The 45,080-nt window shown below is 69.9% G+C and carries 44 protein-coding genes; 27 read left to right on the top strand and 17 right to left on the bottom strand.

Annotation, left to right across the window (positions count from 1 at the left end):
* Positions 1-418: 418 nt before the first annotated feature.
* The 3 genes from ACWEVS_RS18880 to ACWEVS_RS18870 all read right to left on the bottom strand — a co-directional run bounded on the left by ACWEVS_RS18880 (position 419) and on the right by ACWEVS_RS18870 (position 3,197).
* The gene (locus ACWEVS_RS18880) at positions 419-550 is read right to left on the bottom strand and encodes an integrase (RefSeq protein ID WP_452552560.1); all 132 of its coding nucleotides are present in this window, start codon (positions 548-550) and stop codon (positions 419-421) included.
* Between the two features lie 1,175 nt (positions 551-1,725).
* Entirely contained in the window at positions 1,726-2,325 is a 600-nt protein-coding gene (locus ACWEVS_RS18875) for a dihydrofolate reductase family protein (protein ID WP_452552558.1), read from the bottom strand.
* Positions 2,322-3,197, bottom strand: a complete 876-nt coding sequence (locus ACWEVS_RS18870) for a metalloregulator ArsR/SmtB family transcription factor (RefSeq protein ID WP_452552556.1) — start codon at positions 3,195-3,197, stop codon at positions 2,322-2,324. The genes ACWEVS_RS18875 and ACWEVS_RS18870 overlap by 4 nt, the downstream gene beginning before the upstream one ends.
* 595 nt (positions 3,198-3,792) lie before the next feature.
* Between ACWEVS_RS18870 and ACWEVS_RS18865 the strand changes: the two genes are divergently transcribed.
* The 6 genes from ACWEVS_RS18865 (at position 3,793) to ACWEVS_RS18840 (ending at position 9,160) form a co-directional block, all read left to right on the top strand.
* Positions 3,793-5,106: a hypothetical protein gene (locus ACWEVS_RS18865; RefSeq protein WP_452552554.1), complete on the top strand. Its 1,314-nt coding sequence runs from the start codon at positions 3,793-3,795 to the stop codon at positions 5,104-5,106.
* A gap of 550 nt (positions 5,107-5,656) precedes the next feature.
* On the top strand, positions 5,657-6,058 hold the full coding sequence (locus ACWEVS_RS18860; protein WP_449922067.1) for a hypothetical protein: 402 nt from the start codon (positions 5,657-5,659) through the stop codon (positions 6,056-6,058).
* 419 nt (positions 6,059-6,477) lie between these two features.
* Positions 6,478-6,705, top strand: coding sequence for a hypothetical protein (locus ACWEVS_RS18855; RefSeq protein ID WP_452552552.1), 228 nt, complete (start codon positions 6,478-6,480; stop codon positions 6,703-6,705).
* A 155-nt stretch (positions 6,706-6,860) separates the two neighbouring features.
* Positions 6,861-7,442, top strand: coding sequence for an SMI1/KNR4 family protein (locus ACWEVS_RS18850; RefSeq protein WP_452552551.1), 582 nt, complete (start codon positions 6,861-6,863; stop codon positions 7,440-7,442).
* A 214-nt stretch (positions 7,443-7,656) separates the two neighbouring features.
* Positions 7,657-7,932 (top strand): hypothetical protein, encoded by a 276-nt coding sequence (locus ACWEVS_RS18845; protein ID WP_452552549.1) that lies wholly within the window; start codon positions 7,657-7,659, stop codon positions 7,930-7,932.
* 241 nt (positions 7,933-8,173) lie between these two features.
* Positions 8,174-9,160, top strand: a complete 987-nt coding sequence (locus tag ACWEVS_RS18840; RefSeq protein ID WP_452552547.1) for a phosphotransferase — start codon at positions 8,174-8,176, stop codon at positions 9,158-9,160.
* 127 nt (positions 9,161-9,287) lie between these two features.
* Here ACWEVS_RS18840 and ACWEVS_RS18835 read toward each other — a convergent pair whose 3' ends face one another.
* Positions 9,288-10,133 (bottom strand): NAD(P)-dependent oxidoreductase, encoded by an 846-nt coding sequence (locus tag ACWEVS_RS18835; RefSeq protein ID WP_452552546.1) that lies wholly within the window; start codon positions 10,131-10,133, stop codon positions 9,288-9,290.
* A gap of 155 nt (positions 10,134-10,288) precedes the next feature.
* On the opposite strand from ACWEVS_RS18835, the gene ACWEVS_RS18830 reads away from it, so the two are divergent.
* A complete protein-coding gene (locus ACWEVS_RS18830) occupies positions 10,289-11,110 on the top strand; it encodes a helix-turn-helix transcriptional regulator (protein WP_354909262.1) in 822 nt (273 codons plus the stop codon).
* Between the two features lie 18 nt (positions 11,111-11,128).
* Here ACWEVS_RS18830 and ACWEVS_RS18825 read toward each other — a convergent pair whose 3' ends face one another.
* Positions 11,129-11,890, bottom strand: a complete 762-nt coding sequence (locus ACWEVS_RS18825) for a class I SAM-dependent methyltransferase (protein WP_452552544.1) — start codon at positions 11,888-11,890, stop codon at positions 11,129-11,131.
* A gap of 41 nt (positions 11,891-11,931) precedes the next feature.
* A complete protein-coding gene (locus ACWEVS_RS18820) occupies positions 11,932-12,168 on the bottom strand; it encodes a hypothetical protein (RefSeq protein WP_452552542.1) in 237 nt (78 codons plus the stop codon).
* 394 nt (positions 12,169-12,562) lie between these two features.
* Between ACWEVS_RS18820 and ACWEVS_RS18815 the strand changes: the two genes are divergently transcribed.
* The 3 genes from ACWEVS_RS18815 (at position 12,563) to ACWEVS_RS18805 (ending at position 15,400) form a co-directional block, all read left to right on the top strand.
* Complete coding sequence (locus ACWEVS_RS18815) at positions 12,563-13,531, top strand: NAD(P)/FAD-dependent oxidoreductase (protein WP_452552540.1); 969 nt, start codon at positions 12,563-12,565, stop codon at positions 13,529-13,531.
* Between the two features lie 502 nt (positions 13,532-14,033).
* Positions 14,034-14,888, top strand: coding sequence for a lytic polysaccharide monooxygenase (locus ACWEVS_RS18810; RefSeq protein ID WP_452552538.1), 855 nt, complete (start codon positions 14,034-14,036; stop codon positions 14,886-14,888).
* On the top strand, positions 14,873-15,400 hold the full coding sequence (locus ACWEVS_RS18805; RefSeq protein WP_449922054.1) for a DUF305 domain-containing protein: 528 nt from the start codon (positions 14,873-14,875) through the stop codon (positions 15,398-15,400). Before ACWEVS_RS18810 ends, ACWEVS_RS18805 begins: the two co-directional genes overlap by 16 nt.
* 24 nt (positions 15,401-15,424) lie before the next feature.
* On the opposite strand, the gene ACWEVS_RS18800 is transcribed toward ACWEVS_RS18805, so the two are convergent.
* Positions 15,425-16,525: an alpha/beta hydrolase gene (locus tag ACWEVS_RS18800; RefSeq protein ID WP_452552537.1), complete on the bottom strand. Its 1,101-nt coding sequence runs from the start codon at positions 16,523-16,525 to the stop codon at positions 15,425-15,427.
* 38 nt (positions 16,526-16,563) lie between these two features.
* Between ACWEVS_RS18800 and ACWEVS_RS18795 the strand changes: the two genes are divergently transcribed.
* Genes ACWEVS_RS18795 through ACWEVS_RS18770 form a run of 6 tightly spaced genes read left to right on the top strand, consistent with a single transcriptional unit; the run spans position 16,564 to position 24,344 of the window.
* Complete coding sequence (locus tag ACWEVS_RS18795) at positions 16,564-17,241, top strand: FadR/GntR family transcriptional regulator (protein WP_452413468.1); 678 nt, start codon at positions 16,564-16,566, stop codon at positions 17,239-17,241.
* Positions 17,242-17,256: 15 nt separating this feature from the next.
* Positions 17,257-18,486: an ABC transporter substrate-binding protein gene (locus tag ACWEVS_RS18790; RefSeq protein ID WP_452552535.1), complete on the top strand. Its 1,230-nt coding sequence runs from the start codon at positions 17,257-17,259 to the stop codon at positions 18,484-18,486.
* Positions 18,483-19,328, top strand: a complete 846-nt coding sequence (locus tag ACWEVS_RS18785; RefSeq protein WP_452552533.1) for a carbohydrate ABC transporter permease — start codon at positions 18,483-18,485, stop codon at positions 19,326-19,328. The genes ACWEVS_RS18790 and ACWEVS_RS18785 overlap by 4 nt, the downstream gene beginning before the upstream one ends.
* On the top strand, positions 19,325-20,137 hold the full coding sequence (locus ACWEVS_RS18780; protein ID WP_449922043.1) for a carbohydrate ABC transporter permease: 813 nt from the start codon (positions 19,325-19,327) through the stop codon (positions 20,135-20,137). The genes ACWEVS_RS18785 and ACWEVS_RS18780 overlap by 4 nt, the downstream gene beginning before the upstream one ends.
* A complete protein-coding gene (locus tag ACWEVS_RS18775) occupies positions 20,134-23,127 on the top strand; it encodes a glycoside hydrolase family 38 N-terminal domain-containing protein (protein ID WP_452552531.1) in 2,994 nt (997 codons plus the stop codon). Before ACWEVS_RS18780 ends, ACWEVS_RS18775 begins: the two co-directional genes overlap by 4 nt.
* Positions 23,124-24,344 (top strand): enolase C-terminal domain-like protein, encoded by a 1,221-nt coding sequence (locus ACWEVS_RS18770; RefSeq protein ID WP_354909294.1) that lies wholly within the window; start codon positions 23,124-23,126, stop codon positions 24,342-24,344. The genes ACWEVS_RS18775 and ACWEVS_RS18770 overlap by 4 nt, the downstream gene beginning before the upstream one ends.
* A 63-nt stretch (positions 24,345-24,407) precedes the next feature.
* Here the strand turns inward: ACWEVS_RS18770 and ACWEVS_RS18765 are convergent, their stop codons facing one another.
* Positions 24,408-25,202: an alpha/beta fold hydrolase gene (locus ACWEVS_RS18765; RefSeq protein ID WP_452552529.1), complete on the bottom strand. Its 795-nt coding sequence runs from the start codon at positions 25,200-25,202 to the stop codon at positions 24,408-24,410.
* Positions 25,203-25,258: 56 nt separating this feature from the next.
* Between ACWEVS_RS18765 and ACWEVS_RS18760 the strand changes: the two genes are divergently transcribed.
* On the top strand, positions 25,259-25,708 hold the full coding sequence (locus tag ACWEVS_RS18760) for a MarR family winged helix-turn-helix transcriptional regulator (RefSeq protein ID WP_452413476.1): 450 nt from the start codon (positions 25,259-25,261) through the stop codon (positions 25,706-25,708).
* 30 nt (positions 25,709-25,738) lie between these two features.
* Here ACWEVS_RS18760 and ACWEVS_RS18755 read toward each other — a convergent pair whose 3' ends face one another.
* The 4 genes from ACWEVS_RS18755 to ACWEVS_RS18740 all read right to left on the bottom strand — a co-directional run bounded on the left by ACWEVS_RS18755 (position 25,739) and on the right by ACWEVS_RS18740 (position 29,273).
* A complete protein-coding gene (locus ACWEVS_RS18755; protein WP_452552527.1) occupies positions 25,739-26,503 on the bottom strand; it encodes an SDR family NAD(P)-dependent oxidoreductase in 765 nt (254 codons plus the stop codon).
* On the bottom strand, positions 26,500-27,321 hold the full coding sequence (locus ACWEVS_RS18750) for a DUF4432 domain-containing protein (RefSeq protein WP_452552525.1): 822 nt from the start codon (positions 27,319-27,321) through the stop codon (positions 26,500-26,502). The genes ACWEVS_RS18755 and ACWEVS_RS18750 overlap by 4 nt, the downstream gene beginning before the upstream one ends.
* Positions 27,318-28,421, bottom strand: a complete 1,104-nt coding sequence (locus ACWEVS_RS18745; protein WP_452552523.1) for a DUF4185 domain-containing protein — start codon at positions 28,419-28,421, stop codon at positions 27,318-27,320. The genes ACWEVS_RS18750 and ACWEVS_RS18745 overlap by 4 nt, the downstream gene beginning before the upstream one ends.
* Before the next feature lie 141 nt (positions 28,422-28,562).
* The gene (locus tag ACWEVS_RS18740) at positions 28,563-29,273 is read right to left on the bottom strand and encodes an NADPH-dependent F420 reductase (RefSeq protein WP_449922031.1); all 711 of its coding nucleotides are present in this window, start codon (positions 29,271-29,273) and stop codon (positions 28,563-28,565) included.
* Positions 29,274-29,352: 79 nt separating this feature from the next.
* On the opposite strand from ACWEVS_RS18740, the gene ACWEVS_RS18735 reads away from it, so the two are divergent.
* Positions 29,353-29,754, top strand: coding sequence for a winged helix-turn-helix transcriptional regulator (locus ACWEVS_RS18735; RefSeq protein ID WP_452552520.1), 402 nt, complete (start codon positions 29,353-29,355; stop codon positions 29,752-29,754).
* A gap of 44 nt (positions 29,755-29,798) precedes the next feature.
* On the opposite strand, the gene ACWEVS_RS18730 is transcribed toward ACWEVS_RS18735, so the two are convergent.
* Positions 29,799-30,263, bottom strand: coding sequence for a hypothetical protein (locus ACWEVS_RS18730; RefSeq protein ID WP_452552519.1), 465 nt, complete (start codon positions 30,261-30,263; stop codon positions 29,799-29,801).
* On the bottom strand, positions 30,260-30,853 hold the full coding sequence (locus tag ACWEVS_RS18725) for a winged helix-turn-helix domain-containing protein (protein ID WP_452552517.1): 594 nt from the start codon (positions 30,851-30,853) through the stop codon (positions 30,260-30,262). Before ACWEVS_RS18725 ends, ACWEVS_RS18730 begins: the two co-directional genes overlap by 4 nt.
* Before the next feature lie 643 nt (positions 30,854-31,496).
* Between ACWEVS_RS18725 and ACWEVS_RS18720 the strand changes: the two genes are divergently transcribed.
* Together ACWEVS_RS18720 and ACWEVS_RS18715 are read left to right on the top strand one after the other, a co-directional pair.
* Positions 31,497-31,709, top strand: a complete 213-nt coding sequence (locus ACWEVS_RS18720) for a hypothetical protein (RefSeq protein ID WP_449922028.1) — start codon at positions 31,497-31,499, stop codon at positions 31,707-31,709.
* A complete protein-coding gene (locus tag ACWEVS_RS18715) occupies positions 31,702-32,148 on the top strand; it encodes a type II toxin-antitoxin system VapC family toxin (protein ID WP_449922027.1) in 447 nt (148 codons plus the stop codon). Before ACWEVS_RS18720 ends, ACWEVS_RS18715 begins: the two co-directional genes overlap by 8 nt.
* Positions 32,149-32,538: 390 nt before the next feature.
* On the opposite strand, the gene ACWEVS_RS18710 is transcribed toward ACWEVS_RS18715, so the two are convergent.
* Together ACWEVS_RS18710 and ACWEVS_RS18705 are read right to left on the bottom strand one after the other, a co-directional pair.
* Positions 32,539-33,162: a response regulator gene (locus ACWEVS_RS18710; protein ID WP_452552564.1), complete on the bottom strand. Its 624-nt coding sequence runs from the start codon at positions 33,160-33,162 to the stop codon at positions 32,539-32,541.
* On the bottom strand, positions 33,101-34,420 hold the full coding sequence (locus ACWEVS_RS18705) for a sensor histidine kinase (protein WP_452552515.1): 1,320 nt from the start codon (positions 34,418-34,420) through the stop codon (positions 33,101-33,103). Before ACWEVS_RS18705 ends, ACWEVS_RS18710 begins: the two co-directional genes overlap by 62 nt.
* A gap of 158 nt (positions 34,421-34,578) precedes the next feature.
* On the opposite strand from ACWEVS_RS18705, the gene ACWEVS_RS18700 reads away from it, so the two are divergent.
* From ACWEVS_RS18700 to ACWEVS_RS18670, 7 genes are all read left to right on the top strand, one after another.
* Positions 34,579-35,604 (top strand): hypothetical protein, encoded by a 1,026-nt coding sequence (locus ACWEVS_RS18700; protein WP_452552513.1) that lies wholly within the window; start codon positions 34,579-34,581, stop codon positions 35,602-35,604.
* Positions 35,601-37,403 carry an alpha/beta fold hydrolase gene (locus ACWEVS_RS18695; protein WP_452552511.1) on the top strand — a complete coding sequence of 601 codons (1,803 nt, stop codon included), beginning with the start codon at positions 35,601-35,603 and terminating at the stop codon, positions 37,401-37,403. Before ACWEVS_RS18700 ends, ACWEVS_RS18695 begins: the two co-directional genes overlap by 4 nt.
* A 105-nt stretch (positions 37,404-37,508) precedes the next feature.
* Complete coding sequence (locus ACWEVS_RS18690; RefSeq protein WP_452552509.1) at positions 37,509-39,119, top strand: ABC-F family ATP-binding cassette domain-containing protein; 1,611 nt, start codon at positions 37,509-37,511, stop codon at positions 39,117-39,119.
* Positions 39,120-39,193: 74 nt separating this feature from the next.
* Positions 39,194-39,991, top strand: coding sequence for a hypothetical protein (locus ACWEVS_RS18685; protein WP_449922018.1), 798 nt, complete (start codon positions 39,194-39,196; stop codon positions 39,989-39,991).
* 401 nt (positions 39,992-40,392) lie between these two features.
* Positions 40,393-42,168, top strand: coding sequence for a hypothetical protein (locus ACWEVS_RS18680; protein ID WP_452552507.1), 1,776 nt, complete (start codon positions 40,393-40,395; stop codon positions 42,166-42,168).
* A 5-nt stretch (positions 42,169-42,173) separates the two neighbouring features.
* Positions 42,174-42,815, top strand: coding sequence for a hypothetical protein (locus tag ACWEVS_RS18675; protein ID WP_449922015.1), 642 nt, complete (start codon positions 42,174-42,176; stop codon positions 42,813-42,815).
* An 87-nt stretch (positions 42,816-42,902) separates the two neighbouring features.
* On the top strand, positions 42,903-44,069 hold the full coding sequence (locus ACWEVS_RS18670; protein WP_449922013.1) for an NlpC/P60 family protein: 1,167 nt from the start codon (positions 42,903-42,905) through the stop codon (positions 44,067-44,069).
* Positions 44,070-44,424: 355 nt separating this feature from the next.
* Here the strand turns inward: ACWEVS_RS18670 and ACWEVS_RS18665 are convergent, their stop codons facing one another.
* Complete coding sequence (locus ACWEVS_RS18665) at positions 44,425-44,922, bottom strand: inorganic diphosphatase (protein WP_354909332.1); 498 nt, start codon at positions 44,920-44,922, stop codon at positions 44,425-44,427.
* Between the last annotated feature and the right edge of the window lie 158 nt (positions 44,923-45,080).

Raw genomic sequence — 45,080 nt, 5'->3', positions numbered from 1 at the left:
CCCCTGGCTCCACGCCTACAATCACCACCGAGCACACACCGCACTCGGCGGCCACCCACCCGCCAGCCGCGTACCTAACCTCTCAGGTCAGTACACCTAGGGCATGGCGCCGACAACATCGAATGAGCGCTGGTCCCAGGGGTACGGTGCGTTGCTGTAGAGCAACGCCGTACAGCAACATCGCCTTACGCGGTCACATCCCACCAGCCCGCATCTACTGCCTGAGCAGCGCAGTACGCCTTCGACGAGACATCTGCCCTTCCCTACGGATCAGAAGGTTAGGGGTTCGAGTCCTCTCGGCCGCGCTCACTCGAAAGGCCCGCTACCAGGGACAACCTGGAGCGGGCCTTCGTGTTTGTCAGGATCTCGGGATCTTGCTAACGCCCCTGCTAACAGCGTGGCTCCCGAGTGGCTCCCACTACTCGCCGATCGCCTGAGCGAAGACGTCTGCCGCGGAGGCTTCCGCCGCGCGGATCACGTGAGCGTAGACGCGCAGGGTGATGGACGGGTCAGCGTGGCCCAGGCGCGCCGCGACGACGTGGACGGGCACACCCGCCAGGAGGAGCGTGGTCGCGTGGATGTGCCGGAGATCGTGCAGCCGGTTCGTGGTCGCAGCCAGTCACGATGCGCAGAGCCTCGGCCGACAACGCCCGGGAGAGGAACCGCTGCTCCCGACCTGCCGTGTCGTAGCCCTGAAGATCCTCTTCGTAGATCAGTCCGGCGTAGTGGCGCCGCAATGCCGCCCGGACATGCTCGACTTGTAACGGAGCTCTTGCCCCACCTTGCTTCGCGCTCATCCCCAACCCGAGCCGACTCGTAGGTACCCCGATCCCGGTCCGACCTCACCGTAGTCTCTAACGCAGAACCGTTCACCAGAAAGGCTTCATCAAGAGGTCTCACGATGAGAGAAGCCCATACGTCCACGGCCTTCAAGCGCACCGGTGGCCGCTTGCCACCGATCGACACGATGGCGGCCTTGTAGCGGGCGGGACATCTGCGGGACGAGCTTCCGGGAGTTAGAGGCATATCCCCAGGTCACGGCACCTAGAATGCCCAAGGAGCACGGCTCTCGAAATGCGGGTGCCCAAGAAATGCCTGCCGCGAGGCTTCCGCTCCTCGGGCCTGGCGGCCCTGCGGTGCGGGTCCTCTTGCCACCGGATGACGGGGCTGGTGTGGCGAGCTTGCTAACGCGGTTGCTAACAACTACCCCGGACGGCCATGGACGTTGGTGGATTGGTCGACCGGTACAAGTGACCGTGACCAGCGCACAGAGTCCCCGGCGGTCACCACTGGACGATCATGATAAATCTCGTAATGAAGGGGTCTCGGGTTCGAATCCCTAAGGCGGCTCCAGCTCAGAAGCCCTCCGCAGGATCGCGGAGGGCTTCTGCGTTTCTGTACGAGTCCCTGTACGTTCCACCGGTCGTCTGCTGCTTCCTGCTCAGCCTTCTGCACCTCGAGTGCATTCACGCAGCGCTGGAGAGTGCCGGCGTGCGCCGGGACGTCGGGGTCTTGGTACCTCCGCCGGCGCGGACCGAGCGCCATACGGCCACGTGTGGTGGCGCGGCGGGCCTGCGCAACCCTACGGTTCTCACGCGACGCCGGCTTTGACAGGAAGAGCCGTGATCTGCAGACAGGCGGGCAGTAGAGGGAGTCTTGGTCCCGCCGCTGCACCACGTTACGGCGGGCCGGGCACCGTCCGGCGATCTTCAGGTTGTGCCCGGTTCAGTGGACTCGGTCGTAGACCATGGCCATCTCGCCCAGCTCGCCGGTCTCCTGATGGGTGAGCGTCCACTTGGTGGCCGGCAGGCCGTCGTCGAACAGTCGCTGCCCACCTCCGGCGATCTCGGGGAAGATCATGAGGTAGAGCCGGTCGAGCAGGTCCGCCGACAGCAGCGGCTTGATGATGCTCGCGCTGCTGTTGACGAGAATGTCGCCCTCGCCGGTGGCCTTGAGGTCGGCGACGACGTCGGCGGCGGGTGCGTTCACCACGCGGGTGCGGTCCCACGGTGCTTGGGCCAGGGTGGTCGACAAGACCACCTTTTCGGTGTCGACCAGCCATGTGGCGTATCCGCGATCACGCGGGTCGGCGTTGTCGTCGTCGGCGACCGACGGCCAGTAACCCATGAATCCCTCGGCGTTGAGTCGGCCGAGCAGCGCCGTCGTGGCGTTCTCCCAGATGCGGGTCATGTGGTCGCGCGCGACGTCGGTGGTCACATACGGGGCGAACGGCCCGAAGTCGTTGGGCCCGCCGGGGCCGTTGTAACGACCGTCAAGGGTGAGGCTCAGGTTCGCGGTTACCTTGCGGCCAGTCGAGCTGGTCATTTCGGGCTCCTCATGGTGATGTCATTTCCGGCGTCGCCGGTTGTGTCGGTGTTGCTGGAGTCCGCGGCGAGGGTCGCCATGAGCTTGTCGAGGCTCTGGCCGAAGCCGATCTCGATGCCTGCGATGAAGTCCGCGGACTCGACGGTGCTGTCGGTGATGCTGAAGCGGACGTCGAGGTCCGTACCGGTGCCGGTGGGTCGGAGGTCGAGGTCGAGGTGGGCGGTGAAGGCCGGGCTGCCGTCGGGAAGCAGCGGGGAGAGCCGGTAGGCGAGGTGCTCCCCGGGGCGTACGTCCTCGACGACTCCGTGTGCGCGTCCGGCGACCAGGTCGGAGCCGTCGGCGTCGTCGGCGTCGCGGTACTCATGGATGATCCGCCCGCCCGGTCGCGCCTCGAAGACGAGTTCGGAGACGCGCAGGTCGTCCGGTGTCCACCAGTGGGCGAGCAGGGAGGCCTCGGTCAGGTGGCGCCAGACCTCCTGCGGGCGCCCGTCCAGCGGCCGGTGGAAGGTGAACGAGCGGCCGTCGGCCCACCCCGGTTCTTTGGCGGCGAGCCGCTCTGTGTGGAGGCCGAGACCGTAGCGGTCGTATGTCTCGCGCGGGCCGCCGGCCTGGTCCGCGGCGTTGGCCAGTCGGGTGAGCGTAGCCGCCAGCTCCCGTAGGGGCTCGGTTCGGAGCGCGTAGATGCGGCGCTGGCCGGAGCGCTGGGAGGTGACGACGCCGACACGCTCCAGAGCCTGCAGGTGCTTGGTCGTCTGCGGCTGGCGTGCCTCGGCGAGCTGGGCGAGGACTCCGACCGGCCGGGGCCGCTCGGCCAGCAGGCTCACGAGCCGCCAGCGGGCTGGATCGGCCAGAGCGGCGAGGAGTGCGTCCATGCCGAGAAGTATTCTCCGTGGAGAATATTCGTGTCAAGGAATATTTCGGGGGGTGGGCTCGGAAGCGTAGGCGAAGGGCAGGTCTGCGTCGAAGGCGAGTGCTCTCACGGACCTGCTCAGGGGCGCGCACGATTCGCTGGCGGCCGGCTCGTGGCCCCATCGGCACGCGGATCCGCAGCGGGGTCGAGGCCTTCCGCTCGGCGGGTCGCTTTGCGCGCCCCTCTGGGTGTGCTGCACGCGCGGGAGACCGTTTGCAACGCCTCGGGCGCAGTGTCCGCATGCAGCACGTTTGCCCCGGACAGTCTGCAACGAGGCACGGTTTGCTACTTCGCGTGGCGCAGTGACGCATGGTCCGAATGCGTGTCAAGGCGCTGAAGATGTTGCTGACTAGTCCTGTTATGGCGTCCTTGAGTGCTCTTGTCGCGCTCCAATGCCGGCGTTTGGATCTAAGGGTGGTCTTCTGTGGTGCGTCACAAGCGCCGGATTTCGGATGTATCACCCGTATCGCTGCCCGACCTGTCCAGCCCGGTCCTATCTCGGCGCGCCGGTCATCAGGCTGCGCCGTCCTCCCAGAGAAGGAGTCGCGACCTTGACCATGCTGACCTACACCGTGCTCACCGACCCGGCGCCCCTGGCGGCGTCAGAGGCCGGGCGGCAGTCGAAGTCCACGGGGACGGTGTACCTGCTCGTCACGAACACCGGGCAGACGGCGTACTCCAAGATCACGCTGACGGTTCCCGTCGGCACTGGCGCCGGCGACCTCACACTTGCCCAGGACTTCGCCACGATCACGCACAAAGCCGAGTACACCGACATCAAGTCAGGTAGCCCCCGTTCGGTGACCGTCCAGACGCAAGGCTCCGCATTCCAGGTCACCGACAAGGGCGGTAAAGCAATCAACTTCGGCCCCGGTGACTACATGGTGCTGACGCTGGAGAACATCACCGTCGCCCCCACGCCCGGGCTGGCCGTGCTTACGGTGACCGAGAACGCCAGCAGAAGCAAGGGCGGGAGCCCGCGCAACAGTTACACGGCGGTGGCGCTGGTGAAGACCGCGCCACAGGAGATACCGGCGCCGCACGGCTTCCTCGCGGACAACGCCGTCGTGGACGCCGGAACAAAGGTCACGCTGAACTGGGAGGGGTCCGACGACTTCACCTACGAGATCCTGTTCCCGGGGGGCCGGAAGCCCGTTCCCAAGGTCAAGCACGCCGGGTCGCATGGCCCGTACTCCTTGGTGCTGGACGCCGCCGACGCCCCGAAGCGCGACACCACCTACACGCTCGTCGCCGAATTCGGCACCCAGCGGCACATCTTCACCACGACCGTTCAGGTACGCAATCCCATCCTGGAAGCCCTCACCGCCGTCAATGGCGTCACCACCCCGTGGGTACAGGGGTCGACCAAGGGCGACGGAACCTTCACCTTCTCCAAGGGCGCGATGCACGTGTGGCGCGAATTCGGCTCCAACGACTCGGGCGCCTTGTACGCCGGCGAGGCCACCGTCAGCGGCGTCGCCACCGAGTATGTGAAGGGTCTTAAGAGCGGTGACGGAGATATCACCTTCCTCCCGGGTGGGGTGAAAGTCTGGCGCACGCGCGGCTCCAACGACTCGGGTGCCCTGTACGCCGGCGAGAGCGTGTTCGACGGCGTCGCCACCGAGTACGTGAAGGGTCTTAAGGACGGTGACGGAGACATCACCTTCCCCCAAGGCGGGGTAGCGGTCTGGCGCACACGCGGCTCCAACTACCCGGGCACCCTGTACGCCGACTCCATACGCGCGAAAGATGCCCCCTACGGGCAGGGTGGCGGGTGGATCAACCTCCACGACGAAGGGATAACCGTTTATCTGTCAAAGGACGGGAGTAATGGGCTTGGGAGCGTGACGGCTCGCTCCTACAACCGCTGACTTCACCACCGTTCTGCACACGGAATGGGTCCGGAGCATCCTCCGGGCCCATTTCGTGTGCTGTGCTCGGGGACCAGTAGGAGAGAAAGGGGCAGTGATCGCGGCCCGTGCCGACCAGGCCGGGCTGGACGAGGCCCCGCGCGCACGTTCATCGGTTCGACGCCGGGTGGACCTGACCGCCACCGGCCAGCCTGCTCAATGCTCAGACTGAGGTCTCGGCGGCCGTCCGGGCATTGCTGATCTGGACGTGCTGTGCCTGCGCACGCCGGGGTGGCGATTCCGCCTCTCTGAGATGGCCCGCGAGATCACCGGAGCCCTCGACCCGGCTGACCCTGCCTAGGTCGTGTCAGCGGCCGCGTCAGGACGGCAACAGCCCGGTATCAGAGCGGTCGGCGATGGTGAATGCCATGAACGGTGCAGCGAGTGCGGCCGCAAGGCCGGGCGAGATCTTCTCGGGCGACCCGGCCTGAGCAATCTCGACACCCCCGGCACCAACAGGCCCGCATTCCATCAATTGAGTTTCCTAACAGATTTGAAGGAGCACACCACCATGTCCATCACCCTTAACGACCAGGACACGTTCACCCTGCGGACCGCCGCGTGGGGCGCCGTCTCGCTGATGGCCGCCGCTGGTGCCGCCGGCTCGCCCCACAGGATCGCCACCGAAGGCTCCATCGCCCTGACCTCGGCGACCGGCCTGGTCGGGCACGTGCTCACCAAGGCGCCCAAGGGCCTGAACGGCAAGTCCACGGCCGCACTCGCCGACCACGTGCTGCCGGCCCTGACGGCGGCCATGAGCCTGCTCAAGAAGCAGGCTCCGGCGGAGGCCGACAACTTCCGCCGCACCGTCATCGTCGCCATCGAAGCTTCCGCCCGGCCCGGGAAGGGCGAGCCCAGCCCCGCCATGGCCGAGATGGCTCGCAAGATCACCGAGGCTCTCGACGCCGCTTGACGGATGTCGGCCTGCGCGGCTACCGCTCGTCACGGGGTCCTGTCCGGACCCCTGTGACGCGGCGGCGTGGCAGGTCAGGGAAGGCCAGGCCCCCACGATGCCCGGCCGGCGGCCTTCCCCGCCGCGTGTCAGCTGCGGCGTCTGCCGTATGCCACCCATCTGTCCGTTCGCTGGGATTTCGTAACAGGTTTGAAGGAGCACACCACCATGTCCACCCTCACCGGCCAGGACGAGCTCACCTACCGTGCGGATGCTGCTGCAGCACACCAGCGGCGTGTTCAACTTCACCGGCGAGTACTACGACGACGGGACGGTCGTGCCGGGGATTCCCTGGTCGGGCCAGGAATGGGTGGACAACCGGTTCAAGACCTACCAGCCGGAGGAGCAAGCCGCACCCGAAGCTCGGCTACGGCCTCGGGGTGTTCGTGCAGCAAACGGACCGCGGCGGCACCGTCATCACCCACAACGGCGGCATCGCGGGCCAAGCGGCGCTGATGTACAGCACGCCCGACGGCGGCAAGACCCTGACCGCCGCGCTGAACTATGTGGACGACGCCGCCATGTCCCTGGCCGAGGCGTTCCAGAAAGCGACGCGGAGGCTCGTCAACGAGGTGTTCTGCGACGGGCAGGCCGGGCCGGCTCAGTAGACAGGGCTGAGCGCCGTGGAAGGCGGACTCCTTGCGCTTATGCACCAGACAGAGCGCGAACCGGGCCACGCCGTCCGGGACGGCGCTGCCGTACATGGGCGGGTTCTCCACCCTCCGAGGCCGAAGTGTCGGAGCGTCCCCGTATCTTCCGGCCCATGAGCACCCCCTCCTACGCCTGGCTTGATCTTCTGCGCACCGGTAGCGAGAAGATCCTTGAGTGGAACTATCGCGATCACGCCGAGCAGCGTAAGTACGAGACCCGGGATCCCCAACGGCTGGGCTCGACCGGTGCCGGCGAGGAAGAGATCGCCCACGCTGAGGAACGTCTGGGGACCACCCTTCCACCCAGCTACCGGCAATATCTCCAGGCCGCCAACGGCTGGGACATCGTCGGCTACGGAGAGGGTCACCTTGCGTCGGTCACGGAAATCGGCTGGCTCCGAGACGTAGATCCAGACATCGCGCTCGGGTGGTCTGACGAGGACCTTCCTCCTGTATCTGACGAGGAGTACTTCACCTACGACGAGGGGCAGGACTGCTGCCTGCACTTTCGGACCGAGTACATCCCGGACACCCTCTGGATCGGCGAGCACGACGAAGGGGCCTTCCTGCTCAACCCACACATCAAGACCCCTGATGGTGAGTGGGAAGCCTGGTTCATGGCCTCATGGCTGCCCGGAGCCACGCGCTTCCGATCGTTCTGGGACCTGATGCGGGACCAGTACAGCGGCTATTGACCGCCCCCGCTCCTGGCCGGCGCACCTTCCACATCGTTGTGAGGGAGATGGGCCACCTTAGGCCGTCGCGAATACATCATCGTCAGCGCCTTCACGGCCTCTCCTGCCTTGGCTTTCTCCGCAGCCCAAGGCGACCTTTCGCCGGTTGGCGCGGACCCTGATCGTAATCCGCGGGTAAGCCACCCATGGTCATCATCGTGACATTCTGGGTCCCATGGATGAGCCTTCCACTGCGCCCTTTGAGAAGATTCGCGACCCGGCGGGACGAAAATCAGCCATCCAGGCCCTGGGAGCCATCGCTCCGACCCCGAGAACTCGCAATAACGCCTATGTGGTTCGTGGAATCAGCAGCGTCCTGATCTTCATGGCTGGAGTCGTGGGGTTCCTTTCCGTGCTGAACGGAAACGAGAGCCTCGCACCTCTGGCCATCGTGTTCGCGATCGTGGGGATCGGCGGCCGGATCGAAGCGGCAGTGCGGCTACGGCCATAGGAGTGGCGCCGCCTCGCTCCCGGTGCTCAATGGCGCGGGTCCGCTTGCCATTCGGGCATGGGGGCGGGCGCCTGTACCTGGTTGCTGTACAGCAGTCCTTGATCGAGTTGTTGGTGGTCGCCGAGGCTGCGATGTCGCCGGCCGAGGTGTCCAGGTCATAACCGGTGGGCGGACGCTCCCGCTTCCTCGTCGACGGCCCCGCGCGGTTACAGTTCTGATCATGGGGCTTGCGGGTGGTCGGGTGTTTCTGGAGCGTGGGGACGTCAGTGACCTGGCGCGGAGCGTCTTCGGGGCGAGCCGTCGGGTGGCCGGCGTGGAGCGGCTCAGAGGGGGCAGCAAGAAGGGCGTCTACCGGCTCCTGTTCGACGACGGGTTCGCCGCGATCCTGTACCTCTGGTCCGACGACGAGAACTACTGGCCTGCCGCGGTGGAGGATGAGGGGCCCTTCTCGCACGCCTCGGGTCTGCGCCTCTTCTCGGCCGCCCACGGGTTGCTGGAGGAGGTGGGCGTCCGGGTGCCGCGGCTGTACGTCGCCGACGATTCCCAGTCGCGCTTTCCCGCCGATCTCGCTCTCGTCGAGGACGTGCGCGGCGGGACGCTGGAGAGGCGGCTGGACGACGACCCGCAGGGCGGAACGACGATCCTCGGGAAGCTCGCCCGGTCCTTGGAGCGGATGCGGCAGCGCACGAGCCCGCGCATGGGGAAGATCGCTGAGGTGGCCGACGGTTCGGTCACGCAGCCGGACTCCTGCGTGACGGCGGTGCTCGACCGCGCGCTCCGGGATCTGGACGAGGCCGCCGCCCGTGTCGGGAGGATCGCGGAGGCGAGGGCGGAGTGCGTCGCCGTTCTCGAGGAACTGGCCGCCGCCATCGAGCCTCGGTCGAGCCACGGACTGATCCACGGCGAGCTGGGCCCGGACCACGTCCTGATCGACGACCAGGACGAGCCGGTGCTCGTCGACATCGAGGGGACGATGTTCTTCGACGTCGAGTGGGAGCACGTCTTCCTGCGGATCCGGTTCCACGAGCACTACGCGCATCTGCACGTCGACGGGCTGGACGAGCGCCGGATGGAGCTCTACCGGCTCGCGCAGCACCTGTCGCTGGTCGCCGGCCCGCTGCGGCTGCTGGAGGGCGACTTTCCCGACCGGGACTTCATGGAGGGGCTCGTGCGGCATCACACCGCCGCGACGCTTGCGCTTGTCCCGGCGGAACGGCCCCGCCCCTGACGGCCGGAGCGCGGCCGGCCACCGGTTCGGGATCGTGGCGGAGCGCGGTCGGCCACCCGTTGAGGATCGTGGTGGAGCGCGGCCGGTCACCGGTTCGGGATCGTGGTGGAGCGCGGCCGGTCACCGTTCAGGATCGTGGCCGGTTGACGACGCTCCAGTCCTCCGCGCCATGGCCCTCGGTCACGGCCTGGGTGAAGACCGCCAGGGTGGCGTCAAGGAGGGGGTAGTCGGTCGGCCCGGCCAGGCGGGAGGCGTAGTCCAGGTCCTTGCGTGCCCATTCGGCGGAGAAGTTGATCGGCTGGGGTGGGGTGACCAGGTTGTCGTGCGCCATCGTGGTGATGACCCCGCCCGGCCGCTCCAGCAGCGCCGCCCCCACCTGGCCGAGGTCCAGGCCCGCCACCCCGGCGAGCCGCATCGCCTCGCCGAACGCGGCCATGTGGACGGCTTGGAGCGCGTTGAGCACCAGCTTGAAGCGAGTGCCGGCGCCGACGGGGCCGAAGTGCCGGACCTCCCGGGAGACGGCGGTCAGCACCGGGTCGAGTTCGGCCAGCCGTGCCGGATCGCCGCCGACCAGCATGGTGAGGTTGCCGGTCCTGGCACCCGCCGCGCCGCCGGTCAGCGGCATGTCGTAGAAGGTGAGGTTCCGCTCCGCGCAGACGGCCGCGAGCCGGGTGATCCAGTCGACCGACAGGGTGGCCGAGGAGATCAGAATCGTGCTGGGGCGGGCGCCGGCCAGGATGCCTTCGGGGCCCAGCCAGACCGTGCGCGAGGACTCGTCGTTGGCGGTCACTTCGAAGACCACGTCGGCCTGGCGAGCCGCCTCGGCCGGGGTGGGGGCGACCAGCGCGGCGTCCGAGATCGACTGGTGCAGCGGGCTACGGTTCCACAGGACCACGTCGTGCCCGTGGCGAGCGAGGTTGGCGGCCATGCCCTGGCCCATGATGCCCACTCCGACGATTGCCACAACGGCCATCGTTCTTCTCCTTGGTCAGCGGTTGGTTCGGCGTGCGGAACCAGCGTGCCTGCCTCGGGGCGCGGTGCGGCAGGCCCGCCCAAGGGGTGCTCTGGCAGGGCCCCCCTTGGGTATCGACGGAGCGACATACTGTGGGAATGCCAGCGAAGAGTGATTTGGGAGAGTTTCTCCGGGCTCGGCGGTCCAGGATCCCGCCCCAGGAGGTGGGGCTGCCCGCCACCACCGGGCGCCGCCGTACGCCCGGGTTGCGCCGCGAAGAGGTGGCGATGCTGGCCGGTGTGAGCATCGAGTACTACACCCGCCTGGAGCAGGGCAAGCAGGGCAATCCCAGCCCTCCGGTGCTGGAGGCGATCGCCGGGGTGCTGCGGCTGACTGATGACGAGCGAGGGCACCTGTTCGAGCTGGCCAACGCTCCCGCGGCCAGGCCGACCGCGGTCCGGCCGCCCCAGCAGGTCAGGGCCGAGGTGCGGCGGTTGCTGGAGATCGTCCGTCCTTGCCCGGCCTACGTGTTGAGCCGGGCCAACGACCTGCTGGCCGCCAACGAGGCGGGGATGAGGCTGCTGCCGGGGATCGAGGAGTGGCCGGCCGCGTTGCGGAACACCGCCCGCTACACCTTCCTGCACCCGCAGGGCAAACGCGTCTACGGCAACTGGGACGAGGTGGCCGCGGCCACGGTGGCTCACCTGCGTGCCGTCGCCGGGACCTATCCCAACGCGCCCGACGTGGTCGGCCTGGTGGGAGAACTGGTCGTCAAGAGCCAGGAGTTCGCGGCCCTGTGGGACAGGTACGACGTGCGCAGGCGCACCAACGGCCGCAAGTGCTTCCGGCATCCCGCCGTCGGCCCCATGGCGCTGAGCTACGAGGTGCTGACCGTCGCACGCAGCGAAGGGCATCGGCTGGTGGTCTACCAGGCGGAACCGGGGACGCCCGACCACGACGCGATGCTGCTCCTCGAAATGGCGCAGGTGAGTGGCTGAGCCGGTGGTCGTGTCCGCTCACCGGTGAGGACGAGGAGCCTGGGCGATCACGACGTACCTCTCGTCGCTGATCGGACGGCCCCACAGCGCCGGGTCGGTGAGGTGCTCGGTGTGGAGGATGCGGGCGTGCGGCTCCAGCGCCGCGATCAGCCGTACGGCGGGGACCCCGCCCAGCCACGGCAGGGGAGGAGATCCCGGGGCGTAGGAACCGCCTGCGTCGGAGCTGCTTCCTACGGAATCGTCTCCGTCGGAACCGCCTGCGTGGGAGCCGTCTCCGTCGGAGCTGCTTCCTTCGGAACCGCCTGCGTCGGAACCGCCCCATCGCCCTTCGACGAGGATGAGGCGACCGTCCGGCCTGAGCAGGTCGAGCCAGCGACGGAGCGCCTCCTCAGGGGCGGGGAGGGTCCAGACGAGGTGGCGGACGAGAATCGCGTCGAACGCGTGGCAGCCCACCCCCGGCGGGTCGCCGGCATCGCCGACGATCAGCGGTACGGCGAAGCCCGCCTCGGACAGCTTGCGCTCCGCCTGGGCGATCATGCGGGGCGACAGGTCGATCGCAGTGGGGTGGTGTCCGAGCTGGGCGAGGAGCAGGGTCAGCGACCCCGTCCCGCACCCGAGGTCGAGGACGTCGGCTGACGGCCCGGGCAGCCATCCGGCCAGCCGCCGGGCCCAGGCGGCGCGGACATGCGGGTCACGGAGGCCGTGGTCGGGCTCGTCGTCGAAGGTGTCCGCCGAGGAGTCCCAGAAGGCGGCGATGGGGGTGAGACCTGAGGTCGGCATGGCCCGACTCTCGCAGGCGGCACCGACAAACCCGGCGCTCGTCACTCGGTCCGGCCCCAGCTCCTCGGGCGCGTCTCCGAATAGCAGTCCGACTCGTACTTCAGGATGAGATACGCCTGCTCGTCATAGGCGTCCCGGATGTCCAGGTAGAACACGTGGCTGCGGCCGTCCGCCGTCGTCACCTCGAGGTGCCCTCCGGAGTATCCCCGCTGCAGGTGGGCGTCGGTGATGTCGTCGAGGTCGAACTCGACACCGCGGATCGAGAACTTCTTTCCCATCGGGACCACTCCGTGTCGGTCGGGTGCGCCTTCACCGAAGCAGCATGGCGTGCCCGCCCCCGCGGATCAACGCCCGCGACGGGGCCTGGAGCGTCCCGGGCCGGCGGGTCGGCATGACCACGAGCGGCCGTCGTCCCGCGCCGACTGGTGGGTGGGGCCACGAGTGGCTGGCGCCCCGGGCCGACTGGTGGGTGGGGCGCGAGCGGCCGGCGCCCTGGGACGACTGGTGGGTGGGGTCACGAGCGGCCGGTGCCCCGGGTCGGCGGGTGGGTGGGGCCAGGAACGGCCGGTGTCCGGGCGTGGCGTGTGGCGCAGGCGAAGGTGTCCCGGAAACGGCAACAGATTTTGCGGCTTCGGCGCCCGCGGTCGCACTCTGGGTACGGAGGTGATCGCCATGATCCACATGACGAACGAGGCCGAGTACGACGTGATCGTGATCGGCGCCGGCGCGGCAGGGCTGAACGCCGCGCTGGTGCTGTCCAGGGCCCGTCGGCGGGTGGCCGTGGTGGACGCGGGGGAGCCCCGCAACGCCCCGGCCGCGCACATGCAGGGCTTCCTGTCCAGGGACGGCATGTCCCCCGCGGCCCTGCTCGCGGTGGGCAGGGACGAGGTGACCGGGTACGGCGCGCGGTGGGTCGAGGGCCGCGTCGATCAGGTCAATCAGCTCGACCACGTCGAGCCGGGCTTCGCCGTCCAGCTGGCCGGCGGGGCGACGCTGACGGCCCGCAGGGTGCTGGTGGCCACCGGGTTGCGCGACGAGCTGCCGGACATCCCCGGGGTGCGCGAGCGGTGGGGCAAGGATCTGCTGCACTGCCCGTACTGCCATGGGTACGAGGTGCGTGACGAGCCGATCGGTGTTCTCGGCACGAACCCGGGCGCGCTGCACCATGCGCTGCTGCTGCGGCAGTGGTCGGGCGATGTCGTGCTCTTCTCGCACACGCTCGAGCTGACCGACGAGGATCGGGTACGGCTGGCCGCCCGCGGGGTGCCCGTCGTCGAGGGCGTGATCAAGCGGTTGGTGGTGGACGGTGACCGGCTGCGCGGGGTCGAGCTGGCCGACGGGCGGGTCGTGCCGAGGAGCGCGGCGTTCGTCTCCCCGCGCATGACGCCGCACGACGCGCTGCTGGCCGGCCTGGGCTGCGAGAAGGACGCGCACGGCTGGCTGGTCACCGACGGCTCGGGCCGTACCAGCGTGCCCGGTGTCTGGGCGGTCGGGAACGTCGCCGACCGGCGGGCGCAGGTGATCACGGCGGCGGGCATGGGCTCGGCGGCGGCCATCGCCATCAACACCGACCTGGTGGAGGAGGAGGTCGACCGGGCCGTCGAGGACCACCGGGCGGCGGAGGCAGCCGTGGCGCGGTAGCTCGCGACACGGAAGGCCAGCACACGCCGTCCCGCCCGCGGGGCCGCCCGCCGTCCTGCCCGCAGTCCTGCCCGCAGTCCTGCCCGCAGTCGCGCCCGTGGTCGCGTCCGTGGTCCCGCCTGCCCGTAGTCCCGCTCATGGTCTGCCCGTGGTCCCGCGCGTGGTCGCGTCCGCGATCCCGCCCGCTGTCTGCCCGCCCACGGTCCCGCTCGGAGTCCCGCCCGCCCACGGTCCCGTGCGCCTGCAGTCCCGTCCGGCCGGGTCGCGGTCGCGGTCCGGCGCGGCGCGGCCGGCGCGGGGTGGGCGCCCTGGGCGAGGGCGCGGGGATCCGTCTTCCCCGCGCCGTTCGCGACGGCGGCGCGGCCCGTCGAACTCTGGAACGCTCGAAGTGACGACGGGACCGCCAGAACGGAAAAGTTGCTGACAGGGGCCCTTGCGCGGGGGGTCGTTCAAAGTTAATCCTTAGGAAGGTTTCCTGTTAGTTAATACCCCGGGAGCTCCCGTGAACAAGAGAACCGCCGCCTTAGCCGCAGGAACAGCCGCTCTCGTCCTCCTCCCCGCCGGCGCCGCCAACGCACACGGCACGATGTCCAACCCGCCGAGCCGCGTCTACGTCTGTAAGAACGAAGGGCCGGAGGCGCCCAGGTCGGACGCCTGCAAGGCCGCCGTCGCCGCCGGGGGGACCCAGGCGTTCTACGACTGGAACGAGGTCTCCCTCCTCGAAGCGGGCGGACGGCATCGCGAGCTCATCCCCGACGGGAAGCTCTGCAGCGCGGGACGCGAGAAGTACCGGGGCCTCGACCTGCAGCGCGCCGACTGGCCCGCCACGTCGGTGCGACCGGGCAGCTTCACGCTCACCTACCACGCCACCGCACCCCACTCCAACAGCAACTTCGAGTTCTACATCACCCGTGACGGGTGGAACCCGACCATGCCCCTGAAGTGGTCGGACCTCGTGCACATCCGCACGTTCACCAACCAGAACCCCACGACGTTCACGAACTGGACGATCAACCTGCCGCAGCGCAGCGGCCGCCACATCCTCTACTCGATCTGGCAGCGCGTCGTCGGCAGCAACGAGGCCTTCTACACCTGCTCCGACGTCGACTTCGGCGGAGGCGGCGGCACGCCGACCCCGACGCCCACTCCGACCCCCACCCCGACACCGACACCGACGCCCACGCCTACGCCCACGCCGACCTCGACAGTGCCCGCGGGGACGTGGCAGGCTGGCAAGGCCTACAAGGGGGGTGACCGCGTGACGTACGCCGGTCTGTCCTACGAGTGCCTGCAGGCCCACACGGCCATCGCCGGATGGGAGCCGCCCAACGTGCCGGCGCTGTGGAAGCGCGTCTGATCGCCGCCCTCGCCGCGGCCCTGCTCCTCGGGGCGGGCTGCGGCGAGCAGCCGCAGGAGCAGGTCAACGCCGACGACGTGATGTTCCTGCAGATGATGATCCCGCACCACAAGCAGGGCATCGAGATCGTACGGCTGGCGGGCGGCAAGGCCACCACCCTCGGGATGAAGACGCTGGCCGCGGCGATCGAGCGCACCCAGGCGGCCGAGGTCACCACGATGACCAGGTGGTTGTCGGCATGGGACCAGCCGCTGACCGCCCCGTCCGACGCCCATGCCGGGCACGGCGGGCTCCCGGAGACCGACCGGGCGCGGATAGCCGCGGTGAAGAACGAGCGGGACCTGATCAACCTGCTGATCGCCCACCAGGACGACGCGATCCAGATGGCGCGGGTCGAGGTCTACAACGGGGCGAACCCGCGGGTGAAGGAGTGGGCCGGGCAGGTGGAGCGGTCGCGGCAGGCGCAGATCGAGCAGATGCTGACCTTCCTCGACCAGGACGCCAGGCCCTGACGAGAGCGCGAGAGCGAGTGCCCCTCAGGGGAGCGGGGTGACGAAGTCGGTCAGGGCCTTCTCGTAGGCGGTGGGGGAGACGTTCCAGGAGCCCGTGTGCCCAGCGCCCGATGTCCTGAAAAGTCGAACAATATCCGGGCGGAGGCGGGCGAACTCCACCGCAGGCCCCACCGGCACCGTCTGGTCGTCGTCGTCCACGAACAGCAGCACCGGCACCGAGAAGTCCGCCGCGTGCGCCACCTGGTCCAGTTCGGCGAACGACAACCCGGTCCGCCACTCGACCACGGACATCCCCACCGAGGCCAGCCACAGCGGCACCCCCCGCTGCCTGGCTCCCAGCTCGATCGGCGACCGCCAGTCCATGACGGGGCTGTCGAGGATGAGCCCCTTGATCGGCGCGTCCGGCAGCATGCGCGCCGCCATCGGCACGATCGCGCCGCCCATCGACCAGCCGTACAGGTAGACGCCGGTGGCGCCGGACGCGCGCGCGTAGGCGATCGCGGCGGCCACCTCCTTCCACTCGGAGGCGCCAAGGTGGTGCTTGCCGTCGGGGCCGGCGGGCGCTCCCTCGTCGTTGCGGTAGGTGATGCTCAGCACCGGCATCCCCAGCCTGTGGAAAACCGGGATGACGCGGGACGCCTCGGCCGGGTTCGCGTTGCGCCCGTGGACGGCGATCACCCACGTCGTGCCGTTTCCCTCGGTCCGCCAGGCGGGGAAGTCGCCCAGCTCGGACCTGATCCGCACCTCCTGGTACGGCACGCCCACCGCCGAGCGCGGGTCCTCGTGGCCCCACATCCACCTGTCCAGGTAGGCCCGGACGCCGGGTCGGAGCGTGCCCCGCCGTACCGTGTCGACCTTGCGGGTGACGGTGCCGGGGCCGCGCGCCACCACGTCGCCGAGGATCGCGTTGCCGGCGGCCCAGGTCAGGCCGAACGAGCCGGGGGCGTCGGTGTCGGCGCCCCCGCGCAGGGTCACCCGGGTGCCGTCGTAGGAGACGACCTCCAGCGGATACGAATCGCCGTGGGACGGGTCGATGACCAGGCCGGAGTAGTACCAGCCGGCACCGGCGACCCCGAGGAGGGCGAGCAGCGCCAGAACGCCCGCTACCCCGGCGACTCTCTTCATGAGGTGAAAATACAGGAAATAAGTGATCTAATCATTAGATGATGGTTGCCCGGCCTTCCCTCTCCGGCGTCCTCACCGAGCAGGTTCTCGGTCTGATCACTGAGAGCGGGCTGCAGCCGGGCGACCGGCTGCCCACCACGCGCGAGCTGGCGCAGCGGTTCGCCGTGACCACGCCCACGCTGCGCGAGGCGCTGCGCCGTCTGGAGGCGACCGGCGCGATCGAGATGCGGCACGGTTCCGGCCTCTATGTCGGCGCGGACATCGAGCGGGTCGTGCTGCCCAACCCCAACATGCGCGCGATGCCGGGCGGGCAACTGCTCGACCTGCTCGACGCGCGCATCCTCATCGAGCCGCCGCTGGCAGGGCTGGCGGCGGGCCGTCCTGGCGCGCAGGAGCTGCGGGAGGTGCTCGGCCAGGCGGCCATGCACCTGCGCGGCGACGACGCCGAGCTGCACGAGGCCAACATGACCTTCCACCGGGTGGCGGCCAGGCTGGCGGGCAACAGCGTGCTCGGCGAGGTCGTCGACTCCCTGCTGCGCGTGCACGCCTCCGAGCAGCGGGAGATCCTGCGGCTGTTCGACGACCGGCGTCGTGACCACGACGAGCACCTGGCGATCCTCGAGGCGATCGAGGCAGGCGACGCCGCGGCCGCGGAGGAGCTCATGCGTTCCCACCTGATTGACGTGAAAACGGTGATCGAGCACAGGCTCATGTAGAACAGGAGGCCGGTCATGATCCGGCGAACCCCCATCCTGATGACCGCTTTCCTCCTCCTGGCCGCGTGCGGGAGCACCCCCGCCCGCCAGGCCAAGACGGAGCTGGCCCTCTACAACGACAAGGGCGCGTGGAGTCCCTACTTCACCGAGATGGGCGCCCTGTCCAAGCAGCAGATCGGCCTGGCGATGAAACCGGTCGGCTACACCGACGAGCCGACCTACCAGGCCTTCATCAAGGCCGCGTTCCGCACCGACGCCAAGCCCGACCTGTTCACCTGGCAGACCGGGGGGCTGCTGAAGGAGATCGTCGGGCAGAAGCAGGTGGCCGACACCACCGCCGTCTGGCAGGAGGCGATCAGGAACGGCGACCTGTCGCAGGACCTCGCCACCTACTACACCGTCGACGGCAGGCAGTACTGCGTGCCGCTGAACGTCGCCTACTGGGGGATGTTCTACAACAAGAAGATCTTCGACGCGCACGGCCTGAAACCGCCCACCACCTGGGACGAGCTCATCACGGTGGCCGAGACGCTCAAGAAGGCCGACATCAAGGCCATATACCACACCTCCGTCCTGTTCTCCTTCGTCTGGTTCGAGCAACTCCTGGCCGGGACCGATCCCGACCTCTACGACCGCCTCTCGACGGGGAAGGCGAAGTACACCGACCCCGGCGTGGTCCAGGTGATGGAGAAGTGGAAGTCGCTCATCGACGCCGGGTACTTCAGCCACCCGGGTGACAAGACCGACCCCGCCGACGCGCTGAAGAACGAGAAGGTGGCGATGGTGTCGTTCGGCACCTGGTTCAACACCAGCATGACCCAGCGCAACCTGGACGCCGGGTTCTTCGTCATCCCGAACGTCAATCCGGCCCTGCCCAAGACCTCGATGATCTTCGAGAGCGGGCCGCTCTGCTCGCTCGCCAAGGCGCCGGATCCCGAGGCGAGCATGAAGTACCTCAAGTGGTGGACCACCGCGCAGGCGCAGGAGAAGTGGGCCACCGCCCGCGGCGACGTCAGCGCCAACCCGAGGGTGACCATCAAGAGCGAGGCGTTGGGGCAGGTCACCAAGGACGCGGGCAGCGGCGGGTACCGCCTGGTCAACCGCTACTTCGAGGCCACGCCGCCGCCGATCCTGGCCGCGGCGCTCGACGGTTTCGGGCTGTTCGTGGCCAAGCCGGAGACCTACCGGCAGGTGCTGGAGGACATCCAGAAGAAGGCCGACGAGTACTGGAGCACGCACCAGTGACAGGGAGGACGGCCCCGCTGCTCGGCAGGTTCCGCGCGGGATACGTCTCCCCGGCGGTCCTGCTGGTGGCGGCCCTGCTGTACGCGCCCTTCGTCTGGACGGCCTACCTGAGCCTCACGCGCTACGACGGGCTGGCCCCGCCGGAGTTCGTGGGGTCGGCGAACTTCGTCAAGCTGTTCGACGATCCCGCGCTGCTCACCGCGACCCGCAACACGCTGATCTGGGTCGTGGGCACGATGGTGCTGCCGGTCGGCCTCGGACTGCTGGTGGCGGTGCTGTCGTACGACATCAGGGGCGGCGCGTGGTTCCGCGTGCCGTTCATGCTGCCCTACGCGCTGAGCGGGGCGGGGCTCGGCCTGGTGTGGAGCCCGATCCTGTCGCACGACGGCATCGCCAACCGGCTGCTCGGCGTCGACACCGCCTTCCTGCAGGACGCGCCGCTGAACACGATCGCCATGCTGCTGGTCTGGACGTGGCAGCAGCTCGGCGTCAACACGCTGCTGTTCGCGGTCGGGCTGCAGTCGATACCCAAGGAGCCGATCGAGGCCGCCCGGCTCGACGGGGCCTCGGGGTGGCGGCTGTTCCGGCACGTCATCTGGCCGCTGCTGGCGCCGCTGACCGCCGTGGTCGTCGGGCTCGCGCTGGTGGCCAGCCTGAAGAGCTTCGACATCGTGTGGGTCATGACACAGGGTGGTCCTGGGCGCAACTCCGAGACGCTCGCCGTCACGATGTACCGCGACACGTTCGTGGCCGGCGAATACGGGTACGGCTCTGCGGTCGCCGTCCTGCTGACGGTGGTCACGGGCCTCGCCTCGTACCTGTATCTGCGGAGGCGCGCATGATCAGGAGGTTCGTCCTCGTCGTGCTGGGGCTGATCTGGCTCGGCCCCACCTACCTGCTGGTCGTCAACGCCGCGCGGCCCGCCGACACCTACGACCCCTCGCGGGCGTGGATCCCCTCGCCCGACGTCGCCCTGATCCAGAACTTCCTCCAGGCGTGGAACCGGGCGGACCTCGGCCAGAGCCTGGCAAGTACCGCCCTCTACAGCGTCGTCTCCCCCGCGCTCGGGGTGCTGATCGGCGCGATGGCGGGGTACACGATCGTCGTGCTGCGGCTGCGCCACGGCTTCCTCTGGTTCATGGTCATCTTCGGCGGCACGATCTTCCCGTCGCAGATGCTGCTCGTCCCGCTCTTCGTCGGCTACAGCGACGCGGGGCTCTACGACACCCGGCTCGGGATGATCATCGTCTACACGGCGATCAGCGTGCCGCTGTCGGCCTTCGTGCTGCGCAACTTCTTCTCCGGCGTGGCCTTCTCGATCTTCGAGGCGGCCAGGATGGACGGCGCGTCCACCCTGCGTGTCTTCTTCCGCGTCTACCTGCCGCTGGCCGCCGGCGCGCTCGCCGCGGTGTTCATCCTCAACTTCACCTTCATCTGGAACGACCTGCTGTTCGGGCTGACGCTGTCGCAGACCGCCGAGGTGCGGCCGGTGATGACCGCGCTGGCAGGCCTGCTGACCGACGTCTACGCGGGCACGCCGGTGCCCGTCGGCCTGGCGGCGGGGCTGGTCGTGTCACTGCCCACGGTGGTGCTGTTCGTGGTCACCCAGCGGATGTTCGCCCGTGGACTCGCCCTAGGAGGTCTGTCATGACGAGCCGGCTGCTGCAGCCGAGCCTTGGTTCCCCCGACTATGACGGCATACGGCAGGCGTTGCGCGAGGACACCTCGACACCGGTGATCTCCGTGCGGGGCCTGGAGGCACGGGTCTCGGTGCTGCCGCTGATCACCCACGACGGCCGCCAGGCGGTCAGGGTGTCGGTGACCGGCCTGGTGCCCGCCCACCTGGAACACGTCCTGGCCGACCGGGACAGCGCGGACGACCGCGCGGGGGACGGGGCGGCGGACGGCGTGGTGGACAGGGCCGAGGGCGCCGACGTGACGCTGCTCGTGCCCGAGGTGACCCGGCCGCGCGACCTCACCCTGGAGCTGCGCGACGGCGAGGGCGTGATCGGCCAGGCGCTGGTCACCGTCACGCCGCAGCGCCACTGGGACGTCTTCGTCGTCCACCACTCGCATCTCGACATCGGCTACACCGATCCGCAGGGCACCGTGCTGCGCCACCACCTCGACTATCTGGACGCGGCGCTGCGGCTGACCGAGGAGAGCGCGGACTGGCCCGACGACGCGAGGTTCCGATGGACGGTGGAGTCGTCGATGCCCGCGCTGCGCTGGCTCGCCGCCCGCCCCCGCGACCTGGTGGCGGCCTTCAAGGAGCGGATGCGTGACGGGCTGATCGAGGTGACCGCCCTGCCGTTCCAGCTGCACACCGAGGCGTGCTCGACCGAGGAGCTGTACCGGCAGCTGCGCTTCACCGAGGAGCTGCCCGCCCGCTCGGCGATGCACACCGACGTGCCGGGCGCGGTCGTCGGGCTGATCGACGCGCTGAACTCGGTGGGCGTGCGCTACCTGGCGGCCGCCCACAACTGGGCCGGGCGGTCGGTGCCATACCTGCACGGCGGCGACAAGCTGACGCGGCCGTTCCGGTGGCGGGCGCCCAGCGGCAACGAGCTGCTGGTCTGGTTCACCGACACGCCGCACGGCATGGCCTACATGGAGGGCAACACGGTCGGCCTCGCCGACTCCTTCGAGCTGGCCGACGACCTGCTGCCGCGCTACCTGTGCGCGCTGGCCGGGCGGGGCTACCCGTACGGCCCCGGCACGTTCGGCTGGCAGGGGCCGGACGCGGAGCGGGAGCCGTACGCGCTGGACGCCCTGCACCTGAGGGTGCAGGGGGCGCACGCGGACAACGCGGGCCCCTCGATCGTGCCCGCCTCGATCGTGCGCGAGTGGAACACCAGATGGGCCTACCCCCACCTGCGCTCGGCCGTCAACAGCGACTTCTTCGCACACGTCGAGGAGCGCTATCACGACCGGCTGGCCGTCCACGAGGGCGACTGGACCGACTGGTGGGCCGACGGGCTGGGTTCGGGCGCGCGCCCGCTCGGCTACGTGCGACGGGCGCAGAGCGCGCTGCGCGCCGCCGAGACGCTGCACACCCTGGCAGGCGCGGACGCGACCGAGCAGGTCGATCTGGCCTACGACAAGGTGGCGCTGTTCAACGAGCACACCTGGGGCGCGGCCAACCCGTGGGAGGACGCCGAGGAGGCGGGCGACTCGGGCGGGCTGCAGTGGACGCGCAAGTCCGCCGGCGCCTACGACGCGCAGGACGACTCCGCCGACCTGCTGCAGGCGGGCATGCGCAGGTTCGGCAGGCCCTTCGGCGGCAGGGGCTTCGTCGTCGTGAACCCCGGCACGCAGCGCCGCACGGACGTGGTGCGGGCCTTCCTGCCGCGCGACGTGGTGCCGCTGGACGAGCCGATCGCGCTGGTGGACGAGCGGACCGGCGAGCGGGTCCCGCACCACGAGGAGGTCGTCCACCCCGTCGACTGGCCGACCAGGCCGATCGGCCGGCACGTCAGCGCGGTCGTCGGCGACCTTCCCGGGTACGGCTACGCGTTCCTGTCGATCAGGCCGGGCGAGGCCGTCACGACCAGGGAGACCGGCGAGACGATCGAGAACGAGTTCTACCGCGTCGGCTACGACATCAAGGAAGCGTACATCCGCTCGATCTTCGACAAGCGGGCCGGCAGGGACCTGGTCAACGCCGACGCCGCCGCCGGGTTCGGGCAGTACGTCTACGACCGCTACGCCACCGCCCCCCACTTCAACCACATGTCCGGGCATGTCGGCGCGCACGACAGGACACTGCTCGGCGACCGGGCGATCGGCCGTCACGCCGCCGTCGTCAAGGCCGAGCGCACCGCGATCGGCGAGAAGCTGGTCGTCGAGCTGCAGGCCAAGGGCGTCGACTGGGTGCGCACGACGATCGAGCTCTACGACGGGGTGCCGCGGGTCGATCTGACCTACCGGCTGGCCAAGCAGGGCACTCCGGCCAAGGAGGCGGTCTTCCTGGCCTTCCCGTTCGCCTGCGCCGGACCGCCCGCGGCCTGGGAGCTGACCGGGGGTGTCGGCGGCGGTCCGAGCGTGCCGGGCTCGGCCGCCTACATGCTGCCGATCAGGCACTGGATGGCCTTCGACGACCCGGAGCTGTCGGTGGCGTGGGCGACGCTCGAGGCGCCGCTGGTGCAGCTCGGCACCATCCACATGCCCTACGCGCCCTTCCCCGCCACGCTCGCCGAGGAGCCGGGCACGATCTACTCCTGGGCGCTCAACAACATCTGGGACACGAACTTCCCCACCCAGCAACAGGGGGAGACGACCTTCCGTTACGCGGTCACCTCCTCCTCGACCATGACGAGCAGGGTGCTCGGCCCGCTGGCCGCCGCCGGGCTCACCGACCCGTTCCTCGGCATCCTCGCCACGGGGACGGCGCGGCCCGGCGCGGAGGGCGTCTTCGCGACCGTGGACCATCCGGAGGTCCACATCACCTCGCTCGGCCGTACCGCCGAGGGGGTCGTCATGCGGCTCCAGTCGCTGGCCGCGACCGAGGTCGAGGCCACCGTGGGGCTGCGCGGCCTGCGCGCGGCCACGGTCGGCGGGACGCCGCTGCAGGTCCACGACGAGCAGGTCAAGGTACGGCTGCCCGCCTGCGGGGTGGCCGCCGTTCGGGGGATGCTGTGAAGATCGTTGACATCAGGGCCACCACAGTGGCCGTCCCGCTCGAAGCGCCGCTGCGGCACAGCAACGGCGCCCACTGGGGCAGGTTCGTCAGGACCATCGTCGAGGTCGAGGCCGACAACGGGCTGATCGGGCTGGGCGAGATGGGCGGCGGGGGAGAGGGCGCCGCCGCCGCCTTCCGCGGCCTGCTCGACTACCTGTCCGGCCACGACCCCTTCCAGCTCGAGGCGCTCCGCTTCAAGATCGCCAACCCGACGGCCTCGCTCTACAACAACCGCACCCAGCTGCTGGCCGCGCTGGAGTTCGCCTGCCTCGACCTGATCGGCCAGCAGCTCGGCGTGCCCGTCCACGACCTGCTCGGCGGGAGGCTCAGGGAGTCGGTGCCGTTCGCCTCCTACCTGTTCTTCCGCTACCAGGGCGACGCGGCGCCCGAGGTGCGCACGCCCGACCAGCTCGTCGAGCACGCCAGGGCGCTGAAGCGGGCGCACGGCTTCACCGTCCACAAGCTCAAGGGCGGGGTGTTCCCGCCCGACTACGAGCTGGAGTGCTACCGGGCGCTGGCCGCCGCCTTCCCCGGCGACCGGCTGCGCTACGACCCGAACGCGGTGCTGTCCATGGCGGAGGGGCTGCGCTTCGGCAGGGCGATCGAGGACCTCGACAACGACTACCTGGAGGACCCGGTCCTCGGGCTGGAAGGGTTGCGGCTGATCCGCGAGCGGGTCTCCGTGCCCCTCGCGACGAACACCGTCGTGGTGAACTTCGAGCAGTTGGCCGCCAACGTGCTGCGGCGGGGCGCCGACGTCGTGCTGCTCGACACCACCTTCTGGGGCGGCGTCAGGCCGTGCGTGAAGGCGGCGGCGGTGTGCGAGACGTTCCAGCTCGGCGTGGCCGTGCACTCCTCGGGCGAGCTGGGCATCCAGCTGGCGACGATGCTGCATCTGGGCGCCGTGCTGCCCAACCTCACCTACGCGGCCGACGCGCACTACCACCACCTCGTCGACGACGTCATCGCCGGAGGGAAGCTGGCCTACCGGGACGGGCGCATCGCCGTACCGGACGGGCCCGGGCTGGGGGTGCGGCTGGACAGGGAACGGCTGGCCCGCTACGCCGAGCTCTATGCCGAGCTGGGCGGCTACCCCTACGACCGCGACCCCGGCAGGCCCGGGTGGTACGCCCAGGTGCCGAACGAGCGCTTCGCCGACCCGGCGGCGGGGCCGTGACCTCAGCGGCCTCGGCGACCTCAGCGACCTGAGCGACCTGAGCGACCTGAGCGACCTCAGCCCTTAGCCGAGCAGCCGCCTGATCCCGTCCGCGTACGCGCGCGGATGGGTCAGGTTGCCGTTGTGGCCGCCGGGCAGCACCTCCAGCTCGGCGCCCACGAGCGTGGCCAGTTCCTCGGCGCACCGGTAGTCGAACACCCCCCGCGGCGTCGTACGGCCGGCGACGGGGACGATCCGCACGGGTGAGCGGCGCAGCGCCTCGGGGTCGAGCCGATCCTCCCTGATCGCGGTGAGGTCGTGGCGCAGGAAGTGCGTGAAGTTGGCGACCCGCTGCGGCGTCATGGGGAACGGGGTGAGGTCCGGCTCCTTGTCGTCGCTGTCGGGGTCGATGCCGAGCACCTCGGCCACCAGCTTGACGGCGGGCACGAGCCCCTCGCGCTCGAAGACCTCCTGGACCTCGGCCAGCTCCCGCACGTGACGTTCCATGAGGTCGCCGGGCAGCAGCCACGGCGCGACGGGCTCGTGCGCGATGAGGGTGTGGATCTGCTCGGGATGCCTGGCCGCCAGGTGGAGCCCGAGCGCGGCGCCGAAGCTGCAGCCGAGCATGGCCGCCGGCTGGTCGGTCACCTCCGCGAGGATCCGGTGGACGTCCTCGGCGTGCTCGGCCATGGAGATCGTGACGGCGGGGTCGTCGAGCGCGCTGCGCGAGAGCCCCCTGCGGTCGTAGGTGACGACGGTGAAGTCGCCGACCAGCCGGTCGACCAGGTCCTTGCCCCTGTCAGCGTCGCCCTCGCCGCTCTGCGACAGCAGCAGCACCGGGCCGTCGCCCCTGACCTCGACGTGGATGTGGTTCGTCATGGCTCTCACCATAAAGCATCAAATTTGATGCATCAAGTCTGATGTAGTCTGGGGACATGAACGGAGTGGAGCTGTTCCTGCTGGGCCGTACGCTGATGAAGATCGGCGAGGAGTCCATGCCGACCGAGGGGATCGGCCCGCGGACCACGAGCGTGCGCACGGTGCTGATCGTGGTCAGCGACCTGCGCGCGCACCCCGAGACCACGGTCGGGGAGGTCGCCGCTCGCACCGGGCTGCCGCAGAGCGCGGTGTCGGCCGCCGTCGCCCGGCTGAAGGAGGCGGGCGCCGTCGTCACCGCGCCCGACCCGGCCGACCGCAGGCGTCAGGTGATCACACCCGCGCCGGCCCTGTCGGACAGGGTGACGCAGGTGCGGTCCACGCCGATCGACGGCCCGCTCGCCGCGGCACTCGGCACCACGGACCCCGGCGAGATCGGCGAGGTGATCGCGCTGCTCGAGCAGCTCGCCGGTCGGCTGACGCCCGGCGCGGTGACCAGGCTGCGGTGAGTCGAACCCCGGCGGGCACGGTCGTCGCTGTCAGTCGGGCAGCGCGGCTGGATTGCGGGCGAGCAGGCCGCCGTCGACCCGGTGCTCGGCGCCGGTGATGAACGACGAGCGCGGCCCGGCGAGGAAGGCGACCAGTTCGGCCACCTCCTCCGGCCGCGCCACCCTGCCCAGCGGATGGGCCCGGCCCCACGCCGCGACCTGCTCGTCCTGCGACAGCGGCCCGCGCCACAGGTCGGCCGCCCAGCGCAGCATCGGGGTGTCGACCGAGCCGGGGCACACGACGTTCACCCTGATCCCGTCGGCGGCGTGATCGAGGGCCATCGCCCTGGTCAGGCCGTTCAGCGCGGCCTTGCTCGCGGTGTAGGCGGCTACGTGCGCCTGGGAGGCGAAGGCCTGCACCGACGACATGACGACGATCGACCCGCCGCCCCGCCTGCGCAGCGCCGGAACGGCCGCCTTGCAGGTCAGGAAGACACCCTTGAGGTTGATGTCGAGCACCTCGTCCCAGACCTCGACCGGCGTGTCCTCCACGGTGCCGTACCGCTGCACGCCCGCGCAGGTCGCCACGATGTCCAGCCCGCCGTACCTGGACTCGGCCAGCTCGACCAGCTCGCGCATCCGCTCCCCGTCGCGCACGTCCGCGACGACCCCGGTGACCCGCTCGCCCCCGAACGGCGCCTCCGTCCCGCAGTAGACGACCGCCGCGCCCGCCCCTGCCAGCCGCTCGACGACCGCCTTCCCGATGCCCATCGACCCGCCCGTGACCAGGGCCACCTTGCCGTCGAACTCGCTCACGTCATCACCTCCGCACGCACCCATGAGGTCCTGGACTCGCCGGGCCCGAGGAGCATCGCGGTCCCGTTGTCCACGGCCGTGGCCAGGCCGTCCGTCGGCATGCCGGAGAACGGCTCCAGCCCCACCACGTACGCCCTGCCCCACCACGGCCAGTCCTTCGTGGCACCGGCCTCCTGCCACAGCCACAGGTACGGCATGGCGCCCGCGTCCCACTCCACCCGCAGGCCGACCCCGGCCAGCACCTCGTACCATCCCGTGTCGAAGCCTGTCAGATAGACGATCTCGCTGGGCGCCCCCTCCGGCGGCGCCACGAACAGCTCCGCCGCCCGCCGTCCGAGCGGATCGATCGACGAGGGGTGCGGGATCACCGTCACCCCCTCGGAGGCGATCCTGAACACCTTCTCCACCCGGTACGGCAGGCGCCGCGTGCGCACCGCCAGCCGTACCGCGACCTCCTCGGGCGAGTCGGACAGCACCTCCACCGACCACGGCAGCCCCGCGACCTCGCCGTGCTGGGCCAGCCGCGCGCCCCGGTACACGCTGGGCGCGCCGCCGTTGGGGAAGACCTCCTGCCAGCCGCCCTCGTAGTGGTCGAGGAACGCGCCCACGTCGTCGGCCGCCTGCTGCGGGAGCGGCCTGCGCAGCCCCTGCGGCGAGAGCCACACCAGGTCGGTGTCGGTCGGCTTGTGCAGGAACTCCACGACGTCGCCGCCCTTGCCGGCCAGCACGGTCAAGCGCAGCCGCTCGTTCTCCAGGACGAGCGCGCGCATGCCCTCGACCGTGATCTCCCGCAGCCGGGCGGCCCAGTTGCGCGTCACTCGAACGCCAGGTCCAGGAAGCGCGGGCGGTAGATCGTCACGTCGCGATAGTGATCGGTGTTGACGAAGCTGTTGACGTTGTAGGAGACCACGAGCCCGGGTCCGGCGATCTCCGGGTGCGCGTGGGCGTTGTAGGTGAAGATGTTCCCGCCGGTCTCGGGTGTGGTGTAGACGGTGGTCTTGTTCCCGAACGGCCCGTACGGCGTGCAGCCGGTGTAGGCGACGATCCTGGAGCTCAGCACCTCCGTGGTGTCGTGCGTGATCAGCACGTAGCCGTCGCCGACCCGGCTGACGGAGTACTCGTTGGCCACGCCCTCCATCAGGCGGGCCGAGTCGGCCTGGTTCCTCGACCAGGTGCCGTCCGCCTTCAGGTACTCCCACGTGCCGAGCAGGCTGGCGCCCCTGACCCTGGCCAGGTGCATGTACTTGGGCGAGCCCAGGTCCTCCACGCCGTAGACGTAGGTGTGGCGGCCGTCCCTGTGGACGGCGGACGCCCACGCCACCTTGCGCCCCGACGGCAGGTCGTGCACGCTGATCGGCCGGTCGAGGCGCCCGGGGGCGAAGCGGGCGACCACGTTGCGGTGCCAGCGCCAGTCCCACGGGCCGGTGCCGAACCGCTCGTACTCCTGGTAGGTGACCTCCAGGACGCCGCCGGTGAGCGTGGCGTCGCCGGCCCAGTACCAGTGGTCCTTGTCGCGGGGCGGCATCACGGCCTTGGGGTCCTCGGCGGTGCCTCCGTAGATCGTGGACAGCCGGCCGTCGCGCTCCACCGCGAAGGAGTTGTTGAGGAAGACGGTCGTGCCGCCCTCCTCCCTGACCGGCGGGCGGGAGCCGTCCGGGTTGACCTGGCCGAGGAAGGTGTCGGAGAACACCCACAGCTCCTTGCCGTCGGGAAGCCTGACGGAGTAGGTGCCGTCGGCGCCCGTCCAGTCGTCCAGGCGGCTGTTGTCGTTGCCGTACGCGGTGAACAGGGAGGTCAGCCTGGCGTCGGTGCCGGCGCCGCGGAAGGTGGGCAGGTCGCAGGCGGCGGCCAGGGCGGCCGCGGGGGCGCCGGCGATCGTGGTGAGGACGAGAACGAGAGACAGCAGGAGTCGCCGCATCACGGGCCCCTATCAGATGGGGGATGTCCTCGTAGTTCTAGTCATTAGATGACTTATTGTCTAGTAGTTCTTGCCGTCCTGCTGTACTTCTCGCCCTGAGCGCCCTCACGCCGCGGCGTCGACGCCGTCGAACGGCAGGCTCTAGGAGTTCGGCGAGGCCTGTGCCGGTGTCGGGAAGGCGAACCGCGGCTCCGTTCCTGACCACCACGCCCCGATGGCGAACGCCGCCGTCGCCTCGATGTAGACCGCGCGGGCCAGCCCCCCGCAGGGCATGGGGGTGCAGCCCATCGACGTGATCAGTTCGGTGACCTGGTCGAGGCTGCCCGGATCGTCCCCGCAGAACGGCACGGCCAGCGGGGCGCCCTCGAAAGCCGGGCGCGGCAGCGTCCAGATGCTCTCGTGGCACAGGTTGAACGCCTTGACCACGTGGGCCCCCGGCGCGGCCTCCGCCATCCGCCGGGCGACCGACGTCGTGCCGCCTGTCGTCAGCATCAGCCCGCCGTCGGCCGGCGCGATGGGGTTCGTGCAGTCGACGACCGTCCGCCCGCTGAGGGTGCCGGCGAGCCCCTCCACCACCTTCGGCGCCACGTCCGCGGGGACCGCCACGAGGACGAGGTCGCCGTGGGCCGCCCCGTCCGTGAGAGTCCCGTACCCCGCGGCGCCGATACGGGCCGCCGTCGCGGCGGCCGCGGCCCGGTCGCGTCCGCCGACCAGCACGTCGTGCCCCGCGCGGACCCACGCGCCGCCCAGTGTCGTGGCCATCATGCCCGTGCCGAGGATGCCGATACGCATGGTGTGACTCCTGACTCCTGACTCCGGATCGTCGGCGACCCGGCAGTGCCGAGGTGACATCGCAGGTGATGCCGGTCCCCGACGGTAGGTGGCCCGATGCGCACCACGTGGTGTCCGTCGGAGCGGGCAGGATGGGGGCGTGGAGAATCTCCCCGACCTGCCGGAGCTCGCGTACACCTCCGACTGCCGGGCGCGCATGGCGTTCGAGGTGCTCGCGAACCGCTGGGACAGCGTCGTCGTGTACACGCTCGGCCAGAGCGGTCCGATGCGGCCACGTGAACTGGTCGCCCGGATCGGCGGGATCCGCCCCAAGGTCCTCACCGAGGCACTGCGGCGCCTGGAGTACAACGGCCTGGTCGACCGCCGGGCGTACGCGGAGGCGCCACCGCGCGTGGACTACGCGCTGACAGAGGCCGGTGTCGCGCTGCTCGGCCCGATGCGGGCGATGGGCGTGTGGGCCGCACGGTACGGCGACGCCGTCCTGGACGCGCAGGACCGGTTCGAGGAACGTAACGAGGCGCACCGCCGTACCGGCAGCTAGCCCCCGCCCACCAGCGAAGGCGGGCTCTCGCGGGTGAAGCAGGATCAGTACGGGCTCATCTGATCCAGCACCCTGGCGGCGAGAGCAACAAACTCCTTCGCTTTCTGCGTGTCTCGAGCGACGTCGTCGGATGTGATCTCTGGAGTGTCGAGCCGAGGGTATTCGGCGCTGTTGCGTCGGCGGCGCATGCGGTCGAACGAGCGGAGCGACTGGCCGAGTGGTGGATCCAGTTGGGCCGTCACGGCATCCAGGACGGCGATATGACCACCCCTGCTGGTGGCACGCAGGCCCTGGTTCTCCAGGATCGAGGCGAGTGCTTTTCGCGAGGCGTCGTAGAGAAGCTGGTACGCACCTGTCGGGTCGGTTTCCGCACCCTTGTGGGCGAGTTCGATGTGCCGCTCAGCTTGGCTGATCAAGGTGTCGGCGTGCTGCCGACTGGGTGGGACCCGTTCCAGTTGACCCGACGACAGCATGCTTTCGATCTGGTCGCGTCCTTGCATCCATCTCATGTGGTGCTCCGCCTCTGGATCAGGAGGTACAGGGGCTTGCTCCGCAATGACGTCACGAACGGGTCGTCGGTATGGCTGGTCCATGATGTCGATGAGATCCGGCTGACGTTTACCTCGCGGCCGAGCGTGCGCTCGGCGGTCCGTGCCGCGTCATAGAGTGCGTCGGCGTCTGCGGATCCCACGATCAGAACGTCGACGTCCCGGGGTGGCGGTCCGGCGTGATTGGCGTATCTGGCGGCCCATGAACCGTAGATGTAGGCCTCGTCGATCCCGGAGATCGGTTCGAGGAGAGGCGGCAGGACGGCTGCCGGACCGTACGTCACGGCCAGAAGATCGGTGAGCGGTTTCGCGACGATGGTGTCCATGTCGGCACGGATGAGACGCAGGTTGCCATGCCGCCTCTCAACGGTCAGTCCGGCGCCGGAAAGCCGATCCGCCTCGCGGCTCACTGTTGACTGTGACGCACCCACATATGTGGCGAGATCGGTTGTGGAGTATTCGTTCTCCGGATGGAGGTACAGCCAGGCGAGTATCTCGCCGACGGTGTTGGACCGTAGCAGGGGCAGCAGCACCGGCGGGGTTGCCCTCATAGCTGCATATTACCATGCAGCACATGCAAGTTCAGTCACTCTATGTGACGTGAATTCTACGAAATGAAGCCTGCGGAGAGCCCGCAAGGCCGGAAATCGGGATGCTCGCCCGCCAGGTCCCCGGATACCCCCGCCCGAGCGGTGGGACACCTCAAGTGCAGGCCATGAAACCCACCTAGCGTCAGCGACCCCTGCGCTTGTCGGTCTGTTTGGGGTGTCCGGTGCCCGCCCTAGTGCGCGGTTGTCGTCATCGATGGCGTACCAGATGCGGCCACTCCGAAGTCGCCTCGTACTGCCACTGCTCCAGGAATTCTCCTCCTACCTTCACCGCGCCCAGCGCGCCTTTGAGAGGGTGCTGGCGGTTGTCCACGTGACACCCGCGCCCGGTCCAGGTTTTCCCGGGCCTGGGAGAGCAGGTGGTTCCACCCTTCAGCGGCACGACGGCTTCTCCGCGGTGTGGCCGGCCGTGCGCGCTGAAAACAGGATGCCCGCCCGCGAAACGCCCATGTAGCCTGCGCGAGGACCTCTGAAAGGGAATCGCCATGGGACACGGTGGGGCACTTCACGTGCAAGCCATGACGCCTATGGTCGCGCTAACGGCGAGGCGCTGCCGTCGATCATGCCTGAATCGTAGACTCCGTATATGAGCGCGATGCGTGACGAGCTCCACTCGCTGGTCGACCAGTTGCCCGAGGACCAGGTGCCGCCGGTGCTGGCACTCGTCCGTGAGAACATCGCAGCGACACGCCGCCGTGAGGGAGCAGCGCTGACCCTGGAACGGATCCGGGAGCGGATGCGTGGAGTAACGGGCGTGGACGAAGAGCTCCATCGCCTTCGGGACGAGTCGCGTGGCTGACGCCTACGTCGTCGATACGGGCGTGTTCCTGAGGTGGTTTGTCGATCAACCTGGCTTCGAGCATGCTCGCGAAATTCAAGAGGCCTTCCTGCACGATCAGGTCGGGCTGGAGACAGCCGATTTCGCGCGCATCGAAGTCGCGGGAGTCTTGCGGAAGAAGGGGCTTCTCGCCGGTCGCCTGACGGCTGAAGAGTTCGTCGCGGCCGTCCGGGTCATTGATGAGTTCGGGGTTCGCGTCCACCAGGTCGACGCAGACCGGCTCGAGAGAGCCGCCACTCTGGCGGTGCGGCTCACCCTCCGCATGTATGACGCGATCTTCGCCCAACTGGCGCTCGACAGAGCTATTCCGTTGCTCACAACTGATGCCAAGCTCTGCCACGCGGTCGAGGGAGTCGTGAAGACCGAACTTCTCCGGGGTGTGGCCGGCCGTGCGCGCTGAAAAGAGGATGCCCGCCCGCGAAACGCCCATGTAGCCTGCGCGAGGACCTCTGAAAGGGAATCGCCATGGGACACGTCGAGGTGGGACACCTCACGTGCAACCCGTGACCCCCATGCCGCGCCGCGAGATTGCCGTCTTCTTCTGGCCTGATTACTGGCCCCGCATTCCTTGATACACGTACACGCACGTGCTCCCGGACATCGAACGAGCGACCGTCGAGGCGGCCGCCAAGAAGCTGTTCGGGTGATCAGAGAACGCACGAGTGGCCGGATTCCTGGCGAGGTCAGGCCTCTTGGCTGTCAAAATGGCTGTCGTCGCCCTTTTGGGCAAGATCGATGACCGCCGTTTTGGCTGGTAGGGCGCCTGGGACTCGAACCCGGGATCTGTCGATCAAGAAGCGCGGACAAGGCGGTTCTCGTAGGCGAAGATCACGGCTTGGATTCTGTCACGGAGCTTGAGCTTGGCCAGGATGCGGCCCACATGGGTCTTCACTGTGCCCTCGGACAGGAGCAGCCGACCGGCGATCTCGGCGTTGGACCGGCCGAGCGCGATCTGTTGGAGGATCTCGCGTTCCCGTGGGGTCAGCGCGGCCAGTGGGTCAGGACCGTCATCGGGCACCGGGAGGTCGGCGGCGATGTGGTCGATGAGCCGACGGGTGGTGGACGGTGCGATGACCGCGTCGCCACGGTGCACGGTGCGGATCGCGGCCAACAGGTCCTCCGGCGGTGCATCCTTGACCAGGAAACCGCTGGCTCCGGCCCGCAGCGCGGCGAAGGCGTACTTGTCGAGGTCGAACGTGGTGAGCACGACCACCCGGGGCGTAGGTCCGGGACGAGCGAGCAAGCGGTGGGTCGCCTCAACCCCGCCCATACGTGGCATCCGGACGTCCATCAGGACCACGTCGGCGGTCGTGACGGCCAGTTTCTCCAGCGCTTCGGCGCCGTCGCCGGCCTCACCGGCGACCATCATGTCGGGCTGAGCCTCGACCACCATCACGAAGCCGGCCCGGACCATCACCTGGTCGTCGACGAAGAACACTCTGATCGTCACGTCTGCCCCTTCGCTCCGGTCCGCCGGGGTACGGCAGGCGGGCGGACACGTGGAACCCACCGGCCGTTGCCGGTCCGGCGGTAACCGTACCGCCGAAGGCAAGGAATCGCTCGCGCATGCCGACCAGGCCGAGCCTTGCGCCGTCGCCGGGCCCGCCGGGATCCCCGGGGCCGTCGTCCTGGACCCGCACCGCAAGCTCGGCCGTCTCCCAGCTCAGCACCACCAGGGCCCGGCGGCCGGCGCCCGCGTGCTTGAGCGTGTTCGTCAGCGACTCCTGGACCAGCCGGTAGACCGCCAGTTCGGCGGCGGGGCTGAGCCGCCGCTCGGTGCCGTCCTGCCGGAACGTCACCTCCAGCCCGGCGGCCCTGGTCCCCTCCAGCAGCCGGGGCAGCTCGGCCAGCGTCGGCGCGGAGTCTCCGGACTCGGGCTCCAGCGGCGTGTCGGCGCGCAGCACGCCCAGCAGGCCGCGCATGTCCGCCAGCGCGTGGCGTCCGGCGTCGGCGATCGTGGCGAGGATGTCCGCAGCCCGGCCAGGATCGGCGCCTACCGCATAGGTGCCGCCCTGCGCCTGGCTGATCACCACTGACAGCGAGTGCGAGACCACGTCGTGGATCTCTCTGGCGATCCGGGCTCGCTCGTCGCTTACGGCCCGTCGGGCGCGTTCCTCCCGATCGGCTTCCGCTCTGCGCGCCCGATCCTCCAGCGAGGCCAGGTACGCCCGCTGCGTCCGGCGCCACATGCCGAGGCTCCACGCCACCATGGTGACGGCGAGCAGGAAGAGGAAGACGTACGCCGGGGGCAGGCCGGCCGCCTGGCGCGGGTTGAGCCAGAACCGTGCGCCGACGGCTGCGGATCCGAGCACGGCCGCGGCCGGCCCCCAGCCCAGAGCACGCCGCGATCCGTAGGCGCACACCGAGTAGAGCGACCACGGAAACACCAGCATCGACGGTGGCAGCAGCAGGACCCCGGTGCCGGCCAGCATCGCCGCGCATCCCACCGAGACCGCGCCGAAGGACGCCAACGGCATTGTGCGCCGCAAGCCCATCGCGGTGTGCGCCAGTAGAGCACCCGCGAACGCGAGCGGCGCGGGGCCGGGAGTCGCGGTCAGCACGAGCCAGGTCCAGCCCAGCAGCGGCAGGCCCACCAGCGTGGCCAGGGCGGCGTCGGCGAGCGGCGGCCGTGCCCTGGCCTGCGAGAGCAGCCGTCCGATCGCCTGTGACATGGCCCTGAGTCTACGAACGGGCAAGGGCGCGCCGCGTCTGCCCAGGGGCGGAGCCGCGTATGCCTGAGGTCGTATCTTTCCTGGCCCTCGGGCAGACGCGGGAGCGGCGTCCGCGGAGGGAGTGTGGGATCACCGAACGAACATCGAACGGAGACCTCATGAGACAACGATCACCTGTTGCGGGTTATCTCGCCGCCGGCTGGGCGGCGGCGTACGCGGGATTGCGCGCCTACTGGACGATGGGCGGTGAGTGGCTCGCCGTGCGCTGCAGCGCCACCGAGGCCGCCACGGCCACCGCCGCGGATCCGTGCGCCAGCCGGCCGCTGCCCGAGTTGGACGGCCTGGCCGGGTGGGGGAGCGTGCTCGCGCTGGCCGCGATGGCCGTGCTGGCGCTGGCCACGGTGCGGCCCTTCGGGCAGCGGATCCCGCGCACGGGCCTGCTTGCGGCGACCTGGATCGGCGCGCTGGCGCTGCTGTGCTTCGGCGGCCAGATCCTGCTGCTCAACCTGCTGCGGGTGCTCTTGTGGATCACCGGGTTGCCCGGCTGGGCGGCCGAGCCGTACTGGACGCTGTTCGTCGACCAGCTCATCGTGCTCGCCGGCGTCGGGGCGCTCGCCGTCGCCGCCTGGTCCTACCAGCGTCGCACGCGCCCCGAGTCGGTGGACGTGCGAGCTGTCGGCCGCCGGCTGCGCCGGTTCGGCTGGGCCGCGACGCTGGCGCCGCTGCCCTACGCGACGCTCAAGGCGGTGTGGGCCCTGGGCTACCCGGTGGGCGGCTACCGTGAATCGGGGCTGGTGGGTGCGCACCACTGGTACAGCCCGTTGGCCGATTTCAGCGTCACCATTCCGGTGTTCGGCGCGCTGTGCGCGGTCGCGCTGATCCAGGGCTGGGCCCGGTGGGTGCCCCGCCGGCTGGTGCTGGGCGCCGGCTGGATCGGTGGCGTCGGCCTGCTGTCCATGGGGCTGCCGGCGGCGGTGACCACGATCGGTGAGTTCGTCGGCCTTGCCGAGCTCCCGACCGCGCCCGGCAGCGCGAACCTGTGGGTGATCGGCCTGACCTACGGCGGGTTCCTGTTCTGGGGCACGGCCCTGGTCGGTCTGATCACCTGCTATCAGGCGCTCACCCAGCATCCAGCCCCCGCCCGATTCCCCGGTCCGGCCGTACAGGAAGCAAGCATTCGATGAGGAAGATTCTGACGTGCGCCTTGGCGGTGCTGGCGCTTCTCGCGACCGTGCAGCCGCCAGTGCAGGCCGCGACCGCCCCGTGCGCGCACGCGACCGAACGCTGCGACGCCACCCTGGAGACACCGCTGGACCCGGCGAACGCGGCGGGAGAGAAACTCTCGATCTCCTACGCCTGGGTGCCGGCCAGGGACCGGACGCGCCCGCCCGTCGGCACGGTCCTTGTCCTGCCCGGCGGGCCCGCGCCCTCCCTATGGGCGGTCGACAGCACCAAGGCCTGGCTCGGGCCCGCCCTCGACCACCAGAACCTGCTCATGCTCGACCAGCGCGGCTGGGGCGGATCGAGCCCGCTGGCCTGCCCAGGACTCGACGTGGCCGAGCCGGCTACCGTACGGCAGTGCGCCGACCGCGCCCGCTTCTTCAATACCGCCCATGCGACACGTGACATTGAAGCCCTGCGTGCCGCACTCGGCGTGCCGAAGCTGACCATTTACGGCTATTCCTGGGGCACCCTGCTCGCCCAGGCGTACGCGGCCAGGTACCCGGACAGGATCCGCGCGGTGCTGCTCGACAGCGTGCTGTCGATCGACTCCCGCGGCTACGCGGACATGTCCTTCGCGCCCACCGCCCGCCGCGGGATGGCCAACCTCGCCGCTGTCTGCCTGCCCTCGGCGCAATGCCGGCGGCTGCCCGGCCAGCCGGTCGCGCGCTGGACGGCGCTGATCAAGCAACTGCGATCGCGTTCCGACCCGCAGGTGTCGGTCCGCGCCCTGGCCCGTCTCACCGGCAACCTGGCCGATCCGGCCATCGGCAGGGAGGCCAACGCCGCCGCCGACGCCTTCCTGCGCGGCGACGTCGCGCCCCTGCGCCGCCTGGTCGCCAGGTTTCCCGATCCGGGGGCGATGCCCAGCACCCCGGCGCAGCTGGCTTACGTCTGTGCGGACTCGGCGCTGCCGTACGACCGGGCGGCGGGCTTGGAGAGGCGACGCGAGCAGCTGGCCCGGTACCGATCCCAGCAGCCACCGCGTCCCTACACTGCCGCAGAGGCGTTCGGAGTCGCAGGGGAGGCCGCCAACTGGTGTCTCACCTGGCCGACTCCGAACCCGACGCCGCCGGTGCCCGCCAAACCCGCCTACCCGTGGGTGCCCGCGCTGGCCGTCGGCGGCCAGTTCGACACCAGCACCCCGCCGGACAACGCGATCGTGGCAGCGCGGCGATTCGGCGGCACGGCCGTGGCAGTGCCGTTCGGCGCGCACATCGGTGCCTCGGTCGGGCAGAGCGGCTACCACCTGTGCCTGCAGACCATCGTGCGGTCGTTCGTGACCCACCTCGGCGTTCCCGCAGGGGTGGACAGGTGCAGCGCGGAGAACTACCGCGCCACCGGCCGCTTCCCGCGCACCATGAGTGAGCTACCGCAGGCCCGCGTCCACGGGCTCGACCACGGCGAGCGGCAACTGCTGGCCGCCGCGTTCGCCACCGTGGACGACGCGCTGGCCGCCCGCAACCCGAACGCCGCGATGCCGCCTGGCGACGCCGCCGCCCCAGGGCTGCGTGGCGGGCGGATCGACTACCGCACCGGCGTGACACGTCTGGTCGCCGATCGGTTCGTCCCCGACGTTTCGGTGACCGGAGAGATCCGCACCGACGACGCCATGCGGGCCACGGCGATCGTCGAGATCACCCATGCCGGATCGACGGTGAAGGCCATCATCAACTGGACACCGTTCCAGGCGACCGGCTGGCCGACTGCCAACGGCACCCTCGACGGGACCGCCTTCCACGGCACCATCCCGAGGCTCTAGTGTTCTGGGCCGTCGGTGACACGTCGGCCAGCTCAAGGCAGGGGTTGGTGTAGGCGTGCGGTTATCCAGTAGCCAGACCTGATGCCGCTGTTTACTCTGTTCACCGTGTCACACGTTGAGGTTGGTCACCTCACCTACGTCCTGCCTGACGGGCGGCCGCTGCTCAACGACGTGTCCTTCCGCATCGGCGAGGGCGTCAAGGCCGCGCTCGTCGGGCCGAACGGGGCCGGCAAGACCACCCTGATGCGCCTGGTCGCCGGCGACATCCAGCCGGTCGAGGGCAGCGTGGCCAGCTCGGGCGGGCTGGGCGTCATGCGCCAGTTCATCGGCAGCATCCGCGACGGCAGCACGGCGCACGACCTGCTGCTCAGCGTCGCCCCACCCGCGGTACGGCAGGCGGCGCACCGCCTCGACCAGGCCGAGCTGGCGATGATGGAGCGCGACGACGAGAAGACCCAGATGCGCTACGCCCAGGCGATCACCGACTACACCGACGCGGGCGGCTACGACATCGAGGTGCTCTGGGACACCTGCACGATCGCGGCGCTCGGCGTGCCGTACGACAGGGTGAAGTACCGCGAGACGTCCACGCTGTCGGGCGGGGAGCAGAAGCGCCTGGTCCTGGAGGCGCTGCTGCGCGGGCCCGACCAGACGCTGCTGCTCGACGAGCCGGACAACTACCTCGACGTGCCCGGCAAGATCTGGCTGGAGCAGCAGCTCAACGAGACTCCGAAGACCGTCATGCTGGTCAGTCACGACCGGCGGCTGCTGGCCAACGCCGCCGACCGCATCGTCACGGTCGAGTCGGGCGGCGTCTGGATCCACGGTGGGGGGTTCGGCACCTACGCCGAGGCCCGCAAGGCCAGGAACGAGCGCCTCGACGAGCTGCGCAGGCGGTGGGACGAGGAGCACGCCAAGCTCAAGGCCCTGGTCAACATGCTCAAGAACAAGGCCAGGTACAACGACGGCATGGCGGCCGCCTACCACGCGTCCCAGACGCGGCTGCGCCGGTTCGAGGAGGCGGGGCCGCCGGAGGTGGCGCCGAGCGACCAGAAGATCAGCATGCGGCTGCGCGGCGGCCGTACGGGCAAGCGCGCGGTGATCAGCGAGAGCCTGGAGCTGACGGGCCTGATGAAGCCGTTCGACCTGGAGATCTGGTACGGCGAGCGCGTCGCCGTCCTCGGCTCGAACGGGTCGGGCAAGTCCCACTTCCTGCGCCTGCTGGCCGGGGAGCCGGTCGCGCACACGGGAGTGGCCAGGCTGGGCGCGCGCGTCGTGCCGGGACACTTCGCCCAGACGCACGCCCGCCCCGAGCTCCACGGCCGCACACCGTGCGAGATCGTCATGACCGAGCACGCCAAGCTCAAGAACGAGGCGATGAAGGTCCTGGCCCGTTACGAGCTCGCCGGGCTCATCGCCGACCAGCGCTTCGAGACGCTGTCGGGAGGGCAGCAGGCGCGGCTGCAGATCCTGCTGCTCGAACTGTCGGGCGCGACCCTGCTGCTGCTCGACGAGCCGACCGACAACCTCGACCTGGCAAGCGCCGAGGCGCTGCAGGAGGGGCTGAACGCCTTCGACGGCACGGTGGTCGCGGTCACGCACGACCGCTGGTTCGCCGATGACTTCGACAGGTTTCTGGTGTTCGGGGCGGATGGAAATGTGTACGAATCCGCCGAACCGGTGTGGGACGAAACACGCGTGGCCCGCCAACGCTGAACATTGACTAAAGAGTTGGTACGGCAGGCGCGTGTTCATGCCTGCCGTACCCGGAAACCGGTTATCACGGCAACGTGATTCCGCGTATCCGTACCATCGCCGCCTTCGCCCTCGTCCTCGTGGCGGGTTGTGCCGCGGCGGAGAAGCCACCTGTCCAGATGAAGCCGCTCGTGCTCAAAGAGCAGGCTTCGTCGGTCGCCAAGAGCGCCGACGGGTACGTCGTGAACTGGGCGGGCGTGCTGGTCAACAGCAACCCCTGGCACTTCGGCGAGCACGTCGTCGCCACGATCGTGGGGCGCGACGCCAAGGGCGCCGAGGTGGCCCGCATGGACCAGCCGCTCGACGCTGTCCCGCCGGGGGGCGACCTGCCCTTCACCGGGCAGATGCCGGCTTCAGGAAAGCCGGCGAAGGTGACGATCGAGTACCGCTCGACGCAGTGGCGGCAGGCGGCGCGCGTCCCGTCGTCGCTGCTGCCGTTCCCGATCACCAGGTCGCAGACCGTCAAGCAGAAGAACGGCAGCTACCTGGTCACCGGCGAGGTCGACAACCCCTACGTGCTGCCCGCCGGCAGCCTGGTCGTGACCGCGCTGCTGCGTGACCAGGCGGGCAAGCTGGTGGCCGGCGCCAGCACGTTCGTCGACGACGTGCGGGCGGGGAAGCCCCCGCGGTTCATCCTGACGGTCGAAGGGCTGCCCGCGACGGCGAAGGTGGCCATGACGGACGTGGTGGCCAGGACCTGGGGCTCGACCGGACGTCCTTACGAGGAGCTCGCGCTGGGCGGGGCGCAGCCGGTGCACACGGTCAAGCCGACGACCGCGCCGTTCGCGTACGACAAGGGACGGCAGATGCCGCCGGGCGAGAGCAAGCCCTGACGGCACCCTGATCCACGCCCCTGACGACCCGACGAGGGCCCGCGCTTTCCCGCGGGCCCTCTTTGTGCGCTGTCATTCGTGACATTTCCGGACGGGCTTTCTTTGGCGATCCGCTCGTCAATAAGACGATAAATCGGTCAGGGCTACGGGTTTTTCTTGGCGGACCCCAATGAACCGGTAGAACGGCAAGTTACCGATCCATTACCTTCGGTCACGTCGGCGCAGCGGCGGCGAGGCCGCGGCTCGCCTTCTCGGTCCCATCTGGCTGAAGGGAGGCCGGTCAGCGTGCCCGCAGTCCGCGTCAGGTGCTCGGCCGGCCCGCCCGGACATCACCCCTGCCGCAAGAGCGTGGAAAGGAGGGTGGCGCTGCTCCGAGCCATGGGTTCCGCGCCACACAACAGATGAACGACCGCGTCCTGGTCGAGGCTCTCCGCGCCCGCGACCCTGGTGCCCTCGCGGCGCTCTACGACACGCACGCCGAGGGCATCTACCACTACTGCTGGACCCTCCTCAGCAATCCCGACAGCGCCCAGGTCGCCCTGCGCGACACCCTGATCGCCGCCGAGGCCCACATCGGCGCCCTGGCCGAGCCCGACAGGTTGCGCGGCTGGCTCTACGCGCTGGCCAGGCAGGAGTGCCTGCGCCGGCGCACCGGCGGTGGCGGCGACGAGACCGAGGCGATGGTCGCGCTCCCTGCCCTGGCCGATCCCGCCGACGCCGACCTGCGCGTCATGGCGTGGAACGCCGTCCGCAGCCTGACGGCGGCCGACGCCGAGCTGCTCGAGCTGACCACCAGGCACGGCCTGTCCACGTTCGATGTCGCGGCGGTTCTCGGGGTCACGCCGCGCCAGATCGAGATCACCCACGAGGCGGCCGCCGAACGGCTCGGCGACGCGATCACCGCCGAGGTCCTCGCCCGGAAGGGTCCCTACGACTGCCCGCAGCGGGCCGCCATCCTCACCGGCTTCTCCGGCGAGCTGACCGCCGAGATGCGCGGGGAGGTGGTCGCCCACCTGGACAGGTGCGAGACCTGCGCGCCGCACCGGGCAGGGCAGGTGTCGATCGCGAAGGTCTTCGAGCTGATGCCCGCCGCGGCGCTGCCGGAGACGCTCAGGGTCAGGGTGATGAGCTGCTTCGCCGACCCCGAGCTGCTGCCGTACCGGAGGTATGTGGCGCGGCGGTCGGCCGCGCTGGACGCGGCCGGGTTTCCCCACGCGGGAGACGGGAGGGCGCGGCGCTGGTCGCAGGCGCTGGCGGGCGCGTTGGCGGCGGTCGCCGCCCTCGCGGCCATCGGCATGATCTTCACCTACTTCGGCAAGGAGGGTGACGGGATCACGGGCATCGCCTCGGGGGCGTTTCCCGCGACCGGGGAGCCGCCGGGGATCAGGTTGCCCTGGCTGCCGAACCCTCACGACACGCCGATCACGGTGGAGCCCATCCTCAACAGCTCGGCGACCTATCCCGTCGGGGCGCACCGGTCGACGGCGCCGGTGACCGCGACGACGCCGGACCCCGTGCCGGCGCCGCCGCGTGTCCCGTGGGTGCCCCAGCCGACCCGCACCGGCCCGGCACCGACGCCGCCGACGCTGACGCCGGGGGAGCCGCCGGGGACGAACCCGCCCCGTGACCACCACGGCAGTCCGACGAAGACGCCGTGCCCCACGAGGACGCCCACCCCCCGGCCCACCCTTACGGCGACGCCCACCGCCACCTCGCCCCCCACCCCGACCCCCAGCCCGACCCCCACGGCCACGCAGCCGGCGACGTCCCCGCCGCCCACTCCGGAGCCGACGGCCACGCGGCTGCCGACGGAGCCGCCCAAGCCGGATCCCACCCCCACTCCCGCGCCGACCGTCCCGCCGACGAAGGATCCGCAGCAGGGTTCAGGCGGTTCCGGCGGCCCGGGGTCCCCAGGTTCCGGATCCTCAGGTTCCGGGTCCACGGGTTCCGGATCCTCAGGTTCAGGATCCTCAGGTTCCGGGTCCACGGGTTCAGGATCCTCAGGTTCCGGGTCCACGGGTGCCGAAGGGTCGGGTGCCGGAGGGTCGAGGGCCGGGGGCGCGGCGTCCGGGGGCGGCGCGCCTGAGCGGGCAAGCGGCGGGACACCGGTGGTCACGGCCGCCGAGGAGTCCCCACAGGTCCTGACCGAGGCGCCGGCCAGGCAGGAGAACGCGTAAGCCCGGTGGAGCGCTTCACCGTCAAGGGGCACCGGGTCTGCCCGCTCCCCGTTCCCGGGGAACTGGCCGACCTGGTGCCCCGCGTCCATGAGATCGACTGGCCGACCTGGCTCGACCCCGGCCCCCGCATGCTCAGGGACGTGCTCGACCTGTCCCGCCTGCTCACCGCGCGCTCCCTCGCCACGCTCTCGTGGCTGGCCCGCGGCGACCCTCCCGCCGACCTCGACTGGTTGTGGACGAGGTGCAGGCTCGCCGGACCCCGCCAGGAGCGCATGTACGGCGCGGCCGCCGCCGTGCCCGACCCCGTGCTGGCCCTCGTCGTCGCCGACTGGACCTGGGTGCTCGGCACCGCCTACGGCGGCCGGGTCACCGCCCCCTACCTGGCGGGCGCCGCCTATCCCCGCGTCGGGCACCAGGCCGCCCACGCCACCATGACCCTTTACCAGACCTTCGAACGCCATCCCGAGGCGCGCCCGGCCATCGCCGCCGCGTGGGCCGCCGCCCGCGTCACCGCCGACTGGTGCAAGGCCGCCGAACTTCACGCTGCGTATGGGAGCGAGACGCCGGTCTTCGCCTACCCGAAGGGGGCGATACCGCCCTCGACGGGACTCCGGCCGTGGATAGAACGCCTACTCCGCCTGCGGTGATTACGTTACGTAAGTTTCATGTGTGCGCTGTGTGACTAATGGGAATCGTGTGCATAGAGTGACGACGCATGCGCAGGGGGGAATCGTATGCATACCGTCAGAACACGCCTGTTCGTCGCCTGTTGCATGGTGGCGACGTTGTGCCCACCGGCTGCCGCCGAGCCCGCGCCATCCGCGGGTGAGGTCGCCAGGGCGCGCGCCACCGTGAAGCAGCGGGCCAAGGCGCTCGGGGTGGCAAGCGTACGGCTGGCCGCGGCCAACACGCGGCTGGACGAGCTGGCCGTCAACGCCGGGCGGATGGTCGAGGCGTACAACGGCCAGATCGTCCGGCTGGACGGGGCGCGGGAGCGGCATTCCATGGCCATGGAGCGGCTGAAAGCGGCCGAGGACAGGGTGGCGGCGACGAAGGCCGCCGTCTCGATGCTGGCCACGCAGTCGTACGCGGGCATGGATCTCAGCAATCCCATGGTCAGCCTGTTCAGCGACGGCGGCGGGCTCGAGGGCTACCTGCACCGGACGAGCACGCTCGAATCCATCGGCCAGGAGCAGACCGAGAAGCTGAAACAGGTGCGCGACACCCAACAGGTGGCGACCGTGCTCCGCGCGCAGGCCGAGGACGCCTACACCGAGCAACAACGGGCCGCCGCGCAGGCCGAAGAGGCCAAGGCGGCGGCCGAGGCGGCGGTCGACACGCAGCAACGCGAGACCGAGGCCATCGAGGCGGAGAAGGTCACGCTGGAGAAACGCGTGGACGCGGCGCGCACCGAGGCCGAACAGCTGGCCAGGCAGCGGGCCACCGCGATGGAACAGGCCCGGCTGGAGCGACAACAGCGGCTGGCGAAGGCCAGCGGGGCCGGATCGGCCGCCAGATGGATGACACCAGGCCAGACGACGGGTGACGTCGTGGCCAACTGGGCGCTGACGCAGCTCGGCAAGCCGTACGTGTGGGCGGCCGCCGGCCCGTCGGGCTTTGACTGCTCCGGGCTCTCCATGCGGGCCTGGGAGAAGGTCGGGGTGCGGCTCGACCACTGGACGGGCACGCAGTGGAACGCGGGCCCGCACGTCCCTCTGAATCAGTTGCAGAGGGGTGACCTGCTGTTCTTCGGCAAGGTCACGAACAATCCCGGAGACATCCACCACGTGGGGATCTTCGTCGGGCGCGGCATGATGGTGCACGCGCCGCAGACGGGAGACGTGGTCCGCATCGCCTCCATGTGGCGCAGGGACCTGGTCGGCGCGACCCGTCCCCGCTAGGCCGCCCGGTCCGGCCGTACGCCGAGGGAATCCTCCAGCGACATCGCTTCCGCGAGACGTGAGCGTCCGGAAGCGCCGAGATCCGGCGGTGCGCACCATCCACCGCACGCCGGAGGACAACGGTCGCCGAGCGAGCGTCCACAAGACGCGAGGTTCCACAAGACGCGAGGTGCCACAAGCCGCGAGGTGCCACAAGCCGCGAGGTGCCACCAGGCGCGACGTGCCACGAAGCGCGACGTTCCACAAGGCGCGAGATTCGACGAGTCGCGGGTCCGCTGAGACGGACACACCCGCGAGACGGGAGGTCCCGTGAGACGTGAGCCACCACGAAACCCCGCGCCCCGCGGGGAAACCGTCAGTGGGCGGTGTAGCCCTGCTCCTTCGCGCGCTGGAACGAGCGCTCGATCTCGGCCTCGGCCTCGACGCGGCCCACCCAGTTGGCGCCCTCGACCGACTTGCCGGGCTCCAGGTCCTTGTACACCTCGAAGAAGTGCTGGATCTCCAGCCGGTCGAACTCCGCCACGTGGTGGATGTCGCGGATGTGCTCCATCCGCGGGTCGGTGGCGGGCACGCACAGGACCTTGTCGTCGCCGCCCTTCTCGTCGGTCATGCGGAACATGCCGACCGCGCGGCAGGTGATGTAGCAGCCGGGGAAGGTCGGCTCCTGCAGCAGCACGAGGGCGTCGAGCGGGTCGCCGTCCTCGCCGAGGGTGTGCTCGATGAAGCCGTAGTCGGCGGGGTACTGCGTGGAGGTGAACAGGAGCCGGTCAAGCCTGATCTTGCCGGTCTCGTGGTCCACTTCGTACTTGTTCCGTTGCCCCTTCGGAATTTCAACGACAACGTCGAACTCCACCGCGGTTCCTCCGCTCGAGCCCCCCGGGCACCCCCGGTTGGGCGTTAATGTCTCGTAGGCGAACTGAGAGAGAGGTCGGCGACGTGGTGCGGCGCGAGCGGTGGGTGGCGTTGACCACACTCGCCATGCTCCAGGCGGTGACGATCGTCGCCGGCGCG

It is taken from the genome of Nonomuraea sp. NPDC003754, from assembly GCF_053605785.1.
The sequence above is the reverse complement of the archived record's forward strand: the minus strand, read 5'-3'. Positions and strand labels throughout refer to the sequence as shown.

What these genes read in the sequence shown, in the direction of transcription:
- ACWEVS_RS18695 (WP_452552511.1), top strand. Translation starts at nt 35,601, where the DNA reads ATGAGGAAGATTCTGACGTGCGCCTTGGCGGTGCTGGCGCTTCTCGCG.
- ACWEVS_RS18820 (WP_452552542.1), bottom strand. Translation starts at nt 12,168, where the DNA reads ATGGGAAAGAAGTTCTCGATCCGCGGTGTCGAGTTCGACCTCGACGAC.
- ACWEVS_RS18780 (WP_449922043.1), top strand. Translation starts at nt 19,325, where the DNA reads ATGATCAGGAGGTTCGTCCTCGTCGTGCTGGGGCTGATCTGGCTCGGC.
- ACWEVS_RS18875 (WP_452552558.1), bottom strand. Translation starts at nt 2,325, where the DNA reads ATGACCAGCTCGACTGGCCGCAAGGTAACCGCGAACCTGAGCCTCACC.
- ACWEVS_RS18680 (WP_452552507.1), top strand. Translation starts at nt 40,393, where the DNA reads ATGAACGACCGCGTCCTGGTCGAGGCTCTCCGCGCCCGCGACCCTGGT.
- ACWEVS_RS18825 (WP_452552544.1), bottom strand. Translation starts at nt 11,890, where the DNA reads ATGCCGACCTCAGGTCTCACCCCCATCGCCGCCTTCTGGGACTCCTCG.
- ACWEVS_RS18740 (WP_449922031.1), bottom strand. Translation starts at nt 29,273, where the DNA reads ATGTCACCTCGGCACTGCCGGGTCGCCGACGATCCGGAGTCAGGAGTC.
- ACWEVS_RS18765 (WP_452552529.1), bottom strand. Translation starts at nt 25,202, where the DNA reads ATGACGAACCACATCCACGTCGAGGTCAGGGGCGACGGCCCGGTGCTG.
- ACWEVS_RS18790 (WP_452552535.1), top strand. Translation starts at nt 17,257, where the DNA reads ATGATCCGGCGAACCCCCATCCTGATGACCGCTTTCCTCCTCCTGGCC.
- ACWEVS_RS18835 (WP_452552546.1), bottom strand. Translation starts at nt 10,133, where the DNA reads ATGGCCGTTGTGGCAATCGTCGGAGTGGGCATCATGGGCCAGGGCATG.
- ACWEVS_RS18725 (WP_452552517.1), bottom strand. Translation starts at nt 30,853, where the DNA reads ATGAGGGCAACCCCGCCGGTGCTGCTGCCCCTGCTACGGTCCAACACC.
- ACWEVS_RS18775 (WP_452552531.1), top strand. Translation starts at nt 20,134, where the DNA reads ATGACGAGCCGGCTGCTGCAGCCGAGCCTTGGTTCCCCCGACTATGAC.
- ACWEVS_RS18760 (WP_452413476.1), top strand. Translation starts at nt 25,259, where the DNA reads ATGAACGGAGTGGAGCTGTTCCTGCTGGGCCGTACGCTGATGAAGATC.
- ACWEVS_RS18705 (WP_452552515.1), bottom strand. Translation starts at nt 34,420, where the DNA reads ATGTCACAGGCGATCGGACGGCTGCTCTCGCAGGCCAGGGCACGGCCG.
- ACWEVS_RS18865 (WP_452552554.1), top strand. Translation starts at nt 3,793, where the DNA reads ATGCTGACCTACACCGTGCTCACCGACCCGGCGCCCCTGGCGGCGTCA.
- ACWEVS_RS18860 (WP_449922067.1), top strand. Translation starts at nt 5,657, where the DNA reads ATGTCCATCACCCTTAACGACCAGGACACGTTCACCCTGCGGACCGCC.
- ACWEVS_RS18730 (WP_452552519.1), bottom strand. Translation starts at nt 30,263, where the DNA reads ATGAGATGGATGCAAGGACGCGACCAGATCGAAAGCATGCTGTCGTCG.
- ACWEVS_RS18870 (WP_452552556.1), bottom strand. Translation starts at nt 3,197, where the DNA reads ATGGACGCACTCCTCGCCGCTCTGGCCGATCCAGCCCGCTGGCGGCTC.
- ACWEVS_RS18845 (WP_452552549.1), top strand. Translation starts at nt 7,657, where the DNA reads ATGGATGAGCCTTCCACTGCGCCCTTTGAGAAGATTCGCGACCCGGCG.
- ACWEVS_RS18800 (WP_452552537.1), bottom strand. Translation starts at nt 16,525, where the DNA reads ATGAAGAGAGTCGCCGGGGTAGCGGGCGTTCTGGCGCTGCTCGCCCTC.
- ACWEVS_RS18745 (WP_452552523.1), bottom strand. Translation starts at nt 28,421, where the DNA reads ATGCGGCGACTCCTGCTGTCTCTCGTTCTCGTCCTCACCACGATCGCC.
- ACWEVS_RS18720 (WP_449922028.1), top strand. Translation starts at nt 31,497, where the DNA reads ATGAGCGCGATGCGTGACGAGCTCCACTCGCTGGTCGACCAGTTGCCC.
- ACWEVS_RS18850 (WP_452552551.1), top strand. Translation starts at nt 6,861, where the DNA reads ATGAGCACCCCCTCCTACGCCTGGCTTGATCTTCTGCGCACCGGTAGC.
- ACWEVS_RS18700 (WP_452552513.1), top strand. Translation starts at nt 34,579, where the DNA reads ATGAGACAACGATCACCTGTTGCGGGTTATCTCGCCGCCGGCTGGGCG.
- ACWEVS_RS18795 (WP_452413468.1), top strand. Translation starts at nt 16,564, where the DNA reads ATGATGGTTGCCCGGCCTTCCCTCTCCGGCGTCCTCACCGAGCAGGTT.
- ACWEVS_RS18815 (WP_452552540.1), top strand. Translation starts at nt 12,563, where the DNA reads ATGATCCACATGACGAACGAGGCCGAGTACGACGTGATCGTGATCGGC.
- ACWEVS_RS18710 (WP_452552564.1), bottom strand. Translation starts at nt 33,162, where the DNA reads ATGGTCCGGGCCGGCTTCGTGATGGTGGTCGAGGCTCAGCCCGACATG.
- ACWEVS_RS18670 (WP_449922013.1), top strand. Translation starts at nt 42,903, where the DNA reads ATGCATACCGTCAGAACACGCCTGTTCGTCGCCTGTTGCATGGTGGCG.